Consider the following 41,958-nt stretch of genomic DNA (forward strand, 5'->3'; position numbering starts at 1 on the left):
CCCGCCCGCCGGGCCCCCCGCCGCCGCGAGCCGGGGCGGGCGGGGGGGCCCCGGGGGGGGGGGGGGCCGCCCCCCCCCCACCGCTTGGTCCGCCTCCCAGCGCGACCAGGCCGAGTTCGCCACCGCGGGCGGGCTGCGGATCCACGGCAGTGGTCTCGCCGCGATGGGCCAGGGCGGCCGGTACGCGGCGCTGACCGGCGGCGACCGGGTGATGCCGGTGGTCCGCAGCACGCAGCAACTGCCCGGCGGGCGCACCGCACAGCTCCTCGCGCTGGACGCCGCCGCGGCCGCCGAGCGCGTCCCGCTGCGCGCCGACCAGCGTGACGGCCGCCCGATGCGCGAGCTGTTCGCCCCGCCCACCCCCACGGCCCCCGCCACGGGCGGCATCCCGCTGCCCGGGCAGCCCCGCCGCATCGACCTGGACATCACGCTGCGCTCACCCGGAGACAGCGGGAACCCGGGGCTCGGACTGCTGCTCCGCGACCGGTTCGGGCTGACCCACCGCACGCCGATGGTCCAGCTGCCGGCCGGCGACGCGGCCACCGTGTCGGTGGACCTCGGCCTGCTGACCGGGGCACCGCTCGGGTCCGCCGCGGCCCCGCTCAGCATCGCCGCGATCGTGGTGTCGTACGTCCCCGCGGGCGACCGCACCGGTTACGGCGCGGGCGAAAGGCCCGTCGTCGGGGGCGAACTGGCCGTGCGGCGGCTCGCCGTGTCCGACCGTCCCCGTCCCCCCGCCCGTCCCCCCGCCCGCCCCCGCGACCGGCGCCGCCGGGGGCGGGACCGGCTGGACGCTGACCGCCCCGCTGCTCCCCGGCACCGCGGCCGACCGGAAGCCGGCCGGCGAGCTGCTGCCCGCCGACGGGGCCGGCTCCGCCTGGGTGCGGCTGCGCTACCAGGGCGGCTTCGACGCCTCGGGCGGCGTGCAGCTGGCGCTCGCGCCACCCGGGGCGCAGGCCGTGCCGGAAGTACCCGGAGTCGCCACCCGCGGGTACCTCGCGGGGATGGGTGCGGCCGTCGGGGACCTGGTCTCCGTCCCGCTGGCGTCGGCCACCGTGCCCGTGCGGATCACCGCCGCGGTCGGCTCCCTCCCCGTGGCGGGCGATCCGGCCCTCGCGGTCGACCTGGGCTCCCTGGGGCGCCTGCTGGCCGCGGCCGGGGCACGGGAGCTGCCCGCCCCCGCCGAGTGGTGGCTGCCCGCGGCGTCGCCCGACGACCCCGCCCCGGTCCGTGCCGCCGCCGAGCTGCGCTCCGGGTCCGGGGCGCAGCAGGTGGTGCTGCGCGAGGAGGTGGCCGCCCGGCTGCTCCGGGATCCGCTGAGCGCCGGCCCGCAGGCCGCGCTGGCCGCCCTGGCGGCGGTCGGTGCGCTGCTCGCGGCGATCGGCTTCGCCGCGGCCGGCGCCGCTGCCGGGCGGGACCGGGCCCGCGAGTTCGGCGTCCTGCTGGCCCTGGGGGCGTCCCGGCGGAAGTTGGCCGGGACCGCGGCCGCCGAGGGCTGCCTGCTGGTGGGGCTGGGCAGCGCCGTCGGGGTGGGGCTGGGTGCCGCCATCGTCCACCTGGTCGTACCGCTGGTGGTGCTGACGCCCGCCGGGCGGCGGCCCGTGCCCGAGGTACGCGTCGACCTGCCGACCGGCACCACCCTGCTGCTGGTGGCCGCCGTCGCCGCGGCACCGCTGCTGTCGGCCGTACTCGCGGGCCTCGGCCGGGGTCGCGACACGGCGGCGGCCCGGCTGCGCCATGTGGAGGAGTCGTGACCAGGGACGTGACGGGCCCGCAGGACCACCCGATCGACGGGACACGGCCGACCGACGGGACGCAGCCGACCGTCCGGACACAGCCGGACGATGGAACGCAGGCCGGCGACGGAGCACGGACCGGCGACGGAGCACGGACCGGCGGCGCCACACGGACCGGCGACGGAGCACGGACCGGCGGCGGCTCACGACCCGGCGGCGCCACGCAGAACGGCGGCGCCCCGCAGAACGGTGGGCCCCGCGGGGGCGGACGGGGCGGGGAGCGGCGGGCGCGGGCGGTGCCCTGGGTGTGGACACGGCTGCGGGCGGCTCCGCTGGGCGCCCTGCTCGCGGCCGCGCTCGCCTTCACCGCCGTCCTCCTCGCAGCCGCCCTGCCCCGAGCCCTGGACCGCGGCGCCGACCAGGCGCTGCGCTCCTTCCTCCACGACCGCGGCCCCGGCCCGACGAGCCTGCTCGCCACCTCCCACGCGCAGCTCGGGCCGCAGACCCCGGAGGGCCTGGACACGGTCCTCGGGGAGCTCGTCGAGCAAACCGGGCCGGTCTTCCGGGTCGCCCCGACCGGGCCGGTGCACGGCACCCGCGCGATCCGGGCGCGCACCCTCGCCAACCCCGAACTGGCCCGCCCCGAGGGCGTGTCGCCCAAGCTCGATCTGCTGTACCTGCGGCAGCCCGCCGCGCACACCCGGCTGGTCGCGGGGCGCTGGCCCACGGGCGGCACCCCGGAGGGGCCGCTGCCGGTCGCCCTGTCGCAGCAGGCGGCCGAGACCCTGAACGTCCGGCTCGGGGCGGTGCTGGAGACCCTGCCCGACCTCTCCGGCCACCCGTTCACGGCCGAGGTGGTCGGCCTCTACGCGGCCCATGACGAGGAGGACGCGTACTGGGCCGAACTGCCCTGCCTCACCCGTGCCTGCGCGAACCTCACCCCGGACACGCTGCCGAAGAAGTTCTGGCAGACCGCCGCGCTCGTCGGACCCGAGGGCCTCGGTGCCCTCGCGCCCTGGGGCGAGGGCGCCGAGGACTTCTGGCGGCTGCCGGTGGACACGGCCGCCCTGCGGGCCGACCAACTCACCGCCGTCCAGGCGGAGATCGCCGCGTACACGGTGGGCCGGACCTCCACCGGGCTGGTGCGCTCCACCGGCCGGGGCGACCTGCGGATCACCTCCCGGCTGCCGCAGCTGTTCGCGGGGGCCCAGGCCCGCCAACAGGCGGCCGCGCCGCTCGCCGCGATCGGCCCGGCCGGTGTCGCCGGGGTGGCCGTCGTGGTGTTCTGCCTGGCGGGGGCGCTCGCCGCCGACCGGAGACAGGCCGAGCTGCGGCTGCTCCTGGCGCGCGGCGGCTCCCGCGCCGGCATCGTCGGCCGGCTGCTCGGTGAGGGCGCGGTCACCGTGCTGCCCGCCGCCGCGGCGGCGACCGCCCTGGCCGTGGTGCTGCTGCCGACGCCACGGTGGGCGGGCACCCTGCTGGCCGCCGCGGCCGCCGCCCTGCTGGCCCTGCTGGCCTTCCCGGTCCGGGCCGCCGTCCTGCTGTCGCCGCCCCGCGCACCCGCACCGCGGCGCCGGCTGGTCGCCGAGCTGCTGGTCCTCGCCGCCACCGCGGCGGCCGTGTACGAGGTCCGTCGGCGCGGGATCGCGCCCGCCGGGCAGGGCCCCGATCCCCTGCTGGTCGCCGCTCCGCTGTTGCTCGCCCTGTCCGGGGGGCTGCTCCTGGCCCGGCTCCAGCCCGCCGCCGTCGGGGTGCTGGCCCGGGCGGCCGGGCGGCGGCGCGGTCTGGTCGGCTTCCTGGGCCTGGCCCGCGCCGCACGCGGCACCGGGGGCCGGGTCCGGCCGTCCGCGCTCGCGCTGGTCGCGCTGCTGCTGGCGGTCACCAAGGGCGGCTTCGGTGCCACCGTGCTGGACGCGGTGGACTCCGCCCGGCTCCGGGTGGCCCGGCTGGCCGTCGGCGGCGACGTGCAGATCACCGCGCCCGCCGGCTCCGCCGTGCCCGAGGAGATGTCCCGGGCCGCCGCCGCGCTGCCCGGCGTACGGACGGCGGTGGACGTGTGGACCGACGACGACGCCTTCCTGTTCGGCACCGCCCAGGGCTCCACCCAGGTCACCGTGGTCGTCGCCGACCCGGTCCGGTACGCGGAACTGGCTAGGACCGTGGGGCGCGGCCGGTTCGACCCCGCGCTCCTCGCCCCCGGCTCCACGGGAGCGGGGTCGGGCGCCGGCGCGGGATCCGCCGACGCCCCGGTGCCGGCACTGTTCAGCGGTGCGCTGGCCCGGCTGGCGCCGTCCGGCGGCGGTGACGCGTTCCGGCTGCACCTGAACTCCGGCGGGGAGCTGCGGATCCGGGGCGTCGGCGTGGTCGAGGGCACCCCGGCCAAGCCGGACGGCGGCGGGGCCGTGGTCGTCCTGCCGGCCGGTCCGGCGACGGCGGCGCTGCCCCGCAGCCCCCGTCCCGACCGGTGGCTCGCCACCGGCACGGTCGACGCGGACCGGCTGCGGGCGCTCGTCCGGGCCACGGCTCCGGCCGGGCAGGCCGAGGGGTTCCGGGTGGCGACCAGCGCCGCCGTGGCCTCCGGTCTCGGCGAGGACCCGCTCCGGCAGTCGACGGGCCGGCTGTTCTGGGGCTCCCTGGCCGGGGCCGCCGGCTTCGCGCTGCTGGCGGTGCTGCTGACCCTGGTCCGGGCCGCCCCCGAACGGGCCGCGGTGCTGGCCCGGCTGCGCACGATGGGCCTGCGCCCCCGGCAGGGCCTGTGGCTGATCCTGGTCGAGGCGCTGCCGCAGGCGGTGGGCGCCACCGTCGGCGGGGCCGTCGTGGGGCTGGCCGCCGTGGCCCTGCTGGGCCCGTCCGTGGACCTGTCGACCCTGGTCGGCTCCCCGGTGCCGACGGGGCTGCGGCCGACGGTGCTGCCGGTGCTGGCGCAGGCGCTGGGGCTGGCCGCGCTGGTGGCCCTGGCGGTGCTCGTCGAGGCCGCGGTGTCCGGGCGGCGTCAGACCACCACCGAGTTGAGAGCGGGAGACCAGCGTTGAACACCGACCAGCCGACCTACGAAGAGCTGCGGCGGCGGGCCCTGGCGGCCTCCGAGCCGCGGGGTACGGAGGCCGGCACGGCCATCGCCTGCGACCGGCTGGTGCGCATCTTCAGCACGGACGGGGTCGAGGTGCAGGCGCTGCAGGGCCTGGAACTGACCGTGGCCCGCGGTGATCTGGTGGCGCTGGTCGGGGCCTCGGGCAGCGGCAAGTCGACCCTGCTGAACATCCTGGCCGGGCTGGACGTCCCGACCGCCGGGACGGCCACCGTCGACGGGTACGACCTGCTGGAGATGTCCGCGAAGGACCGGCTGCGCTACCGGCGCGAGGCCGTGGGCTTCGTGTGGCAGCAGACGGCCCGCAACCTGCTGCCGTTCCTGACGGCCACCCAGAACATCGCCCTGCCGTTGCAGTTGGCGGGCCGCTCCCGTGCCGGGGCCCGGCGGCGGGCGGCCCGGGTGGCCGAACTCCTCGACGCGCTGGGCATCGGGGACCTGGCGGGCCGGCGGCCCGTCGAGCTTTCCGGCGGCCAGCAGCAGCGGGTCGCGATCGCGGTGGCCGTGGCCAACGACCCGGCGGTGCTCCTGGCCGACGAGCCCACCGGCGAGCTCGACTCCGAGACCGGGGCCGTGGTCTTCGAGACGCTGCGCACCGTCAACCGCGAGCTCGGCGCCACCGTGGTCGTCGTCACGCACGACCCGCTCGTCGCGGGCGAGGTCCGCCGTACGGTCGCGATCCGCGACGGCCGCACGAGCAGCGAGGTCCTGCGGCGCACGGTCACCGACGAGCACGGCGCCGAGTCGGTGAGCGAACGCGAGTACGTGATGCTGGACCGCACCGGCCGCGTGCAGCTGCCCCGGAAGTTCCTGGAAGCCCTCGGCATGGAGCACCGCGTCGCCGTGGAACTGGCCGCGGACCACGTCGCCGTGCACCCCGACGACGCCGCATAGGGCCGTCCGGCCGCGTCCGCGGCGCTGCGCACGGACCGGCGCCCGCGGGGCCGCCCGTCACTTCCGCCGCCCGGGTTTCGTTAGGGGCCACGGGGTTGACTCTGGGGGGCGAAGGGATGACGGAATGCGGCAGTTTCCTCTGGAGATGCACGGCATGGCACCCGGCCGGGTCGTCGAATGGCGGTTGCGGTCCACGGCGGCGGGGCCGGAGCCGGCCGCGGAGGGGGCGGGTAGGAGGGCCTCGTTCAACCAGGACAAGCACTTCACCGTCGCCGAGCAGAGCCGGGGGGCCGACGACCCCGTCGCGTCCTGGATCGCGGTCACGTTCGAGGTCGCGGGGGCCCTGGACGAGCCGGCCATGACCCGGGCCCTGCTGGCGTTCGTACGGCGCCACGAGGTGCTGCGGTGCGAGTTCCGGCGGCTCGCCGGGGAGCTGGCGTGCGAGCCCATCGCCCCGGACGAACTCGCCCTGGTCGCCGCCCCCGTGGCGGCCTTCGACACCACGGAGGCCGTGGTCGGCTTCCTGGCGGAGCGGTTCAGGCGGAGCATCGACACCCTGTCCTGGCCCTTGTGCACGATGGGCGCCGTACTGCGCGAGGACTCCGCGACCGTCTACCTGGCCTTCGACCACATCGTCTGCGACGGCCTGTCGATGCCGATCGTGGTGCAGCAGGTGCAGAGCGCGTACGAGGCCGCGTGCCGCGGCGAGGAGGTCGGCGACGGCCCCGACCCGAGCTACCTCGACTTCGCAGAGGACCAGCGACGCCGCTACGCCGGCTTCACCGTGGACGACGAACGGCTCGGCTACTGGCGTGAGTTCGTGGCGCGCGGCGGCGGGGAGTTCTTCCCCAGGTTCCCGCTCGACCTCGGTGTGGAGCCGGGCCGGATGTACCCGATCGTCAACGAGGCCTCGCCGCTGCTCGACGCCGGCGAGACCGAGGTGTTCGACAAGGCGTGCCGGGCCGTGGACGGGAAGGCGTTCATGGGGGTGCTCGCCGCGGTCGCGGTCTGCCTGCGCGAGGCCGGCGGGCCGGGTGTGTACCGCGGCTTCATGCCGGTGAGCGAGCGCGGCCGGGACGGGTGGGCGCAGTCCGTGGGCTGGTTCGTGAACACCATGCCCATCGAGTTCGACGCCTCGCCCGGCCGGGACTTCGCCCAGGTGATGGCCGGGGTGCGGGGCGCTTTCGGCGAGATGATGAACCACATCGACGTGCCGTTCGTCCGGGCGTGGCAGCTGCTGGCGCCGGTGGAGTTCGCCGCCCGTTCGTGGCCGTACCCGGTGAACTTCTTCTCGTACATCGACACCCGCAAGTGCCCGGGCGCCGAGCGCCACGACGACTGGCGGCCCGCCTCCCACGTGTGGTCGGCGCGGGCCAACGGCGTCTGCTCCTGGTTCCAGCGGGACGCGTACGGGCTGCACATGAACTCGATCTACGTGGACACCCCGGCGGCCCGCCGGACCATGGCCGGCTTCCAGGAGGCGCTGCGGCGCACGGTCCGCGAGATCGCCCGGCACGGGTCCCTCGGCCGGCCCCTCGCACTGGCCGCGCCCCGCGGCCCGGTCGGCGCGGCGCTCGGGGTGAGCGGGTACGGGGCAGCCCACCCCTGACGGGATCCGGCCCGGTTCAGGGGCGGTGGGCGGCCCGGCGCAGCAGCAGCTCCCGCTCGCGGGCGTTGGCGGTGAGGGAGGCGGCGCGTTCGAACTCGGCGCGGGCCTCCTCGGGCCGGCCGAGCCGCTCCAGCAGGTCGCCGCGGACGCTGGGCAGCAGGTGGTAGCCGCGCAGCGCCGGGTCCTGGGCCAGGGCGTCGACGAGCGGGAGCGCCGCCCCGGGCCCCTCGGCCATGGAGACGGCGACGGCCCGGTTGAGTTCCACCACCGGGGAGGGCGTCAGCTCGGCCAGCCGCCCGTAGAGGGTGGCGATGGCCGCCCAGTCCGTGTCCTCGTAGCGGACGGCCCGGGCGTGGCAGCCGGCGATGGCGGCTTGCAGGGCGTACGGGCCGCTGCCGGCGCGCGACAGGGCCTCGACGCCGCGGTGGATGAGCATCCGGTTCCATGTGGCGCGGTTCTGGTCGGCGAGGAGGACGGGCTCGCCGTCGGGGCCGGTGCGGGAGGCGGTGCGGGAGGCCTGGAACTCCAGGAGCGCCGCGAGTCCGTGGACCTCGGGCTCCTCGGGCATCAGCGCGGACAGGAGGCGGGCCAGGCGGAGGGCGTCCTCGCAGAGGGCGGGGCGCAGCAGGTCGTCGCCGGCGGTCGCCGCGTAGCCCTCGTTGAAGATCAGGTAGATCACTTCGAGGACGGAGGCGAGGCGCTGTTCCCGGTCCGCCCCGTACGGCACCTCGAAGGGGACGCCGGCCTTGGCCAGGGCACGTTTGGCGCGGACGATGCGCTGGGCGACCGTCGGTTCGGAGGTGAGGAAGGCCCGGGCGATCTCCCGGGTGGTCAGCCCGCCCATCAGGCGCAGGGTGAGGGCGATCCGGGCGTCGGCGGCGAGCACCGGGTGGCAGGCGGTGAACATCAGCCGGAGCAGGTCGTCGTCGATGTCGTCGGGCTCGGCCGGCTCGGGGGGCGGCGGCACGTCCTCCAGGGTGCGGCCGACCTCGGCGAGCTTGCGGACGTACGTCTCCTTGCGGCGGACGAGGTCGATGGCGCGGTGTTTGGCGGTGGCGGTGAGCCAGGCGCCCGGGTTGGCCGGGACGCCCGTGTCGGGCCACTGCTCCAGGGCCGCGACGAGGGCGTCCTGGGCGAGCTCCTCGGCGATGCCGACGTCGCGCACGATGCGCGCGACGACGGCGATGATCCGCGCCGATTCGATCCTGAACACCGTCTCGACCGCCCGGGTCGTGTCCGCTCCCGTCACGGCCACCCATCAGAGCAGCCGTGACGGGCCGGGGCAAACCAGGGCGGCCCCGGCGCGGACCGGGCCGGTCGCCGGTCGCCGGCTGCCGGCTGCCGGGTCAGCCTTCGTCGATCTGGCGGACCTCCAGACCGACCGACCACTCCGCCGGGTGGACCTCCAGGAACCGCTTGGCCCACTCCAGCGCCTCGGCCATGTCCTTGGCCTGGAGGAGGGCGTAGCCGCCGACGACCTCCTTGGTCTCGGTGAACGGGCCGTCGGTGTAGCTCAGCTTGCCGCCGGACCAGGTCACCCGGGTGGCTTCGGAGGTGGGGCGCAGTCCGGCGGTGTCCAGCATGACGCCGGCCTTGGTGATCTCCTCCATGAGCGCGGCCATGCGCTGTTCGAACTCCGGGGGGAACTCGGTGTCGGCGGGGAGGTTCTGCTCGTCGATGCGGACCAGCGAAAGGAAGCGCGGCATGGTGACTCCTCGGTCGGAAGGGGCGGGGGCTCTCCCCGCCTCTCACCCCTGCGTCGAACCGGAGGCTGCGGAATCGACACCCGCGGAGGTTCTTTTTCGGGATTCTCTCCGGACCGGGCTCGGCGGGCCGCGCGCCACGGCCGTGTCGGTGGCGTATCGGGCGGTCAAGAATCCCTCGGATGCTGCCGCATGCGGTCCGGACGGGTGCTTCACGCGCGGACCCGTGCCTACGATCGCCGGGCCCGGATCGCCGGGCCCGGATCGCCGCTCCCCCGCGAGAGGACGCACCTGATGCCCCGCATACCTTCCTCCCCCGCCCGGCGGGCGATCGTCGTCGGGCGGCTGCCGCTGCAGGTCCCGCCGGTGCTGTGGGCGCGCTGCGTGAGCCGGGGCGCAGCCCGCTGACCTGCGGCCGCGTCGCGGGTCAGCGGCTGTCGCCCGACCAGTCCCAGCGGTCGGGGTCGGTCGCGCGGCGGCGGTAGTGGCACCGGCCGCCGGCCCCGTAGCGGCCTATCTCCGTGGGCAGGGCGGCTTCCTCGGCGAGCCGCTGCGCGCTCCAGCCCGTGACGTCGAGGAGGAGCCCGTCGAGGGGGCCGCCCACGAGCTCGCCGTAGCTGCGGCCGGGGCGCGGGCCCGGGTCGGGATCGTCGTGGTCGGCGCCGTACACCCGGCGGCGGAGCATCCTGTCGTCCATACCGCCAGCTTCACAGGTACCACTGACAATGCCGGGCACGACGGTGGGTCGAGTAGGTGGGTGGGTGCGGGGCCATCTGGCCGAAACAGGTATGGGCGCGATAGGTGCCCTGGGCATGTAATGGATTCAGGCGAGACGGAACGGATCGACCATGCGGATGAGGTGCTGCAATGTCAGAGACCGTTGCCTTCCCCCAGGACCGAACCTGTCCTTACCACCCGCCGGCCGCCTACGCTCCCCTGCGCACGAGCCGGCCGCTGTCCCGTGTGACCCTCTTCGACGGCCGTTCCGTGTGGATCGTCACCGGGCATGCCGAGGCGCGCGCCCTGCTCGCCGACGGCCGGCTCTCCGCCGACCGCCGCAACGCGGGCTTCCCCGCCATCACCCCGCGGTTCAAGGCCCTGCAGGACCGTCGCACCGCGCTGCTCGGCGTGGACGACCCGGTGCACAACGTCCAGCGCAGGATGCTCATCCCGAGCTTCACGCTGAAGCGGACGGCGGCCCTGCGGCCCCGCATCCAGGAGACCGTGGACGGACTGATCGACGACATGGTGGCCCGCGGCCCCGGGGCCGAGCTGGTCAGCGCCTTCGCGCTGCCCGTGCCGTCCGTGGTGATCTGCTCGCTGCTCGGCGTCCCGTACGAGGACCACGAGTTCTTCGAGGGGCAGTCGCGGCGACTGCTGCGCGGGCCGGACGTCACCGACGTGGAGGACGCCCGCGCGCGCATCGACGCGTACCTGGCCGAGCTGATCGAGCGCAAGCGGACGGACCGCGGGGAGGGCCTCCTGGACGAGCTGGTCGAGCGGCACCTGGAGACGGGCCGGACCGACGTCGACGAGCTGGTCTCGCTGGCCGCGATCCTGCTGATCGCGGGGCACGAGACCACGGCCAACATGATCTCGCTGGCCACCTTCACCCTGCTGCGGCACCCGGAGCAGCTGGCCGAGCTGCGCGACGACCCCTCGCTGATCTCGGCCGCCGTGGAGGAGCTGATGCGGTTCCTGTCGATCGCGGACGGGATGCTGCGGGTGGCCACGGAGGACATCGAGATCGGCGGGGTGACGGTCCGGGCGGACGACGGGGTCGTCTTCTCCACCTCCGTCATCAACCGCGACGAGGCCGTCTTCGCGGGGCCCGACGCACTGGACTGGCACCGCCCGGCCCGGCACCACGTGGCCTTCGGGTTCGGCATCCACCAGTGCCTGGGGCAGAACCTGGCCCGCGCCGAGATGGAGATCGCGCTGGGCACCCTCTTCGCGCGACTGCCCGGGCTGCGCCTGGCGGCCGAGCCGGACCTGATCCCGTTCAAACCCGGCGACACCATCCAGGGCATGGTCGAGCTCCCGGTGACGTGGTGAGCGGCGTGCCGTCGCGGCGCACCGCCGTCGGCATCGACACCGCCGTCTGCATCGGCGCCGGCCAGTGCGCCCTGACCGTCCCCGAGGTCTTCACCCAGGACGACGACGGCTTCGGCCGGGTGCTGCCCGGGCGGGAGGACGGCCACGGCACCCCCCTGCTGCGCGAGGCCGTACGCGCCTGCCCGGTCTCTGCGGTGGTCCTCCGGGAGGAGTGAGCGCGGCTCGCGCCGCACCGCGAGGGACCGCGGTGCGGCGTGGGCAGCCGTGAGCCCCGCCGGCGGGCCGACGGGGCTCACGGTCCGTCACGTCGGGCCGACGGCGTGAAGCGGTGGAGTGGTCAGGCGATGGGCATCACATTCTCGGCCTGCGGGCCCTTGGGGCCCTTGACGACGTCGTACTCGACCTTCTGGTTCTCCTCCAGCGCCCGGAAGCCGGACGTCTGGATGGCGGAGTAGTGGACGAACACGTCCGGGCCGCCGTCGTCCTGCTGGATGAAGCCGAACCCCTTCTCCGAGTTGAACCACTTCACGGTGCCTGTAGCCATCGGTACTGATCCTTCTCAACGTTCCGCGCGGGCCGCACATACGGTGCCGCCGTTCCGATCCTGCCCACCTGCACCTGGGATCACACCCCGGTGCAGCCAACAGGGGACCCGTCGAACACCTGCCCGTTCACCCGTGCGGCCCACACCTCACCCGGACGTACCCGCTCCGCCGTCCGCTGCGGCCGGCAGCGCGGTGGCGCCCCGGGGCCGGGGCGCCGGGGCCGCCGCTGCGGCGCGCCGACCTCCGCTCATGCGGCAGCCCAGGCAGTCGGCGTGCCCCGTGCGGGCGACGCCGTCCCGGACCCGCCAGTCCCGCGCGGCGGACGGCCGGGGGCCGCTCGGCTTGCCCCAGCCCGCGAGGTGCAGCAGCCAGGTGACGACCGCGGCCGCGACGACGAGGGCGAGGCCGAGCCAGACGCCCGGCGTCCAGCCGAGGCAGAGGGCCGCGCCGGCGCCGGCGGAACCCAGTATCGCCAGGGTGGTACCGGTCCAGCCGGCGACGGTGTGTCCGAGGTCGACGTCCCCGTGCGCGCTCATGGTTCTCCCGAAGTAGGCTCGGAGCAGGAAGGCTTATCTCGCGAGCTAAACATCTGATCAGGAAGTATCTCGCGAGCTAAGTAACTTAGATGCTAAGGAGTATCTGCGTGCAGGGCAAGACCCGCCCCCCGGTCACGGCCGGGGAGGCGATCTCCCGTATGGACCAGTACGTCGCCCTCGGCCTGATCGGCCAGCAGGAGGTGGCGCAGCTGCTGGGGCTCAACGTCACCGATCTGACCTGCCTCGGGCACGTCCTGGGAGCCGGGGACGAGCCGCTCTCGGCCGGCGACCTGGCGTCGCTGGCCAACCTCACCACCGGCGCGGTCACCGGCGTCCTCAACCGCCTGGAGCGCGCGGGGTACGCCAAGCGGCAGCCCGACCCCGACGACCGGCGCCGGGTCCGGGTGGTGGCCGACCCGGTGGCGACCCGGCGGGTGGTGGAGGTGTACGAGCCCTTCTACGCCCGGCTCGCCGCGCTGTTCGACGAGTACTCCCCCGAGGAGGTCGCCGTCATCGCCGACTGGTTCGCCCGCGCGGCCGTCGAGGCGCGCGCCCACCTGGACCACCTGCGGTCCGGGGAGCCGGACCGCAGCGGCCCCGCGGACCCCACCGATCCGGCAGCCCCGGGAGCACTGGAGCCGCCGATGATAAAATTTCCCTTTTCGTGTCCCACGGAAGGCTCCGCATGAGGAACCCGTCCCCCTACGGGCGTTTCGGCGTCAGGCCCGCTGCCAAGGCGGCCCAGGCAGCCCCCCGGCGCCTTGCCGCGGCAGGCCCCGGCAAGGCGCCCCGGACCCCCGCCCCGCAGGGTGAGTTCGCCGTGCCCGAGCCCCTCGCCCCGGCCCTGCCGCCCGTGGAGTCCTTCACCGAGCTCGACCTGCCCGCGGAGCTGCTGCGGACGATGGCCGAGTCCGGGGTGGAGAAGCCGTTCCCCATCCAGGCCGCAACCCTCCCCAACTCGCTCGCCGGCCGGGACGTCCTGGGCCGCGGCCGGACCGGCTCGGGCAAGACGCTCGCGTTCGGCCTGGCCGTGCTCGCGCGCACCGCGGGCCGGAAGGCGGACCCGAAGCGGCCGCTGGCCCTGGTCCTCGTACCGACGCGCGAGCTGGCGCAGCAGGTGACCGAGGCCCTCACGCCGTACGCGCAGGCCCTCGGGCTGCGGATGGCCGCGGTGGTCGGCGGGCTGTCGATCGGCCGGCAGGTCAGCGCGCTGCGGGCCGGCTCCGAGGTCGTGGTGGCCACCCCGGGCCGGCTGAGCGACCTGGTGGGACGGCGTGACGTCCACCTGGACCGGGTGCGGATCACGGTGCTCGACGAGGCCGACCAGATGTGCGACATGGGTTTCATGCCGCAGGTCACCGAGATCCTGGACCAGGTGCGCCCCGACGGTCAGCGGATGCTGTTCTCGGCCACCCTGGACCGCAACGTCGACCAGCTGGTGCGGGCCTACCTGAAGGACCCGGTCTCCCACTCCGTGGACCCGTCCGCGGCCACGGTGAGCACGATGGACCACCACGTCCTGCACATCCACTCCGCCGACAAGGTCTCCGCGGCGACCGAGATCGCGGCCCGCGAGGGACGCGTGCTGATGTTCCTGGACACCAAGCACGGCGTGGACCAGTTCGTGAAGCACCTGCGGGCCATGGGCGTACGGGCGGAGGGGCTGCACAGCGGCAAGTCCCAGCCGCAGCGCACCCGGACGCTCGCGCACTTCAAGGAAGGGACGATCACGGTCCTCGTCGCGACGAACGTCGCCGCGCGCGGCATCCACATCGACGACCTCGACCTGGTCGTGAACGTGGATCCGCCGGACGACCACAAGGACTACCTGCACCGCGGCGGGCGCACCGCCCGGGCGGGCGAGTCCGGCAAGGTCGTCACCCTGGTCACCCCGAACCAGCGGCGGGACGTCGTCCGGTTGATGGCGGACGCGCGGATCCGGCCCACCATCACCCAGGTCCGCTCCGGCGAGGCCGCACTGAGCCGGATCACCGGCGCCAAGGCCCCCTCCGGGGTGCCGCTGTCGGGCGCCGCGCCGACCGACGCCAAGGGCCGCCCGTCCGGCAGCGAACTCGGCTTCCGCGGCATCGGCACCCGCCCCGGCCGTCCGGGCAAGGGCAAGGAGTCCCGCAAGACGGCGGAGGCCAAGGCCCTGGCCGAGGCCCGCCGCGCGGCCCGCGTCCGCCGCGGCCGCTGACGCAGGGGCGTACGGACCCGGACAGCCGTGAGGTGCGGACCCGGTGGTGCGGGGCCCGCACCTCACAGGCAAGGGTGAGAACGAGAAGGAGGGCGGTCAGCGGCGCCGGCGTCGCAGCTCGGCCACGATCGCGCGGGTGATCACCGGCGGGAGCAGGTCCTTCGCGAGCTTGCGCCACGCGGCACCCGGACGCGGTGCGGGCCGCCGCACGGGGGCAGGTGCCGGCGCGGGCGGGGCCGGCGGCTCCGGAGCCGGCCGCAGCGGCTTCGGGACCGCCGGCGGGACGGCCCCGTGGTCACCGATGCGGACCAGCGGCTGGTCGGCCACCACCTCCACCCCGGCCCACAGGTCCGACCGGCCCTCCAGCCAGGCGAGCAGCGCCGAACGGTACGGCTCCGGGTCGTCCCAGGTCGCGTACAGCTTCGCCCCCGACACGGCGATCAACCGGAGGCCGTCGACCGCGACCGCGCCCCACGCCGCGGCGGCGACGCCGGGGCAGTGCTCGGAGCGGTAGTCGTCGAAGACCACGACGGCGCCCGGGGCGGCCACGACCCGCGAGGACGCGATGTCCTGGACGACGTGCTCGTACAGGTGCGAGGCGTCGATGTGGATGAAGCGGCAGCTCGCCGCACGCACGCGGTCGGCGACCACGAAGGTCGGCGCCTGGATGATCGTCGGCAGCTCCTCGTGGAACGCCAGGTAGTTCGTCTCGAACCCGCGGCGGGTCAGCGTCGCGTACGAACCCTGCATCTCCGCGAGGTTGGACTCGTCGGGCGCCGGCGAGTCGAAGAGGTCGCAGACGGTGAACTCCTCGCCGTCCCGCAGGTACTGCCCGAGGAAGATCGCGCTCTTCCCCATGAACGCGCCGAGCTCCAGGACGTCGCCCGGCTTCCCCTCGTCCCTGTTCTGGTGGGTCAGGAACCAGTCGAAGAGCGCCTGGTCACAGTCCGAGAACCACCCCTTGACCTCGCCGTACGCGGTGGGAGCGGGCATGTCCGGCTCGCCGTCGGAGGTGGTGACGGGAGCTTGCGAAACGTGCGACACGGAGTACAGCCTCCAGTGGAACGGCATCTGATCAACGCTGATACCCGGCCAGGTAGGCAGACCATAAACCGCCGGATGCCCGAATGACGAGACTCCCGTGCAGAGCGTTCGAATCCGGAGTCACCGCCACCCCAGATTACCCCTTTTGCTCGGTTTCACACCCGGGCTCGCGCCCCTAACCAGCCACGTGGCCGATTCCACCCTCCGGCAGCAACTCCCGCCGCCAATCCGGGAGTACGCCCCCACCCAGCTGCACGTTCCGCACCCCGCCGCCCACTGCCCGCGGCACCGACCGAGCTCTGCCGGCGTGGGGGGCACGGGGCCGGGCAGGGTTCGCAGGGGGCGTCAGGCCGGGTTGCGGCGGAGGCGCTGGGCGGCGGCGTTGCGCACCCGCCGGGTGCGGGCCGAGTCCGCGAGCAGGCTGAGCGCGTCGGAAGCCGTCAGCAGTCGGGCCGCGGTGCGCTGGCACCAGTCGGAGGCGGCGGTGAGCTCCGCCGCCGTCCACGTCTCGCCGCGGCCGATCGCCCTGAGCAGGGTCCACTCGCGCAGCCTGCGGACGGCGAAGACGCGGTCGCCGAGGGCGGCGGCCATGGCATCGGCCCAGGCGGGGAACGCCGCGTCGGCCAGGAGCTGGGTGGCGCGGCGGTCGAGGTGGGTGACCACCGCGCTCTCGGCCATCACGGGGTCCGGATCGCGCAGGACGGCGGCCACGGCGTCGGCCTCCGCCGCGATGCCCGCCGGGGCGGCACCCGAGGCGGCGGCGTCGGCCGACACCGCGGCTGCGGCTGTGGCCAGCGCGGCGAGGTGGCGGGTGTAGCGCCAGTGTTCGGGTGGCGTCGCCGCGTCGGCCGGGCGTATCAGGTCCTCGTGTGTCCCCATGCGGCCCATTCCACACGACCGGCGGCGGCCGCCGGTGCGCAGGGTGCCGCCGGACCGGCTCGGTGGGACGGGTCACACCACCGGCTCCGGCCCCGGCCCGGCGACACCCTCCTCCGGGAGCGGGGCCCCCGTCTCCAGCAGGGTCTTGAGGCTGGACGCGAGCATGGGCCAGGCCTCACCGCACATGCCGATCAGCGTGCCGCCGGGCTCGAAGCCCTCGTGACGGATCGTCAGGCGGGTGAGGGCGTCCCCGACCGGCTCGATCTCGTACGTCACCTTCGTACGCGGCTGCCCCGCCAGCTCGGCCCGCAGCTCCTCACCGACCCCGACGACGGCCGCCCACTCCTGCGTGAACGTGTGCCAGGTGTACGAAAGCCTGCGGTCCGGTACGCAGTCGAGGACCACCTGCTCGGGGTCGCTGGTCCGGGCTCCGCGCTCCACCCACGTCATCTGCGAGCCGACCGCCCAGTCGGTCTCGAAGCTCACGCCCCAGTACCGGCGGGTGAAGGCGGGGTCGGTCAGGGCCTCCCAGACCTGTGCGGGATCGGCCAGGACGTAGACGGTGTAGGTGATCACGCTGTCGTTCATGCCCCCATGCTGCGGGACCGGGGGCCGCGCACCCGGGATTTCCCCGGCGGCGGCCCGGCGGGGCCGCGCGGGGCAAGGAGCTCCTCTTCGGCGCTCCCGCTCCCCTACCGGCCCCTACCGGCCAAACTGACTTATTACCTTGTTACGCCGTCCCTGGTATGTTCGCGGCGCGGACTGTCGGGATGGAACCCGCCGGTCCGACCACGTGAAAAAGACCGGCCTCCGGCCGGGACAGAGGAGAGGCACGCACAGGCATGCGAGTGGCCGGCGCTTCCCGTCCGCGCAGGACTGCGGGCCCGGGCCGCCTGACCGGGGTCGACGCCGTCCGCGGACTCGCCGTCCTCGGCATGTTCGCCGTGCACGTCGGCCCGGGCCCCCGGCCCGAGGGCGCCGGCTACCTGGTCGTCGCGGCGGACGGACGGGCTCCCGCCCTGTTCACCCTCCTCGCCGGGTTCTCCCTGGCCCTCGCCCAGCGCAGTGGCGGCGGCACACCGGCGGAGACCTCCGGCAGCTGGACGCAGCGCCACCGCGCGCTGCTGACCCGCTGCGGGGTGCTGGCCGCGCTCGGGCTGGTGCTGGCCGCGCTGTGGCCGGGCATCCTGGTCATCCTCACGTTCTTCGCCGTGTACTTCCTCGCCGCCGAACCGTTCACCCGGCTCACCACCCCGGTCCTCACCGCCGTCGCCGGCACGTCCGTGGTGGTGGGCCCGCTGCTGTCGTACCTGCTGGGCCCGGTGTTCGGGTACGGCACCTCCGGGCGCGGCGCGGTTCCCGAGCCGTCCGCCCTGACCAGCTGGGACGGGCTGGGCCGGACGTTGCTGGAGCTGCTGCTGACCGGCGCCTACCCGCTGGCCACCTACTTGCCGTACGTCCTGGTCGGGCTGGCCCTCGGCCGGCTGTGCGACCTGCGGGAACGCCGGTCCGCCGCCCGGATGGCGCTGTGGGGCGCGGCCGCCGCGGTCGCCGGGTACGGCGTCGCCTGGCTGTGGGCCCACGCCCTGGGCGGCCGGGAGCGGCTGCTGTCGGTGATAGCGGAACGGCACCCGGAGGCGGCGGCCGCCGCCGACCCCGTGGGCGAGGTACTGGGCGGGCAGTACGGGGCCATACCCAGCACCTCCTGGGAGTGGCTGCTGGTGGCGGACCCCTACAGCCAGACCCCGTTGGAGACGATCGGCAACGCGGGCGTGGGCTGCGCGCTGATCGGTCTCTTCGTGCTCGCCGCACAGCGCCGCGCGGGCGTCCTGGTGCTGGGACCGCTGGCCCCGCTCGGGGCGATGGCGCTCAGCGCGTACGTCGTCCACGCTCTGGTGCTGGCCGGCCCGGCCCACGGCGCCGCCTCCTGGACCGCGCTGGCCGCGTTCGCCGGTGTGTCGGTCGCCGCCGCCTGGGGCTGGCAGCGGATCTGGGCGGACAGCCCGCTGCGCCGCGGCCCGCTGGAGCACGCGCTGCGGCTCGCCTCGCGGGGGCGCACGCCGGCGTGAGCCTCGGGCGTGGATCACCCGTACGCGTGACGGCTCGTGGATCGGCGAACCGCCCGTACGGCAAGCTGGACGCATGCAGCCGCGCCGAGCAACTCCGCCCCTGCCGTTGATCCTTGCCGCTGTGATGCTGACCGCCGGGTGCGTGACCGTGCGGCCGTCCGCACCCCCGGCCGCGGCCGGCCCGGAACCCGCCGCGGCCGAGGCCGCGATCAGGCAACCGGTCGTGGCGGGGCGCCCGTTGGCGCCGCTGCCGACGACGACACCGGCGACGACGCCGACGCCGGTGCCCCCGGCTCCGCCAACTCCTCCGTCCGCTGCGGAACCCGCCCCTCCCCCGCCGCCCGCCGACCGGCCGCGCCGAGCCGCGGACCGCCCTGCCGCACCGTCCAAGCCCAGGTCCTCCGCGAAGTCCGGGTCGACGGCCACGTCCGGTTCCACGCCGCGCAGGAGGGCGCCCGCGCAGACGCGTTCCGGGCCCGTACCGGGCCGCAGCTACGACATGGGACCCCTGTGCGAGGCGGCCAAGGGCACGGTCGCCCCTGAGATCGTCGCCCTGTGCCATTGAGGAGCCGGCTGGTGAGGGTGACGGGCGGGATGAACGCAACGGGCGCAACGGGCGCAACGGCCGGGACGGACAGGACGGACGGGATCGAGCCGCGGCGGCACGCGTGGCGGATCGACGCGGACGAGTACGCACGGCAGGAGCGCCGCCGGGGTCACCGTCACGCGTACCGGGAGCTGTTCGGCGAGCGGACCGCGCTGGTCGTGGTCGACATGGTGCGCTTCTTCGTGGCGGGGAACGGGTTCGGGCTGGGCATCGTGCCGCAGGTGCAGGCCCTCGCGCACGGGACGCGGTCGGCCGGCGGCACCGTGGCCTGGGTGCTGCCGGCCGTCGCCGCGCAGCCCACCCGGTGGGCGGTGGACTTCTACGGGCCCGACGTCGCCGAACGCTACCGGAGCGCCGGGGGCACGGGCGCGGTCACGGACCGGTTGTGGCCCGAGCTGGTGCCGGCTCCGGGGGATCCGGTGGTGGAGAAGAACGCCGCTTCCGCGTTCTTCCCGGGACGCTGCCCCCTGCCCGAGGTGCTCGACGGCCACGGTGTGGACACGGTGATCGTGTGCGGTCTGGTGACCAACGTGTGCGTGGAGGCCACCGTGCGGGACGCGGCGACGCTCGGCTACCGCGTGGTCCTGGCGGCCGACGCGTGCGCCACGCGCAGCGACGCCGCCCACAACGCCACCCTGGCGACGGTCTACCGCAGCTTCGGCGACGTCCGCCCCACGGCGGACATCCTCACCCTGCTGGCCGGCCGGCCGGGCTGATGCGGCTGCCGGGCATGGCGGGGCGGTCCGGGCGGTTATTCGGTGGAGGGGGCCGGTCCGGAAACCTACAGTGACCTGGCACCACGTCGTCGAGCAGGAGCCGTTCATGCGCACGCACTACCCCCGCACCCCGCACCTGCCGTGGTCACCGGGGACGACGGCGGACGACGTGCGGGCCGCCGGGCTCGTGGGACTCGCCGGGCGCGAGGTCGTCGTGACCGAGAAGCTCGACGGGGAGAACACCACCCTGTACGCGGACGGGCTGCACGCCCGCTCCCTCGACTCCGGCCACCACCCGTCGCGCGCCTGGGTCAAGGGCCTCCAGAGCCGGATCGGCGCGGGCATCCCCGCCGGATGGCGGGTGTGCGGGGAGAACCTGTACGCGCGGCACTCGATCCCGTACGAGGACCTCGACAGCTGGTTCTACGGCTTCTCGGTGTGGGACGGCGAGCGGTGCCTGGACTGGGACCGCACGGTGCGCTTCCTGCACGGTCTCGGGGTCCCCGTCCCGCGCGTGCTGTGGCGGGGCGTCTTCGACGAGCGCGCGTTGCGCGGGCTGCGCGTCGACACCGCGCGCCAGGAGGGCTACGTCGTACGGACGGCGGACGGTTTCGCCCGCGCGGACTTCGGGCGGTGCGTGGCCAAGTGGGTCCGCGGCGGCCACGTGCAGACCGACACCCACTGGATGTACGCCCCCGTGGTACCGAACGGGCTCGGCCCGCAGGCCGCCCTGTGGGCGGTGCGGTCGGGCGCCGAGCCCGATGCGGCCGGGCTGGCGGCCGCCCTCGACCTCCGGACCGGGCCCGAACAGGGGCCGGAACCGGGCTTTGCCCCCGCTCCGGCTTCGGGTGGCGGCGGCGTCGATCCGGTCGTCGCCGAGGTGACGGGCCGGCTCGACGCGCTGGGCCGCACCGGGGACGCCCGGCTGGCCGGCGTCCTCGCGGCCGTACTGCACCGTACCCCGCGGACGCGGGTCGCGGCGCGGCTGGCGGCGGGGCCGCTCGGGATGCCACTGGCGCGCCGGGTCGCCGACCTGGTCGGGCTGTACCCCCGGCTGCGGCGACCGTTCCCGGACGAGCTGCGTCGGGCCGGGCTGGTCCGGATGGCCTCCGCGGCCGATCTCGGGGTGCTGCACGCGCTCGCCGCCACCGTCGGGGCCGGGACCGGGGCCGCCGGAGGTTCGGTGGACGCCGAGGCGCGGGACTGCGTGGAGTGGTCGGCGCTGCTCGCGCAGGAGGAGGGGTTGTTCGGACCGGATGCGCTCGGCCCGCTGCGGGCCGGGCTGCGGACGGCTCTGGTGGACCTGGACGCGGACGCTGCGGACCGCTGCTGGGCCGAGGCCCGCGAGGCCTTCGCGCGGGGTCGGATATCCACCGCCGAGGAGGCCGTGGCCGCGACCTGGCGCTGGCGGGACGGCGGCCACCCGCAGCTGGTGCAGCTCTGCGGCCCGTCGGGCAGCGGGAAGAGCACGTACGCCCGGAGCCTGCCGGACGTGACCGCATACATCAGTCTGGACGACCTGCGTGCCGCCCGGGGTTCCCGGGCCGACCAGCGTGCCAACGCGGACGTGCTGCGCGAGGGCCTGGACCGGCTGAACGCGGCGCTGGCCGACGGCGGCACCGTCGTCTGGGACGCCACCTGCCTCACCGCGCAGCAGCGGGGGCTGGTCGGCGCGGTCGCCGCCCGCCGCGACGCCCTGGTGACCCACGCGGTGGTGCTGGTGGAGGAGGCGGAGCTGCTCCGGCGCAACGCCGTACGCCCCCACCCGGTGCCGCCCCAGGTGCTGGCCTCCCAACTGCACCGGTTCAGCCCGCCGTATCCGGGAGACGGGCAGGCCCACCGCATCCGGTACATCGGCGCGGACGGCACCCTCCAGGACACCGCCGGAACCCTCGACGCGACGGGCGGGGAGTGGACGGGGACTGCTGATGCGCACCAGTGAACAGCTCTACCACCAGGTCCGCTGGGACCCCCGGTTCGACCCGGCGCGGTTCGTGCTCGGGCTGCACCAGCGCGGGGCACCGCCGAAGCGGATCCCGCTCCCCGCGTTCGTGCCCGGCGGGGACATCCCCTGGCACCGGGTGCTGTTCGTCGAGGCGGACGGCGTGCTCGTCTGGGACCGGGCCAGCGGCCTGGACCTCATCGACTCCACGCGGGCCGGGCGGGTCCGCGCCCCGCGCCTCCTGCGGGCCCCGTTCTTCACCGCCTCCACCCCGCACGCGTGGGATCCGGCCGACGGCGCCTGGCGGCCCACCGGGACCGCCCCGCCGGGGGCGCCGGATCTGCGGGCGGATCCGGGAGCGGGGCCCGGGACGGGGATCGAGGGGGCCGGTCCGGGGCGGGTGCGGTTGCTGACCTGGAACACGCTGTGGGACCGGTACGACGCCGCGCACATCGCCACCGCCCGGCGCAGGCCGCTGCTGCTCGCCGCGCTGGAAGCCGCCGACGCCGACGTCATCGCGCTCCAGGAGGTCGAGCCGGAGCTGCTCGGCATGCTGCTGGCACAGCCGTGGGTGCGGGCCGGGTACACGGTCGGGACCGACCCGGCCGGCAAGGACGTCGCCACGAGCGGGCTGCTCCTGCTCAGCCGGCTGCCGGTGGCCGAGGCCGGGCTGCACCTGCTGGGACCGTACAAGGCGGTCGCAGCGGTGACGGTGCACACGGCCGGCGGTCCGCTCGTCGTGGCCGGCGTCCACCTGACGAGCGATCACACCGAGAACGGGGCCGAGCGGCGCAACACCGAACTGGCCCGCACGTACGAAGGGCTGAACGGCATCGACGCCGACGTGGCGCTCCTCGGCGACTTCAACGACGGCCGCGGCGGGCCGGACGGGCCCGCCGCCGTGCTCGGCATGCGGGACGCGTGGACCGAGGTGCACGGGCCGCAGGACGCCACGCCGACCTTCGACCCGCTCGCCAATCCGCTGGCCGCGGTGGGCTCGCTGTCGGGGCGTCCCGGCCGGCTGGACCGCATCCTGCTGCGGTCGGTGAGCGCGGAGGTGCGCCGGGCGGTGCTGCGGGGGGATTCGCCCGCTGCGGCGGACGGCCTGTTCGTCTCCGACCACTACGGGGTGGAGGCCGTGCTGGACTTCGTGGGAGGAGACGCCGGGGCCGCCGCGGCCGCGGCCGGCACCACCGCCGCGGCCGGCACCGCCACGGCCAGCACCTTCGGCGCGGTCGGCACCGTCGGCGGCGCGGGCGCGCGGGGTGCCCGGCTCGATGTGCCGGCGACCGCGCACACGGCCGTGGCGTGGCTGCCCCCGCACCACGCCGCGGTCGAGGAGCTGCGGCGGGACCACGACCCGGCGGCCGGCCGCTGGCCCGCGCACGTGAACCTGCTGTTCGGCTTCGTACCCGAGTCCTCCTTCGAGGAGGCGCTGCCGGTGCTGGCCGAGGCGGCCGCGGCGACGGACCCGTTCGCGGTGCGGCTGGCGGGCGTGCACAGCTTCGGGCGCCGGGAGGACGCCGTGCTCTGGCTGGACCCGGCCGCCGCCGGCGAGGCGCCGTGGCAGGAGCTGCGGCGGGAGCTGGCCGCGCGGTTCCCCGGCTGCCGGGGGCGCGGCGAGGGGTACACCCCGCACCTGACGCTGGGCCGCAGTACGGATCCGCAGCGCGCGCTGGCGGAGTTCACGGAGCGGCTGGGCGGCGCCGGGGCCGCGTTTCCGGCCCGGGTCGGGGAGCTGGCCGTGCTCTCGCGGCGCGGGGACGAGCCGATGCGGGTGCGGGCGGTGGTGGAGCTCGGGACGGGTGCGGTGCGGTGGAACGCGGAGCAGCCTGCGCCGGGGTCCGGGCCGTGGCCGTGGCCGTGGTCGACTGACGGGACGGCTGAGGGGCCGACTGACGCCGGTCGCGACCGTGCGGCGGAGACGGTCACCGAGCGCCTTGCGCGTGCCTTGGCCGACGGGGTGGTCCACGTCGTCGGATCCCGCCGCATGGGCTGCGCCCTGCCGGGGGCGGACCTGGACCTGGTCGCGGCGCTGCCCGGCACGGTCGACATGGCGGACGTCAGGGCCCGGGTAGCGGCAGCCCTGCCGCAGGCCGCCGACCGGATCCGGGAGGTGAGGGGCGCCAGGGTGCCGGGGCTGCGGTTGGGCGTCGACGGGCTGGACGTGGACCTCGTGGTCGTCGCCACGGGGACGGTGGATCCGGCCCGGGCGGTGCAGCGGCGGGAGGAGCTCGGGGAGGCGGCGGCGATCGCTCTGAGAGCGGTCAGCGACGCCGACGCGGTGCGCGGCTTCGTCGGCGCCGACGGGCCCCGGCAGGCGGCGTTCGCGGAACTCGCGCGCCAGGTCAAGGCCTGGGCGCGGGTCCGCGGCCTGGACTCGGCGCCGTTCGGTGGGTTGCCGGGGCTGGCCTGGGCGGTGTTGGCGGCACGGACGGTCCGCGAAGCCGCCGACCTGTCCCCCGCGGAACTGCTCCGGGCGTTCTTCGCCACCTGGGCCGCCTGGGACTGGCGCACGCCGGTCGGGCTGGTGTCCGAGGCACCGGGCGCGGACTCGGTCACGGACCGGGGCGCGGAGTCCGTGACGGTCCTCACCCCGTCCTCCCCGGTCCGCAGTTGCACGGCCCAGGTGGGGCCCGGCCTGCACGACCTGCTCGGGCAGGAGCTGTACCGGGCCTGGGAGCTTCTGGAATCCGGTGCCGACCTCTGCTCCGGCCCCGGGGGCGGGCTTCTCGTACCGCCGCCGTTGCACCGCCGGCACGCCGCCTGGGCCGTGGTGGGCGTACGGGGTGACACGCCGCGGGAGTTCGAGGAAACGCTGGGGCGGGCCCGCGGCCGGATGCGGGCGCTGCTCGGGGCCCTGGACGAGGCGGGGATCCGGGACGCGCACGCCTGGCCGCGCCCCTTCACGTCCTCCTCCTGTTCGGCGCAGTACGCGATCGGCCTCGGCGGCCGGCGTCCGGACGCGGCCCGGCTGTCGGCCGTGACGGCCCCGTGGTGCGCGTCCCTGCCGGGGGTCGAGGTCCACCTGACCCGCTGCGGTTCGGTGCCCACCCTGCCCTGACGGGCGGGGTGCGGAGTCCGGTCCGGGTGCGCCGCCCGGATCCTCCGGGTGGGATCAGAGAGTGATGATGATCTTGCCGGCTGTGTGGCCCTGTTGGTTGAGGTCGAAGGCGGCGGCCAGTTCAGTGAGGGGGAACGTCTCGGCCACCGTCACCTTCAGCTGCCCTTTGTCGGCGAGTCGGCCCAGTTCGGCGAGGTCGCTGCCGAGCGGCCGCACCCACATCCACTGGCCGCCCGCCCCCAGCACCGTGTGGTCCGCGATGGACGCGTGGCGGCCGTTCTGCGCGAGGACCGCCGTGGTGACGTCCAGGACCCCGCCGACGAAGTCCGCGCCCACCGTGACGCCGTCGGGGGCGAGCCCCCGGATCCGGTCCACGAGGCCCTCGCCGTATTCGACGGGCTCGCAGCCGAGCTCGCGCAGCCGGTCGTGGTTGCGGGGGGAGGCGGTGCCGATGACCCGGGCGCCCAGGGCCCGGGCGATCTGAACGCCGAAGGAGCCGACGCCGCCCGCCGCCCCGTGGACGAGGACGGTGTCGTCCTCGCCCGTGCCGAGCCGGGTGAGCAGCTGGTAGGCCGTCAGTCCGGCCAGGGGGAGCCCGGCCGCCTCCTGCCAGCTGAGCGAGGCCGGCTTGGCCGCGAGGGCCCGTACGGGGACGCTGACGTACTCGGCGAAGGTCCCGCCGTGTACGTAGTCCTTGCGGGCGTACGCCATCACCTCGTCGCCGACCGCGAACTCGGGGACGTCGATGCCGACGCGCTCGACGGTCCCGGAGACGTCCCAGCCGGGGACGACCGGGAACATGACGTCCATCAGGCCGTCGAGCCCACCCGCCATGATCTTCCAGTCGACGGGGTTGACCCCCGCGCACCTGACCTTGACGAGGACCTCGCCGGGAGCGACCTTCGGCAGCGGGAGCCGGGTCTCGGAGAGCACCTCCGTCCCGCCGTACCCGTCGTACGCCATCGCCCGCATGGTGTCCTGGGACATCTCTCCGGCCTCTCCGTGAGCCAGCAGCCTTGATCGGTTCCTCATCCCACCACGAAAGGCCGCTCCCACCGCGTCAGGCCACGCCTCACTCGTACTCCGTGCCGCCCTTGCGCGTCAGGTACGCCGGGCTGACCGCCTTGGCGATGGCCCGGCCGCCCACGACCGGGCTGTACCGCTCGACGGCCGGGCGGATGACGACGCCCTCCCGGAGGTGGGCCTCGCGGCCCGAGACGGTTTCGCGGCCGCTCGCCCGCTCCAGGACCGTTTCGAGGTCGTACGGGCCCTCGTACAGCCGCGGTACGAGCGGCAGCTCGCCGTCCGCGAGGAGCTCCGCCGGGTCCAGCCAGCGCACCTGCCCGTCGATCTCGGCCGACACGTCGAAGACGGCGTACCCGGGAGGCGCGTCGGCGGCGCGCGCGTCCGTCCCGTACGCCAGGTCCTGGACGCCCGCCCCGTACACCTCGCCGAAGACGCCGATCCGGGTCGCGCCCAGCCGGGCGGCCAGTTTGGCGGCCACCTCGGGGACGCCGTGGCCCCGGACGGCCCGCCAGTAGAGGTTGCGCTCGTCCTCCTTGAGCGCGAGGCCCTTGGAGCCGAAGCCCTTGGAGGAGACGAGGACGCGCCCGTCGTCGGCGACGTACGTCATCAGGCAGGCCGTACCGTGCAGCTTCTCCGTGAGGACGACCGGCTCGCCGGGCTCGAAGATGTGCGGGTAGCGCTGGAGGTTCTCGACGTCGACCCACGGCAGCAGGTCGGCGGCGGCCTCGACGTCTCCGCTCATGGTGGTGGGGATCGGCGGGACCCATTTGGTGATGCCGAGCCGCTCCGCGAAGTCCGTGCCCTCCTCGGCGGCCCGCGCCAGGTCCACACCGGCCAGCGCCCGCGGCCGGCAGACCAGGCCCTGCGAGAGTTCGCCGCGCAGACGGACCGCCTTGACCCGGTCGGAGCCGGAGCCGGCGAGCCGACCCGTCAGGCCGAGCTCCTCGATCAAGGCCGCGGGCAGGACGGCCTGTTCGGGTATGTAGAGCGCGAACTCACCGGTGCGGTAGACCCCCTTGGCCACGACGGCGCGGTAGAGGCCCACCTGGGCCAGCTCCAGCGCATCGGCGTTGGGGTGCTCGTGGACGGTCAGTTCTTCTACGGTGACCCGCAAGGTGGACATGGGCGGCTCCTCGGACGGAGGCGAACAGGACAACGCCACTGTCCGACGGGACATTTCCGCTGGTCCAGCCGATTTCTCGGTGCTAGCCTGCCCGGCTCCCGCCGCCGGACGGTGCGTCAGGTTCCGAACGCGGCCCGGGTGGCCGGTCCGTAGACGCCCGTGGGGTCGCCCTTGACGTCCCGGTCGCGCTGGAGCTGTGCCACGCCGCGCTTGGTCTGGCCGTCGTAGATGCCGGTGACGTGCACGTACGTGAACCCCTGTGCGTACAGGCGCTGTTGCAGGGCGGTCACCTCCGGCCCGCGGTCTCCCATACGCAGCGTGTCGTACTGCCCCGGCTGCGTCGCCGCCGATGTGCTGGGCGTGGGCGGCAGCTTCTCCGAGGGGCTCGCGGACGGGCTCGACGAGGCCGACGGGGTCGCGGTGTCCCGGGCGGACGGGGTCGCCGAGGTACTGCCGCCGGCGCCGTGGTTGCTGCCCGGGAGCACCGGGACGGACAGGTCGGGCCGCCGCACGGAACGCTCGGATTCCGGTTCGGAGTCGCCGGGCCACAGCACCAGGACGCCGGCCGCGCCGAGCAGGAGCAGGGAGCCCGCCGCCCACGGAAGCCGGCTGCCGCGCCCCCGCCGGCGCTCGTCCGGGCGCCCGTGGCGGGAGTGCCGACGGCCGGACCGGGCGGCCGCGGGCGTGACGGCCTCGGGTTCGGGGGCGTCGTCGGGCTCCGCGTGGCCGTGCGCGGACCAGGAGGCGTCGAACGCGGCCGCGGCCGGCCCGGACTCCGGCCACGGCCCGGACTCCGGCCAGGCAGGCGGGGCCGGGTCGGCCTCGGCGGCCGGGTGGACCGGGTCGGCCTCGGGAGCCGGGTGGGCCGCGTGGGCCGGGGCGAACGCGGGGTCCTCGGGGGCGGGCCCGCTGTCATCGGGGTGGTGGGACACGGTGGTCTCCCGGGACGGGGGCGGGGATCCTCGCGGCGGTGCGGTACCGCCCGCCGGGATCCGGCGCCCCGTGCCGGTCAGGCCTCGCGCCGCCGCGCGGCCGGGACCGGGGCCGGCACCGCCGCGGCGGTGGCCGGGAGGCCGGCGGCGCGGGTCGTCGCCGGGACACGCGGGAAGCGAACCGGTAGGGGCATCTGCTCTGTCTCCGATGTGCGACTCGTACGGTGGTCCTCTTGTCTGCCTGACCGGCGCACTCTTGCCGCCCGGGGCGGGTGCGGTCAAGCCTCCTGTCCGAACTGCCCCATCCGTCCGGCACACCGGACCCCTACCGACAAGTATTCGAAGGCCGCACCCGGACGAGTGAGCCGGGCCGCCCGGTCGGCCCTGCGGTGCGGCATCGTGGTCGAATGCAGCTACGCCGGGCCCTGCCCCTGTCCCTCGTCGCGCTGCTCGCGAGCGCCGGCTGTGCCTCGACGGGCTCGCCCCCGGCTCCGCCCGCGCCGCGCGGTCCGCTGCCGGCGCGTACGTCCGTACCGTCCGCCGGGGCCCAGGTGACACCGCGCGGGCCGTCCCCCGCCGCACAGCCGCCCCGACCGACGCCCGCCGCGGCCCCGCCGCCGCAGTCCCGACCGCAGCCGACGCAGCGGGAGCCGGAACCGGCACCCGAGCGGGCGCCCGTCGCGGCGGAGGCCACGGCCCCGGCCAGGGCCGCGGGACGGGCGTCCGCCGCACGGCCCGTGAAGCCGGCCGCGCCCCGGCGGGCTCACCCACCGGGCCGCACCCTGCGGCAGCAGCACTCCCCCGCACCGGTACCGGATCCGGCGCCGGGCCCGGCCTCCGACGGCGAGGAACCGTGCGCGGCGGCGGAGGGCGTCGTACCGCCGTCGATCGTGGACCTGTGCATGCGGCAGTACGGGCGCTGACCGGGCCCCGCTCAGGAGGCGGACGTACGGCGGGCGCGGACGGCCGCGCAGCGCCGGACGGTGTTCCGGCGGGCGGTGCGCAGGCGGCGCATCGTGGTGTGGCCGCGCCGCCGCCACTCGCCGCGGGGCAGGGCGGCCCGCTGGCCCCCGCTGGTGATGAGGGCGTTGACCGGGGCGTGCGGGTCGGCGGCCATGCCCTTGGCCACGAGGACGCCGACCACGAGCGGGAGCAGCGCCACGGCCAGGGCCGAACCGGCCACCGTGACGTGCTGCAGGCGCGGGCGGGGGGAGCTGGGCGGGCAGTGCGCGCCGCGCGGGGCGTCGGAGGTCATGACCCCATTCGACCAGCGGCGGGCCGTCCGGGAATCGGCGCGGATACTCAGGTGGTTGGCCGTGACGTACTCATGCGGCGTACTCAGGAAGGGCGGTCGACGGTGGCCTCTCCCGGGCAGGGGTTCGAGCCGGCGACGGGCGACGGTCCACCGGTGCCGGCCACCGCCGCGCGGGCGGGCGAGGTGCGCACGGCCTACGAGGGGCTGCTGCAGATCCGGCGCGTCCTGGGTGGCGCGGCGGTGCCCGCGGCGTGGGAACTGCGGCAGATGCCGCGCGCGGTGGCCCTCGCGCTGGAGGCGGCCGGCCTGCCCTCGTCCGCGGTGGACGCGGAGGGCCGGCGGACGCGGACCGGGTACCGGGTGGCGCCCGGTACGCCGCCGGGCGGCCGGGTCGAGGTGACCTGGGTCGGCCCGCCGGGCGGCGGCGCGGCCCTGGCGGAGCAGGAACGGCTGGGGGCCTGCGCGGCGGCGCTGGAGGCGCTGGGCTGGGTCTGCCTCCTGTACCGCGGCCCGCGCGGGCGCCGCTTCCTGGAGGTCGAGCCCCCGCCCTGACCGCCGCTCAGCAGTACCGCTCAGCAGTACCGCTCGGCGAGTGCCGCGACCGTGTCGGCGAGGGCACGGCGCAGTTCGGGCGGCCCGAGGACCTCGGCCTCGGTGCCGAGCCGCAGCAGGTCGCCGACGGCCACCGAGCGCACCTCGACGGACAGGCGGACCAGGACCCAGCCGTCGGGGTCGGCCGGGTCGACGGGCTCCGCGTCGGCGAGGGCGCGGGCGCCGGCCGCCCCGAACTGCAGGGGGAGCAGGCGCCGGCCCCGCGGGGAGAGCCGGACGAGGGCGGTCTGGTGGTGGAGGGCGTCGTTCAGGCGGCGGGCGGACTCCTCCCAGTACGCCGCGAGGTCGAAGCCCGCCGGGCGTTCGAAGCCTTCGGGGACGGTGTCGACGTCCTGGAACCGCGACACGCGGTAGGTGCGTACGCGGATCCCGCGGGTGTCACCGGTGCCGGCAGCAGCACCCGCACCGGCACCGGCACCGGCCCCGGCCCCGGCCCCGGAGGCCACGAGGTACCAGATGCCGCCCTTGAGGACGAGCCCGAGGGGGTGCAGGGCGCGGCCGGTGCGCTCCTCTCCGTTCCAGCGGCGGTAGCCGACGACCAGGACGCGCTGGTCCCAGACGGCCTGGGCGATCCGCGCCAGGTGCGGGACGGGGTCGGCGTCCCGGAACCAGGCGGTGGCGTCGAGGTGGAAGCGGCCTTCGAGCCGCCGGGCCCGGTCGGCGAGTGCGGCGGGCAGGGCGGCCTGGAGCTTCAGCCGGGCGGCGGCCAGGTCGGCGCCGAGGCCGAGGTCCTGCGCGGGGCCGGGCGTGCCGGCGAGGAAGAGGGAGTCGGCCTCGGTGTCGGTGAGGCCGGTGAGGCGGGTGCGGTAGCCGTCCATCAGCCGGTAGCCGCCGGCGGGTCCGCGGTCGGCGTGGACCGGGACGCCGGAGGCGCCGAGGGCCTCGATGTCCCGGTAGACGGTGCGGACCGAGACTTCGAGTGCGGCGGCGAGTTCGGGGGCGGTCATCCGGCCGCGGTTCTGCAGCAGCAGGAGGAGGGACAGGAGGCGGTCGGCGCGCATGGGGCCATTGTCCGCAGCCTGTCGGGGATACCTGACAGAGGGTGTCAGGTATCCCCGACAGGCTGTTCCCCGTGCCGGGCGGGGACTGGACCCGCCCGGCTTCGAGCACCGGGAGGTACCCCATGTCCGTCCGCACCACCGGCCGTTTCACGTTCGCCGACTGGGAGGAGCAGCCGGTCGGCCCGGCCGGCTCCGTTCCGCGGATCGCCCGCTCCACGGTGGTGAACTCGTTCACCGGCGGGATCGAGGCGGAGGCGACGACCTGCTCCTACACGCTCACGTACACCGGGGAGGACGTCGGCTCGTACACGGGCCTGGAGCTGCTGTCCGGTGCCGTCGACGGCCGCGAGGGGGCCTTCGTCCTGAAGGAGCACGGCTCGTTCGACGCCGGCGGCACCCGGTGCAGCTTCGAGGTGGTGCCGGGCTCGGGGACGGGCGAGCTCGCCGGGCTGTCGGGGTCGGGTGCGTTCGAGTACCGCCACGGCGACACCTCGGTGGAGTACGTCCTCACCTACGACCTGTGAGGACGTGGGTGAGGACGTACTCCCCCCGCTACGGCGCGCCGAAGGTCAGCGTGAGCTGCGGCGTCCCCTCGTTGGCCTGGGCCTCGGAGGACCACAGCCACAGGGCGTCCGCGCCGGTGCCGGTCAGCGCGAGGCTGTAGCCGGTGCCCAGCGCCGCCCCGACGGCGGCGGTGGACAGCGTGGTGGTGTGCACCGCGGAGCCGTCGGGGATGCCGGCGAAGCTGCCGACGGCTGGGCCGCCGAGGGCGGGCCGGTTGTTGTACGTGGTCCCGCTCTCGGTCCAGGCTCCGGTGACCGGGACCACCGACACCGTGTCGGCGGTGCCGGCTCCGCTCATCGTGCTGGTCTTCACGGAGAGCACCGCCGACTTCAAGGCCGTGCCCGCCGGTGCGGCGGGCAGGTCGAAGCGCAGGTGGCTCTGGTACAGCGGGGTGCCGCGCACGGCGAGGGACCCGGACGCACCGTAGTTGCCGTCCGGGGCGCCGGCGTTCGCGTACGTATCCTCGGCGGCGGTCACCCGGACGACGGTGTCGGCGGGGACGGTCGCCAGGGCGTGGTGGTTCTGGACCTGCGCCGGGCTCAGCACGCTGCCGTAGACGGCGGTCTCGTCGAGCTGGCCGGCCCAGAACTCGCTCGTCGGGCGGTTCGGCCAGCCGCCGAGGCTGTCGCCGCCGGCGTGCCAGTAGCCGGCGTAGTTCTCGTGCGTGGTGACGGCGAGCGTGCCCCGCTGTACGCCGTCGACGTACAGGGCCATGCCACCGGGGCCCTGGGTGGCGACGACGTGGTGCCACCTGTTGTCGTTGTAGGCGGCGGGGGTGGTGATGGTGCGGGTGGCGCCGGTGTAGACGCCGTAGACGAGGCGCCCGTCGTTGGTCATGTAGACGTGCTTGTCGTACTGGTTGCTGCCGCGGGCCTGGTTGTTGCCGAAGCCGACGAGCTTGCCGCCCCGGGTGGTGCCGGTCTTGAACCAGGTCTCCACGGAGTAGCTGCTGCCCACGGTCTGGCGCCGGTCCCCGTAGATGCGGGTGTCGGTGCCGTTGAAGCCGATCGCCGTGCCCCCGCCCGAGACCGCCGCCGGGGTCTGGCGCAGGGACGGGGCATTGTGGTGCACGCCGTTCTGGTTGCCGCCGGTCGAGGAGTCGGCGGCGTACGGCAGGACGGTGTCGTCGTGGCGCCAGTACAGCTGGGCACCGTCGGAGCGGACTCGGTCGGCGTAGGCGTCGGCCGAGTGCGGCACGGTCACGGTCGCGGACGCGGACAGGGCGCTGGTGTTGCCGGCCGCGTCGGTGGCACTGACCCGGTACGTGTACGTCTGGCCGGGTGTGACGGTGGTGTCGGTCCAGGAGGCCTGCGGACGCTTGAAGAACAGCGAGTCGGCGGTGACGGTGGCGATCGGGGCGGCCGCGCCGCCCCGGTGGATCCGGTAGGTGAGAGTGCTGTCGTCCAGGTCGAGGCTGGTGCGCCAGCGCACCTGCACCTCGCCGGGCCGGAAGCTCGCCGCGCTCGCGAGGGGGGTGGTGGGCGCGCCGGTGTCCCCGGTGGAGGCGAAGCGGGTCAGGCTCTGCTGTGCGGCCCCGTTGACCGTGGTGAACTCGCCGCCGACCCACAGGTACTGGACGTCGCCCCGGGAGCCGACCGCCATCACGCGCGGGCCGATGCCCTCGCCGATGCCGTCATTGGTGTCGGGGGCCCAGCCCAGCTTGCCGGTGCCGGTGGTCGGCTGGGCGAGCAGGTGGTGGCGCTGCCCGTCGGGGAACTCGCCGACGCCGGAGCAGTCGTGCGCGTGCGAGGCACTGTAGAGCACGTTCTGGTGGGGGAGCACGGCCTGGGTGGCGCCGAGGCAGGTGTCGCGCCAGCGCTGACCGAAGTCGGACAGGTCGAGTGCGATCCGGCCGTCGAAGACGCCGCCGCCCGTTCCCTCGTTGGCGGTGTAGAAGCCGGTCGCGTCGGTCGCGATGTCCTTGACGACGGAGTTGGTCTCGATGAAGTTCGGGTACGCCCTGGTGAGCGCGCCGCTGGCGGCGTCGACGACGGCCAGGGCGTGGCTGTTCGTGCCGTTGACGGTGAAGAAGTCGCCGCCGAGGACGACGCCCCGGCCGTCCGGGGTGACCTCGACGGCCCGGCCCGGCTCGTCCGCGTCGGCCCTGAAGGGCCTCAGTGCGCCGTCGGAGGCGGCGACGGCGGCGAACCGCTCGCGCGGCTGTCCGGCGACGGTCAGGAAGTCGCCGCCCGCGTAGACGGTGTCGCCGGTGACGGCCAGGGCTCGTACGGTCGCCGCGAAGGCGGGGCGGAAGGACGTCTTCACCGTGCAGGTGGCCACGTCGACGGCGGCGAGGCTGGAGACCGGGGTGCCGTTGACCGCCCCGAAGTAGCCGCCCGCGTAGAGGGTCTTCTTGTCCGGCGAGAGGGCGAGGGCGCGGACGGTGGCGGTGCCCGAGCCGATGGTGAAGGACAGCCGGCAGGAGGTCGGGGCGCCGGTCGCCGCATCGAGCGCGACGAAGTTCACGGCGGGCTGCTCGGCACCGGCACCGCCCTCGGGCGGCCGTACGGCGGAGAAGGTGCCGCCGACGAAGACGGTGCCGCCGGCTTCGGCGAGGGCCCAGACGACGCCGTCGGGCTGCCAGGTCGGCAGCGCGTCGGCGGTGAAGGCCACGGGTGGGGTGACGGCCGCCGCCTGCGGGAGGAGGCCGAGACCGACCCCCGCGGCGGTCCCGGCCAGGGACAGGGCGAGCGCGCCCGCCAGCCCTCTGGATCTGCGCATGAGGCCCCCAGTTCGGTGTGCGTCCGATCGGTGTGCGCGGTGCTGTGCGCGGTGCGGTGGCGGCCGGAACCGGCGCCGCCCCGCCCCGGCCGTGCGTACGGGCGCACCCTAGGCCGATTCGCCGGTCCGTTCAGCAGACTTGGCGTATTGGATGCGAAATTGCTCGGCGGTGACGAGGGCGACGGGACGGCGACGGCGCCGACCGGGTCAGGGGGTCGGCAGGGGGCGGCAGAGCAGGGCGGCCGGGGACGGGCGGGAGGCGACGCGGGTGGTGAAGGCGATGCCGGCGGCGTACTCGGAGGGCAGGCACTGGCCCTTGTAGTGGCCGGACGCGTAGTCACCGCCGGGGCCGCCCGCCGGGCGGTCGTCTCCGCGGTCGAACCAGACCGTGCGTCCCCCGCCGGCCGGCAGGGCGGTGCGGGCCGGTGCGCACAGCGCCGCCGAGACCCGCTGGCCGCGCAGACCGTAGCCGATCAGGAACCCTCCGGCCGGGCACTGGAACTTGGTGTACCCGGTCGCCCAGTCGCCGCCCGCCGGGACGTGGGACTCGTCGCGGACCACGGCGTGCGCACCGCCCGGGGCGCGCAGGTCCGCATCGCTGCACAGGCCGCGGCCACCGGTGTGGGACAGGCCGGCCAGGCGGGAGCCGTCGGGGCAGACCGCCTTGCGGGCTCCGCTGTCCCAGTCGCCGCCGGCCCGGGTCAGCAGGGAGGCGTTGTGGTCGCGGTGGTCGGTGGTCAGCTGGTGCCAGCCGGGCACGGCGGGCACGGTTCCGGTGCGCCCGGGGGCGGTGGCGAGCGCGTTCCACGGCGCGGTGCGCCAGTCGGCGGCGTCGAGCACTCCGGAGCGGTGGCCCGCGGCGTCGTAGCGGAGGATGGCCCAGGTGTCACCGCCGGGGGTGCCCTGGGCGGTGGTGCTCCAGCCGACCAGGGGCCAGTACGCGAAGTCGGCGTCGGCGGTGGCCAGCTGGCCGGTGAGGCGGGGGAACCAGGCGCGCGGGCGCTCGCCCGTCTCGTCGGCTCCGTGCCGAACTCGCTGATCCAGACGGGTGCGGTGAAGTGCGTGCCGGTCTCGGCGGAGACGTAGAGGGCCTGCTCGTACACGGCCTTCTCCAGCTCGGCGCGGCTCAGGTCCTGGTAGCGCGGGTCGCTGGTCTCGCCCAGGCCGGTCGCGCCGCTGTGCCGGGGGCCCGTGTAGCCGTAGAAGTGGGCCGAGTACACGAGCTTGTTCGAGACGACGAGCGTGTGGGAGAGGGTGCGGACGGGGGTGAGGGTGGGGCGGCCGTGCGGGAAGCCGTTCACGGGGATGCCGGTCCAGTTGATCCCCTCGACCACGATGAGCAGGTTCGGGTTGGCCTCGGTGAGGATCCGGTCGCCGGCCTCCTGGGCGGCGGCGTGCCAGTCGTGGTTGTCGCCGAGGCCCCAGTTGGGGTCGTCGAAGGTGTCACGGCGGACCTCGTTGTAGAGGTCGGCGCCGACCACCCGCGGGTTGTCGCGGTAGCGGCGGGCCAGGAACACCCAGTCGTCGGCCCATTGGGCGGTGGTGCGGCCGCTGTTCCAGCGCTCGTTGCCGTCGAGGCCGCAGCACCAGCGGGTGGTGACGGTGTGGTTGTTGAGGATGACCGCGAAGCCGGCGTCGGTGAGTGCGGCGACGACGGCGTCGAACACCTGGAGCGGCGTCCGCCCCCGCAGGGAGGGGTTGGCGGCGACCGCCGCGTCGGGGACGTGCTCGGACGTGCGGAGCATCTCGTTGGAGAAGGGCAGCCGGATGCTGTTGAGCCCGAGGGCGCGGAAGTCCGCCAGCAGGGTCGGTAGGGGCACCCGGTCCAGGCCCAGCGGGATGCCGTGCGCGGTCTGGCCGGCGTGGTGGTTGGCGGGGTCGGTGCGGTCGCCGGTGCCGGTCCAGGAGCCCTGGGCGCCGTCCCAGTTGCCGGAGCGCAGGCGGAAGCGGTTGCCGTGGGCGTCGACGATGAAGCGGCCCCGGGTGGACAGCGGCGGCGTCCAGCCCTCGGCCGGGGCCTCCACCGTGGCCCGCGCCCCCTCCGCTGCCCCGGCCTCCTCCGCTGCCCTGGCCTGCTGCGCCGCCGGGGCCGCCGGAGCGGCGGCGGCCGCGGTCGGAGCGGCGGCGGCCGGCAGGGCCGGAGCCAGCAGCAGGAGGGTCGTGAGCAAGGGACGCACGAGGCTCTTCATCGGGCTCCCGCCGGGTCGGGCCACCCGGGCGGGCGACTGCCGCGGACAAGTTACCGGCCGGTCAGCCCCCGGGGAACCCGTGCTGCCGCCACTTTCCACGGGCCCGCCCGGCCGAAACCCACCCGCGGGCGCCCCGCGGCCTCTACCGTGCCCTGAAGGGAGCGGGCGAGGTCGACGGACGGGAAGGCGGCGGGGCCGGTGGACGAGGAAGAGGACCTGCGGCTGGCGAGGCTGACCCCGGAGATCTCCCGCCGCACCCTGGTCATGCTGCGGGGCCTGGCCGGGCTGGAGCCCCCGGAACGGGTGCCCGAGGACGCGATGGCCGTGGCCGACGAGATCCTCGCCGAGCACGGCACGGACGGGCTGCGCGTCCTGGTGATGACGCTGGCGTCCTGGGCGACGGCGCAGATCGAGAACGTGGCCGAGCTGAGCCGGCGCAGCCACGAGGCGGTGCTCGACGCGATGGAGCTGGCCTGCCTGGAAGCCGGTGCCGAGGAATGAGGGCAAACAGTGGCGCCGCCACCTGCCGCATTCGCGCGGGTGTCGGCCACACTGGGGTTAGCGGGGGGCCCTGATCGGAGGCCGTCGTGAGCACACCTTCCCCCATCCGAATCGCCGCAGTGCTCTCCGCCGAACACCGCGGCCGGCTGATGTCCCACGCCCGCGAGGTCAACTTTCCCGAGGGGGCGCGGATCTTCGACGAGGGCACCCCGTCCGAGTCGTTCTGGATCGTGCGCTCCGGCACGGTGACCCTGCAGATCCCGGTAGCCGGCCGCCGGCGGCCCGCCCCCGTCGAGAACCTCGGCCCCGGGGAGCTGGTCGGCTGGTCCTGGCTGTTCCCGCCGTACGTCTGGCAGCTCAGCGCGGAGGCGATGACCCCGGTGCGCGCGTACGAGTTCGACGCGACCTCCGTGCGGATGCTCATGGACGCCGACCCGACCTTCGGCTCCGCCGTCGGGCACTGGGTCGGACGGGTACTCGCGATGCGCCTCCAGCAGACCCGGACCCGGCTGCTCGACCTGTACGCCCCGCACGCCGGAGCAGGTTTGTGAACACCGGGTAAACCCCCCGGCCAGACGCTCTGGACAAAGGTTTCAGCGCGTGTGTTCGGCCGTTTCGAAGGGCCGCTCCGGCACAGGTCAGCGCCCTCGCACGGCTGCGGACTGCATACATTCGCTCACGATCGGTGACGAAAAATGGGGGTGCGAACGGGCGTTCAGCGCCCGCGTCGGCAAGACTCCTGTCCGCTATCCGAAGCACCCACCCCAAGGAGTTCGAAATGCGGTCCATCGCACGGAGTCTCGGCCTCGGTTCCGCCGCCATGGCGCTCACCGCGCTCACCGCGCTGGCCTGGCCCGGAACCGCCGACGCCGCACCGACCGGCACCGAGAGCATGTACGCGCCCTCCGCCCTCGTCCTCGCCGTCACCGCCGGGGAGGACCCGGGGTACGGCACGGCGCTGCGCGCGGTGACCCTGTCCTGCTCACCCGCCCCGCGCGGCACCCACCCGTCCCCGGCCGCCGCGTGCGCCGAACTGCGTACGCACGCCGACCAGCTGGACGCGCTCGCCGAACCCCTGCCGAACGTCGACTGCACGAGGGAGTGGAACCCCATGACGGTCACCGCCGACGGCGTCTGGCAGGGCCGGCGGATCAGCTACTCGTACACCTTCGCCAACCCGTGCGCCCTGCGGCACAGCAGCGGCACCCTGTTCGACTTCTGACCGGGCGAGGCCGGGTGGACCGGGCGGCGCCGTGCGACCGCCGCCCGGATCACGGCGGGTCGTCGCCGTCGATGTTGCAGGCGCGGCCGGGCCGGAACATCCGCCCGGCGAAGAGGTGCCCGCCCCGGGTTGCCCTCCGGAACCACGGCTCGGCCGCCGCCAGCCCGTCCCGCTGGTCGACGAGCCGCACATCTCCCACAGGGCTTCGACGTCGCCCAGCTCGTGTGCTGTCAGCCGAGTTCGAGACTCGTCACCCCGTACAGCCCGGACAGTTCGATGTCCGGCGCCGGCCCCGTGTACATGCGGGCGGCCTCGAAGGTGGGGGTCAGGCCGAGGCCAGCCACCAGCTCCGTGGCGGCCGGGTTCGCGTCCGGCACGTCCACGGCGACCACCCCGTCCGGGGTGCGCTCGGCGAGCCGGTGCAGCAGGGCGGCCGCGACCTGCGGGGTGGCCGCGTACAGCGGGCCGATCCGGGAGGCCCCGCTGCACGGGCGGACCACGCCGAGGCCCTCGATCCGGCCGTCACGGACGGCGGCGAGCGCGGTCCGCCCGGGCAGCGCGGTCCAGGCCGACAGGAAGGAGTCGCGGGCCTCGGGGAAGAACCGCCGGTCGTACGCGGCGAGCAGGCCGAAGGGCAGCGCGGCGGCGTCGACCACCTCGAACGCGCCGGCTGCCGCGCCCGCGCCGCCGGGCCCCGCGGGATGCGGCCGGCCCTCGTGGCGGACGTTGTTCCAGGCCGGCAGGAACCCGGACTTGCGGTAGTTGTCCTGCTGCTCGACCACGCCGTCGAGGCCGACGAGCCGGCCGGCGAGCCGGTCCATGCCGGCATGCCAGAGCCGGATCCCGTACCCCTGGCCGCGGAAGGAGGGGTTCGCGATGTAGAAGCCGATGAAGCCGAAGCCGGACCCGTACCGCACGGCCGAGATGCAGGCCGCCGGTTCGCCGTCGACCCGGCCGATGAGGAAGCCTCCCGGATCGGCGACGGCGAACGCGAACCGGTCGGATTCGCCGGGGTTCCAGCCCTCGGCGTCGGCCCAGGTGCGCATCAGGTCCATGTCGGCGGCGCTCGCGCCGGTGATCTCGAATCCCGTCATGTGCCGTGTTGTACCAGATGGGCGAGAGGCCGTCAGGAGCGCCGGGCAGCCGTCAACAGCCGTGCGAAGGCGGCCGGATCGACCGCGCGGTGGACATCGCTCACCTGTGCGTCACCCACTTCGACGACCCTCCAGACACCGTCGGCGCGCAGGGCGAGGTCGGTCGTGACGAAGGGGCAGTCCAGTGCTTCGACGGCGGCGCGCACCGGTTCGAGAGCCGGCGGGCCGGGCTGCGCTCCGCCTCCGACCCCGCCCGGCACTGCACCGGCGCCTGCCGGGCTGTCGGGGTGCGGGGTGACCAGCTGCGGGGCACCGTCCCGCCACCACACACGGATCTCCCCGGGCGCCGCGTCCGGCCCCGGCCCGGGCGGTCCGAACGGCTCGAAGGCGCGCAGGACCACGCCGCCGGCGAGGAATTCGCCCTGGAGTTCGACGAATCGGCTCACCACCCGGTGCAGGGCGGCCCGGTCGGCCGTGTCGGGGACGTGGCAGGCCTCGTCCCACTCGTGCTTGCGGGACTTCACGTAGTCCTTGACCACGGCGGCCCCGGCCGGCAGCCCGGCCGCCAGCGCCGCGAGCCGCTCCGGGTCCGGTGCCCGGCCCGGAGCGGCGGGAACCCAGCGGCTGGCCGGGGTGAGATCGGCGAACGTCGCGTACCAGCCGGGGAGTTCGTGGGCGCGCCGGTAGCGCGACGGGTCGGTGCGGAGCCGGGCGCCGCGCAGCCGCAGTGCCGCGTCGAGCTCGGCGTACCGGTCGGCGGGGAGCATCCAGCCGCGGTACCAGAGCGGTCCCGCCCCCGCGGGCACCCGGGCCACGGCGCGTTCGGCGTCCCCGGCCACCAGCGCGTCGTGGTCGACGAGGTGGACGGCGGCGCCGTCCGCGCGCAGCTGCCGGGCCTCCGTCGCAAAGTGGGCGTCGACCCGGCGCTCGTTCAGCGGATCGGAACAGTACAGGACGGTGGTCGGCATGCGGCCAGCCTACGGGGCCGCTGCCGCCCCCGTGCCGGTGGTCAGCCCGCGCAGATGACGTCGTCGAGCGAGATCGGCTGCGAGTCGAGGCGGACGTACGCCGTGAAAGTGTCGGTGGTGCCGGCGTCCCAGTGCGTGGTGACGGTGGCCCAGCCGACGTTGGCCGACTGCGCGACGGTCACCGGGCCGACGGCGATGTCCTGTGGCTCCTGCCGGGCGCAGAGCAGTATGTCGAGGTCCTGGCTCAGTGTCAGTGCCTGTCTGTCCTTGAGGTGCTGCGAGATCCGTTGGGACCGGTCGTGGGCGGAGGGGCCGTGGTCTCCGTAGAAGGAGGTGAGGAAGCGGCTGATGTCGGCGGCCGTGTGCCGGTACCGGGCGTGCGCGGGAGCCGGGTCGGCAGCGGCGGCGGATGAGGACGGGGCCGGCAGCGCGAGCAGGCTGAGCAGCGCGGCGCCGAGACCGTACGGCATGAGTCTCATGCCGCATGTGTAACCGGCGCGCCGGGGCGCGGGCCCGGGCGGGCGCAGGATCTCACTCCGGTGGAGGCCGGGATTCACCGCAGGGGGATTCCCCGCAGCGGATGGACGCAGGCGGAGTCCCCGCGGGACGGCGGCGCCCGGCCGTGACCGGGTGGTAAATGCAGTCGCGGTCCGGCGCCGGTGCTCCGTAGGGTCGGGGCATGGGTAAGCCGCTCGTCGCAGTGTTCAGTGGGGCCGGGATGTCCACCGACTCCGGGATTCCGGACTACCGGGGGCCGCAGGGGTTGTGGCGCCGGGAGCCCGATGCCGAGAAGCTCGTGACGTACGAGTACTACATGACGGATCCGGAGATCCGGCGCCGGTCCTGGCGGATGCGCGCCGAGATCGGGGCGCTCGCCGCCCGGCCGAACGCGGCGCACCTGGCCGTCGCCGAACTGGAGCGCAGCGGCACCCCGGTGCGGGTGATCACCCAGAACGTGGACGGGCTGCACCAGCTGGCCGGGGTGTCGGCGCGCAAGGTGCTGGAGCTGCACGGTACCGCCCGGGAGGTGGTCTGCACGGCCTGCGGTGCCCGCTCGGGGATGGACGAGGCGCTGGACCGGCTCGCCGCCGGGGAACCGGATCCGGCCTGTCGGGCCTGCGGCGGGATCCTCAAGGCGGCGACCGTGATGTTCGGCCAGAACCTCGATCCGGAGGTGCTGGCGCAGGCGGTGGCCATCGCCAAGGGCTGCCACGTGTTCATCGCCGTCGGGTCCACGCTCCAGGTGCAGCCCGCCGCCTCGCTGGCCGGGATGGCCGCCGAGGCGGGGGCCCGCCTGATCATCGTGAACGCGGAGGAGACGCCGTACGACGCCCTCGCCGACGAGGTGATCCGCGAACCGATCGGCACCGCCCTGCCGGCCCTCCTGGCCCGGATCGCCGGCTGAACCCGGCGGCCGGTCAGGCGGCGTCGGCGGCCCGCCGCATCTCGGCCACGTCGAGCTTCTTCATCTTCATCATCGCGGCGGTGGCGCGGGCGGCCCGCGCCGGGTCCGGGTCGGTCACCAGGTCGATGGCGCCGGGCGGGATGACCTGCCAGGACACGCCGAACCTGTCCTTGACCCAGCCGCAGGCGGATTCCTCGCCGCCGTCCCGGGTCAGCGCGTCGTAGTAGTAGTCCGCCTCCGCCTCGTCCGCGCAGTGGATCTGGAAGGAGATCGCCTCCGTGAACGGGAACTGCGGCCCGCCGTTGAGTCCGACGAACTTCTGGCCGTTGATCTCGAACTCGACGATCATCACCTCGCCGGCCGGGCCGGGCCCCGCCTCGGTGTAACGGCCGGTCCGGCCGCGCTTGCCGTCCCTGAACACGGACAGGTAGTAGTCGGCGGCGGCCTCCGCGTCGCCGTCGAACCACAGGCACGTGGTGAAGCCGTTGCTGCTCATGACTGCCTCCGGGCGGGGGGGTGGGCGGACGGGGTGCGCGGGGGCACCCCCTTCTCCCACTACAGACCCGCCCCCGGCCCCAAGGGAAAAGTTGGGCCCCGGGGGGGGCAGCTAAGAGGCCGGAATGCACTACTAACTCAACCGCCAACCGGGTGGCGCGCAGCC

At 75.3% G+C, this 41,958-nt stretch carries 38 protein-coding genes and 1 pseudogene; 19 read left to right on the top strand and 20 right to left on the bottom strand.

Annotated features, from left to right (window positions below; genetic code table 11):
• The first annotated feature begins 881 nt into the window (after nucleotides 1–881).
• From ACFVGY_RS02710 to ACFVGY_RS02725, 4 genes are all read left to right on the top strand, one after another.
• On the top strand, nucleotides 882–1,754 hold the full coding sequence (locus tag ACFVGY_RS02710) for an FtsX-like permease family protein (protein WP_385669875.1): 873 nt from the start codon (nucleotides 882–884) through the stop codon (nucleotides 1,752–1,754).
• Nucleotides 1,751–4,768, top strand: coding sequence for an FtsX-like permease family protein (locus ACFVGY_RS02715; RefSeq protein WP_385669878.1), 3,018 nt, complete (start codon nucleotides 1,751–1,753; stop codon nucleotides 4,766–4,768). The genes ACFVGY_RS02710 and ACFVGY_RS02715 overlap by 4 nt, the downstream gene beginning before the upstream one ends.
• Nucleotides 4,765–5,718 (top strand): ABC transporter ATP-binding protein, encoded by a 954-nt coding sequence (locus tag ACFVGY_RS02720; RefSeq protein ID WP_385669881.1) that lies wholly within the window; start codon nucleotides 4,765–4,767, stop codon nucleotides 5,716–5,718. Before ACFVGY_RS02715 ends, ACFVGY_RS02720 begins: the two co-directional genes overlap by 4 nt.
• A 124-nt stretch (nucleotides 5,719–5,842) precedes the next feature.
• Nucleotides 5,843–7,327 (top strand): condensation domain-containing protein, encoded by a 1,485-nt coding sequence (locus ACFVGY_RS02725; RefSeq protein WP_385669883.1) that lies wholly within the window; start codon nucleotides 5,843–5,845, stop codon nucleotides 7,325–7,327.
• Nucleotides 7,328–7,343: 16 nt separating this feature from the next.
• On the opposite strand, the gene ACFVGY_RS02730 is transcribed toward ACFVGY_RS02725, so the two are convergent.
• From ACFVGY_RS02730 to ACFVGY_RS02740, 3 genes are all read right to left on the bottom strand, one after another.
• Nucleotides 7,344–8,582 carry an RNA polymerase sigma factor gene (locus ACFVGY_RS02730; RefSeq protein WP_385669886.1) on the bottom strand — a complete coding sequence of 413 codons (1,239 nt, stop codon included), beginning with the start codon at nucleotides 8,580–8,582 and terminating at the stop codon, nucleotides 7,344–7,346.
• Nucleotides 8,583–8,673: 91 nt separating this feature from the next.
• Nucleotides 8,674–9,033 (bottom strand): YciI family protein, encoded by a 360-nt coding sequence (locus tag ACFVGY_RS02735; protein ID WP_385669889.1) that lies wholly within the window; start codon nucleotides 9,031–9,033, stop codon nucleotides 8,674–8,676.
• Nucleotides 9,034–9,457: 424 nt separating this feature from the next.
• Nucleotides 9,458–9,727 (bottom strand): hypothetical protein, encoded by a 270-nt coding sequence (locus ACFVGY_RS02740; protein WP_385669892.1) that lies wholly within the window; start codon nucleotides 9,725–9,727, stop codon nucleotides 9,458–9,460.
• A gap of 170 nt (nucleotides 9,728–9,897) precedes the next feature.
• Between ACFVGY_RS02740 and ACFVGY_RS02745 the strand changes: the two genes are divergently transcribed.
• A complete protein-coding gene (locus ACFVGY_RS02745) occupies nucleotides 9,898–11,085 on the top strand; it encodes a cytochrome P450 (RefSeq protein WP_385669895.1) in 1,188 nt (395 codons plus the stop codon).
• Between the two features lie 5 nt (nucleotides 11,086–11,090).
• A complete protein-coding gene (locus ACFVGY_RS02750; protein WP_385669898.1) occupies nucleotides 11,091–11,300 on the top strand; it encodes a ferredoxin in 210 nt (69 codons plus the stop codon).
• A gap of 122 nt (nucleotides 11,301–11,422) precedes the next feature.
• On the opposite strand, the gene ACFVGY_RS02755 is transcribed toward ACFVGY_RS02750, so the two are convergent.
• Complete coding sequence (locus ACFVGY_RS02755; RefSeq protein ID WP_385669901.1) at nucleotides 11,423–11,629, bottom strand: cold-shock protein; 207 nt, start codon at nucleotides 11,627–11,629, stop codon at nucleotides 11,423–11,425.
• Nucleotides 11,630–11,776: 147 nt separating this feature from the next.
• A complete protein-coding gene (locus ACFVGY_RS02760) occupies nucleotides 11,777–12,166 on the bottom strand; it encodes an HGxxPAAW family protein (RefSeq protein WP_385669903.1) in 390 nt (129 codons plus the stop codon).
• A 107-nt stretch (nucleotides 12,167–12,273) separates the two neighbouring features.
• Here ACFVGY_RS02760 and ACFVGY_RS02765 point away from each other — a divergent pair, with 107 nt between their 5' ends.
• On the top strand, nucleotides 12,274–12,855 hold the full coding sequence (locus ACFVGY_RS02765; protein ID WP_385669906.1) for a MarR family winged helix-turn-helix transcriptional regulator: 582 nt from the start codon (nucleotides 12,274–12,276) through the stop codon (nucleotides 12,853–12,855).
• Entirely contained in the window at nucleotides 12,852–14,363 is a 1,512-nt protein-coding gene (locus ACFVGY_RS02770; RefSeq protein ID WP_385669909.1) for a DEAD/DEAH box helicase, read from the top strand. Before ACFVGY_RS02765 ends, ACFVGY_RS02770 begins: the two co-directional genes overlap by 4 nt.
• Nucleotides 14,364–14,459: 96 nt before the next feature.
• On the opposite strand, the gene ACFVGY_RS02775 is transcribed toward ACFVGY_RS02770, so the two are convergent.
• From ACFVGY_RS02775 to ACFVGY_RS02785, 3 genes are all read right to left on the bottom strand, one after another.
• Complete coding sequence (locus ACFVGY_RS02775) at nucleotides 14,460–15,356, bottom strand: class I SAM-dependent methyltransferase (RefSeq protein WP_385670836.1); 897 nt, start codon at nucleotides 15,354–15,356, stop codon at nucleotides 14,460–14,462.
• Nucleotides 15,357–15,752: 396 nt separating this feature from the next.
• Entirely contained in the window at nucleotides 15,753–16,286 is a 534-nt protein-coding gene (locus ACFVGY_RS02780) for a hypothetical protein (RefSeq protein WP_385669912.1), read from the bottom strand.
• 72 nt (nucleotides 16,287–16,358) lie between these two features.
• Nucleotides 16,359–16,874 (bottom strand): SRPBCC family protein, encoded by a 516-nt coding sequence (locus tag ACFVGY_RS02785; protein WP_385669915.1) that lies wholly within the window; start codon nucleotides 16,872–16,874, stop codon nucleotides 16,359–16,361.
• Nucleotides 16,875–17,128: 254 nt separating this feature from the next.
• On the opposite strand from ACFVGY_RS02785, the gene ACFVGY_RS02790 reads away from it, so the two are divergent.
• The 4 genes from ACFVGY_RS02790 (at nucleotide 17,129) to ACFVGY_RS02805 (ending at nucleotide 24,684) form a co-directional block, all read left to right on the top strand.
• Nucleotides 17,129–18,355 carry a DUF418 domain-containing protein gene (locus ACFVGY_RS02790; protein ID WP_385669918.1) on the top strand — a complete coding sequence of 409 codons (1,227 nt, stop codon included), beginning with the start codon at nucleotides 17,129–17,131 and terminating at the stop codon, nucleotides 18,353–18,355.
• Nucleotides 18,356–18,949: 594 nt separating this feature from the next.
• Nucleotides 18,950–19,678 (top strand): cysteine hydrolase family protein, encoded by a 729-nt coding sequence (locus ACFVGY_RS02795; RefSeq protein ID WP_385669921.1) that lies wholly within the window; start codon nucleotides 18,950–18,952, stop codon nucleotides 19,676–19,678.
• Between the two features lie 106 nt (nucleotides 19,679–19,784).
• Nucleotides 19,785–21,620, top strand: coding sequence for an RNA ligase family protein (locus ACFVGY_RS02800; protein ID WP_385670839.1), 1,836 nt, complete (start codon nucleotides 19,785–19,787; stop codon nucleotides 21,618–21,620).
• Entirely contained in the window at nucleotides 21,607–24,684 is a 3,078-nt protein-coding gene (locus ACFVGY_RS02805; protein WP_385669924.1) for a poly(A) polymerase, read from the top strand. The genes ACFVGY_RS02800 and ACFVGY_RS02805 overlap by 14 nt, the downstream gene beginning before the upstream one ends.
• A 54-nt stretch (nucleotides 24,685–24,738) precedes the next feature.
• Here the strand turns inward: ACFVGY_RS02805 and ACFVGY_RS02810 are convergent, their stop codons facing one another.
• From ACFVGY_RS02810 to ACFVGY_RS02820, 3 genes are all read right to left on the bottom strand, one after another.
• Nucleotides 24,739–25,656, bottom strand: coding sequence for an NADP-dependent oxidoreductase (locus tag ACFVGY_RS02810; protein ID WP_385670842.1), 918 nt, complete (start codon nucleotides 25,654–25,656; stop codon nucleotides 24,739–24,741).
• A 100-nt stretch (nucleotides 25,657–25,756) separates the two neighbouring features.
• On the bottom strand, nucleotides 25,757–26,833 hold the full coding sequence (locus ACFVGY_RS02815) for an RNA ligase (ATP) (RefSeq protein WP_385669926.1): 1,077 nt from the start codon (nucleotides 26,831–26,833) through the stop codon (nucleotides 25,757–25,759).
• 116 nt (nucleotides 26,834–26,949) lie between these two features.
• The gene (locus ACFVGY_RS02820) at nucleotides 26,950–27,765 is read right to left on the bottom strand and encodes a peptidoglycan-binding protein (protein WP_385669929.1); all 816 of its coding nucleotides are present in this window, start codon (nucleotides 27,763–27,765) and stop codon (nucleotides 26,950–26,952) included.
• Between the two features lie 407 nt (nucleotides 27,766–28,172).
• Between ACFVGY_RS02820 and ACFVGY_RS02825 the strand changes: the two genes are divergently transcribed.
• On the top strand, nucleotides 28,173–28,688 hold the full coding sequence (locus ACFVGY_RS02825; protein ID WP_385669932.1) for a hypothetical protein: 516 nt from the start codon (nucleotides 28,173–28,175) through the stop codon (nucleotides 28,686–28,688).
• 11 nt (nucleotides 28,689–28,699) lie between these two features.
• On the opposite strand, the gene ACFVGY_RS02830 is transcribed toward ACFVGY_RS02825, so the two are convergent.
• The gene (locus tag ACFVGY_RS02830; protein ID WP_385669935.1) at nucleotides 28,700–29,020 is read right to left on the bottom strand and encodes a hypothetical protein; all 321 of its coding nucleotides are present in this window, start codon (nucleotides 29,018–29,020) and stop codon (nucleotides 28,700–28,702) included.
• A gap of 72 nt (nucleotides 29,021–29,092) precedes the next feature.
• Between ACFVGY_RS02830 and ACFVGY_RS02835 the strand changes: the two genes are divergently transcribed.
• A complete protein-coding gene (locus tag ACFVGY_RS02835) occupies nucleotides 29,093–29,572 on the top strand; it encodes a hypothetical protein (RefSeq protein WP_385669938.1) in 480 nt (159 codons plus the stop codon).
• A 20-nt stretch (nucleotides 29,573–29,592) separates the two neighbouring features.
• Here the strand turns inward: ACFVGY_RS02835 and ACFVGY_RS02840 are convergent, their stop codons facing one another.
• Nucleotides 29,593–30,633 carry a helix-turn-helix transcriptional regulator gene (locus ACFVGY_RS02840; protein WP_385669941.1) on the bottom strand — a complete coding sequence of 347 codons (1,041 nt, stop codon included), beginning with the start codon at nucleotides 30,631–30,633 and terminating at the stop codon, nucleotides 29,593–29,595.
• Nucleotides 30,634–30,755: 122 nt separating this feature from the next.
• Between ACFVGY_RS02840 and ACFVGY_RS02845 the strand changes: the two genes are divergently transcribed.
• Nucleotides 30,756–31,157 carry a DUF3224 domain-containing protein gene (locus ACFVGY_RS02845; protein WP_385669944.1) on the top strand — a complete coding sequence of 134 codons (402 nt, stop codon included), beginning with the start codon at nucleotides 30,756–30,758 and terminating at the stop codon, nucleotides 31,155–31,157.
• Nucleotides 31,158–31,185: 28 nt separating this feature from the next.
• On the opposite strand, the gene ACFVGY_RS02850 is transcribed toward ACFVGY_RS02845, so the two are convergent.
• Together ACFVGY_RS02850 and ACFVGY_RS02855 are read right to left on the bottom strand one after the other, a co-directional pair.
• Nucleotides 31,186–33,918: a DNRLRE domain-containing protein gene (locus tag ACFVGY_RS02850; protein WP_385669947.1), complete on the bottom strand. Its 2,733-nt coding sequence runs from the start codon at nucleotides 33,916–33,918 to the stop codon at nucleotides 31,186–31,188.
• 207 nt (nucleotides 33,919–34,125) lie between these two features.
• Nucleotides 34,126–36,107 (bottom strand): annotated as a pseudogene (locus ACFVGY_RS02855) (glycoside hydrolase family 5 protein).
• A 198-nt stretch (nucleotides 36,108–36,305) separates the two neighbouring features.
• Between ACFVGY_RS02855 and ACFVGY_RS02860 the strand changes: the two are divergent.
• From ACFVGY_RS02860 to ACFVGY_RS02870, 3 genes are all read left to right on the top strand, one after another.
• On the top strand, nucleotides 36,306–36,608 hold the full coding sequence (locus tag ACFVGY_RS02860) for a hypothetical protein (RefSeq protein ID WP_385669950.1): 303 nt from the start codon (nucleotides 36,306–36,308) through the stop codon (nucleotides 36,606–36,608).
• 86 nt (nucleotides 36,609–36,694) lie between these two features.
• Nucleotides 36,695–37,159 (top strand): Crp/Fnr family transcriptional regulator, encoded by a 465-nt coding sequence (locus ACFVGY_RS02865; protein ID WP_385669953.1) that lies wholly within the window; start codon nucleotides 36,695–36,697, stop codon nucleotides 37,157–37,159.
• Nucleotides 37,160–37,386: 227 nt separating this feature from the next.
• Entirely contained in the window at nucleotides 37,387–37,830 is a 444-nt protein-coding gene (locus tag ACFVGY_RS02870; RefSeq protein ID WP_385669956.1) for an SSI family serine proteinase inhibitor, read from the top strand.
• A gap of 49 nt (nucleotides 37,831–37,879) precedes the next feature.
• Here the strand turns inward: ACFVGY_RS02870 and ACFVGY_RS02875 are convergent, their stop codons facing one another.
• Genes ACFVGY_RS02875 through ACFVGY_RS02890 form a run of 4 tightly spaced genes read right to left on the bottom strand, consistent with a single transcriptional unit; the run spans nucleotide 37,880 to nucleotide 40,371 of the window.
• The gene (locus ACFVGY_RS02875) at nucleotides 37,880–38,020 is read right to left on the bottom strand and encodes a hypothetical protein (RefSeq protein ID WP_385669959.1); all 141 of its coding nucleotides are present in this window, start codon (nucleotides 38,018–38,020) and stop codon (nucleotides 37,880–37,882) included.
• A 40-nt stretch (nucleotides 38,021–38,060) separates the two neighbouring features.
• Nucleotides 38,061–38,924, bottom strand: coding sequence for a GNAT family N-acetyltransferase (locus ACFVGY_RS02880; RefSeq protein WP_385669961.1), 864 nt, complete (start codon nucleotides 38,922–38,924; stop codon nucleotides 38,061–38,063).
• Nucleotides 38,925–38,956: 32 nt separating this feature from the next.
• Entirely contained in the window at nucleotides 38,957–39,892 is a 936-nt protein-coding gene (locus ACFVGY_RS02885) for an ATP-grasp domain-containing protein (RefSeq protein WP_385669965.1), read from the bottom strand.
• A 41-nt stretch (nucleotides 39,893–39,933) separates the two neighbouring features.
• Nucleotides 39,934–40,371, bottom strand: coding sequence for a hypothetical protein (locus ACFVGY_RS02890; RefSeq protein WP_385669968.1), 438 nt, complete (start codon nucleotides 40,369–40,371; stop codon nucleotides 39,934–39,936).
• A 200-nt stretch (nucleotides 40,372–40,571) separates the two neighbouring features.
• Here ACFVGY_RS02890 and ACFVGY_RS02895 point away from each other — a divergent pair, with 200 nt between their 5' ends.
• A complete protein-coding gene (locus ACFVGY_RS02895; RefSeq protein ID WP_385669971.1) occupies nucleotides 40,572–41,297 on the top strand; it encodes an NAD-dependent deacetylase in 726 nt (241 codons plus the stop codon).
• Nucleotides 41,298–41,310: 13 nt separating this feature from the next.
• Here the strand turns inward: ACFVGY_RS02895 and ACFVGY_RS02900 are convergent, their stop codons facing one another.
• The gene (locus tag ACFVGY_RS02900; RefSeq protein WP_385669974.1) at nucleotides 41,311–41,793 is read right to left on the bottom strand and encodes a VOC family protein; all 483 of its coding nucleotides are present in this window, start codon (nucleotides 41,791–41,793) and stop codon (nucleotides 41,311–41,313) included.
• Nucleotides 41,794–41,958 lie beyond the last annotated feature (165 nt).

Source organism: Streptomyces sp. NPDC127106 (genome assembly GCF_042677605.1).
Taxonomy (GTDB): Bacteria; Actinomycetota; Actinomycetes; order Streptomycetales; family Streptomycetaceae; genus Streptomyces.

Coding starts and splice junctions, on each gene's coding strand:
- ACFVGY_RS02880 (WP_385669961.1), bottom strand. CDS start 38,924: ATGACGGGATTCGAGATCACCGGCGCGAGCGCCGCCGACATGGACCTG.
- ACFVGY_RS02900 (WP_385669974.1), bottom strand. CDS start 41,793: ATGAGCAGCAACGGCTTCACCACGTGCCTGTGGTTCGACGGCGACGCG.
- ACFVGY_RS02760 (WP_385669903.1), bottom strand. CDS start 12,166: ATGAGCGCGCACGGGGACGTCGACCTCGGACACACCGTCGCCGGCTGG.
- ACFVGY_RS02780 (WP_385669912.1), bottom strand. CDS start 16,286: ATGGGGACACACGAGGACCTGATACGCCCGGCCGACGCGGCGACGCCA.
- ACFVGY_RS02885 (WP_385669965.1), bottom strand. CDS start 39,892: ATGCCGACCACCGTCCTGTACTGTTCCGATCCGCTGAACGAGCGCCGG.
- ACFVGY_RS02895 (WP_385669971.1), top strand. CDS start 40,572: ATGGGTAAGCCGCTCGTCGCAGTGTTCAGTGGGGCCGGGATGTCCACC.
- ACFVGY_RS02795 (WP_385669921.1), top strand. CDS start 18,950: ATGAACGCAACGGGCGCAACGGGCGCAACGGCCGGGACGGACAGGACG.
- ACFVGY_RS02815 (WP_385669926.1), bottom strand. CDS start 26,833: ATGTCCACCTTGCGGGTCACCGTAGAAGAACTGACCGTCCACGAGCAC.
- ACFVGY_RS02785 (WP_385669915.1), bottom strand. CDS start 16,874: ATGAACGACAGCGTGATCACCTACACCGTCTACGTCCTGGCCGATCCC.
- ACFVGY_RS02825 (WP_385669932.1), top strand. CDS start 28,173: ATGCAGCTACGCCGGGCCCTGCCCCTGTCCCTCGTCGCGCTGCTCGCG.
- ACFVGY_RS02805 (WP_385669924.1), top strand. CDS start 21,607: ATGCGCACCAGTGAACAGCTCTACCACCAGGTCCGCTGGGACCCCCGG.
- ACFVGY_RS02835 (WP_385669938.1), top strand. CDS start 29,093: ATGCGGCGTACTCAGGAAGGGCGGTCGACGGTGGCCTCTCCCGGGCAG.
- ACFVGY_RS02845 (WP_385669944.1), top strand. CDS start 30,756: ATGTCCGTCCGCACCACCGGCCGTTTCACGTTCGCCGACTGGGAGGAG.
- ACFVGY_RS02850 (WP_385669947.1), bottom strand. CDS start 33,918: ATGCGCAGATCCAGAGGGCTGGCGGGCGCGCTCGCCCTGTCCCTGGCC.
- ACFVGY_RS02725 (WP_385669883.1), top strand. CDS start 5,843: ATGCGGCAGTTTCCTCTGGAGATGCACGGCATGGCACCCGGCCGGGTC.
- ACFVGY_RS02790 (WP_385669918.1), top strand. CDS start 17,129: ATGCGAGTGGCCGGCGCTTCCCGTCCGCGCAGGACTGCGGGCCCGGGC.
- ACFVGY_RS02870 (WP_385669956.1), top strand. CDS start 37,387: ATGCGGTCCATCGCACGGAGTCTCGGCCTCGGTTCCGCCGCCATGGCG.
- ACFVGY_RS02745 (WP_385669895.1), top strand. CDS start 9,898: ATGTCAGAGACCGTTGCCTTCCCCCAGGACCGAACCTGTCCTTACCAC.
- ACFVGY_RS02840 (WP_385669941.1), bottom strand. CDS start 30,633: ATGCGCGCCGACCGCCTCCTGTCCCTCCTCCTGCTGCTGCAGAACCGC.
- ACFVGY_RS02810 (WP_385670842.1), bottom strand. CDS start 25,656: ATGCGGGCGATGGCGTACGACGGGTACGGCGGGACGGAGGTGCTCTCC.
- ACFVGY_RS02800 (WP_385670839.1), top strand. CDS start 19,785: ATGCGCACGCACTACCCCCGCACCCCGCACCTGCCGTGGTCACCGGGG.
- ACFVGY_RS02830 (WP_385669935.1), bottom strand. CDS start 29,020: ATGACCTCCGACGCCCCGCGCGGCGCGCACTGCCCGCCCAGCTCCCCC.
- ACFVGY_RS02735 (WP_385669889.1), bottom strand. CDS start 9,033: ATGCCGCGCTTCCTTTCGCTGGTCCGCATCGACGAGCAGAACCTCCCC.
- ACFVGY_RS02740 (WP_385669892.1), bottom strand. CDS start 9,727: ATGGACGACAGGATGCTCCGCCGCCGGGTGTACGGCGCCGACCACGAC.
- ACFVGY_RS02890 (WP_385669968.1), bottom strand. CDS start 40,371: ATGAGACTCATGCCGTACGGTCTCGGCGCCGCGCTGCTCAGCCTGCTC.
- ACFVGY_RS02755 (WP_385669901.1), bottom strand. CDS start 11,629: ATGGCTACAGGCACCGTGAAGTGGTTCAACTCGGAGAAGGGGTTCGGC.
- ACFVGY_RS02775 (WP_385670836.1), bottom strand. CDS start 15,356: ATGCCCGCTCCCACCGCGTACGGCGAGGTCAAGGGGTGGTTCTCGGAC.
- ACFVGY_RS02770 (WP_385669909.1), top strand. CDS start 12,852: ATGAGGAACCCGTCCCCCTACGGGCGTTTCGGCGTCAGGCCCGCTGCC.